Origin of the sequence: Flavobacterium gossypii, from assembly GCF_014138495.1 — a bacterium.
GTDB lineage: Bacteria > Bacteroidota > Bacteroidia > Flavobacteriales > Flavobacteriaceae > Flavobacterium > Flavobacterium endophyticum.
This window is the reverse complement of record NZ_JACJIS010000002.1, coordinates 634,387-691,583: the sequence shown is the minus strand read 5'-3', so window position 1 is coordinate 691,583 and position 57,197 is coordinate 634,387. Positions and strand designations below refer to the sequence as shown.

Genomic DNA, 57,197 nt, shown 5'->3' with positions numbered 1-57,197 from the left:
GGTATTGACGATAACATCAAATGTTGTTTTTGTCCCGTTTTTGGTGAAGGTAAAGTCGGATTTGTCGATCGGAAATTTCTCTCCATCGATAATTACGTCCCAGCCATCCAATAAAATATGGACTTCAAACGTTTTATATTTGTTTTTGTCGAGATTGTTTAGGATTAGCTGACCACTTCGAAGCGATATCACTGATTCGTCAGAATATCCGCCCATTACAACGGCTATGTTCATAGTAAGATTGCAGATTTTAGATTACAGATTTCAGACTTGTTTGTTGTTAGAAGTTTAGTCTGAAAATTGAAAACTGCTAACTAAAACGGCCGAAACCTCTCACAAAAATATCACTAATTATTGAAACTAAAAACCTTTAGTATTTTTATATCTTTGCACGAAATACATTTTATATGACTTTAGGAAAATATCTTACAAGCAAATCTTTTTTTAAACAACTTTTACTGGCTTTGGGAATTGTCGTCGTACTTGTTTTTATACTATTGCAATGGCTCAGTTATACTACAGATCACGGCAATGAAATAACAGTTCCGGATTTGAAAAAGCTTACGGAACAGCAAGTAGAAGAGAAACTTGACGAGCTTAATTTAGAATATGTTTTGCTGGATACGGTAGACTTCAATAAAGATTTTCCAAAATATACTGTTGTGCAGCAAGATCCGCTGCCGGGAGCAAAGGTAAAAGACGGCAGGAAGATTTACATCAAAGTAAATTCAGCCGATTTCGGGTTGGTTACTGTTCCTGATTTGATTGAAAAAACATTACGCCAGGCAGAACCATCGCTTTTGGCTTTAGGACTTGAGATTGGCAAAAAAACATACAAGCCTTATTTAGGCAAGGATATGGTTTTGGAAATGCATTCAAACGGTAAGAAGATAAAACCGGGTGATAAGGTAAAAAAAGCATCCAAAATCGATTTAGTTCTTGGCGATGGAAAAGTAGGATTTGAAGAGTCTGAAGCAGATACGATTAAAAACAATACAGATACAGAACCGGCAGAATGATAGAGAATCCGATTGCAGACGAAACGCTAGATGACGAATTATTTGAACATTTTAGATTTGAAGCCTCAAAAGGGCAGTCGCCTTTGCGCGTAGACAAATTCTTGATGAATCTGGTCGAAAACGCTACCCGAAACAAGATACAGCAAGCAGCAACAGCAGGGAATATTTATGTAAATGATGTTCCTGTAAAATCCAATTATAAAGTAAAGGCCCTAGATGTCGTGCGAGTTTTGCTTTCGCATCCGCCTTTTGAAAACCTTATTCTCCCAGAAAACATTCCGTTGGATATTGTTTATGAGGACGATGCGCTTTTGGTTATCAACAAGCCGGCTGGTTTGGTCGTTCATCCGGGACACGGAAATTATACGGGAACGTTGGTAAATGCTTTGGCCTTCCACTTCGAAAACTTGCCTTTAAACAGCAGTGAGCGTCCGGGATTGGTTCACCGAATTGACAAGGACACTTCAGGATTGCTTGTCGTTGCCAAAACAGAGCAGGCGATGGCTTTCTTGGCCAAGCAGTTTGAAGAAAAAACATCCGAAAGAGAATATGTCGCTTTAGTTTGGGGCAATGTAGCGGAAGATGAAGGTACGGTTACGGGAGATATTGCCAGACATGCCAAAGATAGGATGCAGATGGCTGTCGTTCCTGATGGCGAAGGAAAATATGCCGTGACCCATTATAAAGTCTTGGAACGTTTTGGCTATGTGACTTTGGTGTCTTGCAAATTAGAAACAGGGAGGACACATCAGATCCGCGTGCATATGAAGCATATCGGACACACGCTTTTCAATGACGAACGCTATGGTGGTAACTTGATATTAAAAGGTACTACCTTCACAAAATACAAACAGTTTATTGACAACTGTTTCAAAGTGTTGCCAAGGCAGGCGCTGCATGCGAAAACGCTAGGCTTTTTACATCCGACAACAAAAGAGTTTATGAGCTTTAATACCGAACTTCCAGAGGATATGAAGGAGTGTATCGCGAAATGGAGGGTGTATTCTAATTCGCATACTGTTGAAGAAGAAGAAAATTAAGAGTTTAAAAGAAACTACAATAACAAAGGCAACGTTTTCGGCGTTGCCTTTTGTTTTTATAAGATGATTCAGTATTGCGATGTAAATAAAATAAAAACGGTATACTTTTATCTTTCTATACAGATATGCACGCTAGCAGTAGCAAGAAATTAGCGTAAAAACCAAAACTTACGACAGAATCTGACTGATATAGTATAACATGAAGCTGTTGTTGTTCTACGTAAATTTCTTGTTATACAAGACTAACTAGGTGCTATACAGCATAAGTGCTATATAAAACTACACTAAACTAATGTTATACAACATTTATTCTATGTTGTTTTGTATCATATTAATGTTACAAAACATTAAGTATATATAATACAACACAAGTGCTATGTCATGCTACACTTATTCATTGTTACATGACATTTTTAAAATGTAATATAACATCAGTGTTACATAGTATTCATAAAATATCATGCAGCATTCGTGTAAAAAAAGGAGCGCTTGATTAAAATTTTCTATTTAGGGGCTTAGTGTCTTTTTGACGTAGAGTTATAGTAATCATTTAAAATTAATGCTAATTATTTAATTATATACTTAAATATTAGTAAATTAGATGTGTAATTATAAATTATATAATCATGGAAACGGTAAAAATTAAAAACCTAAACAAGTGGGCCAATTCGCATACTTCTTATCCCATAGATATTCTAAGGATTGCTTTAGGCGTTTTTTTATTCCTGAAAGGAGTGTCATTTATAAAAGACAGCCATAGGCTTATCGATTTGCTCTCTCCTTTGGGAAATTTTGACGGTGGTATGTTTGTCTACCACTATGTAGCTGCTGCACATATTATGGGCGGTGTTATGATTGTCTTTGGACTCTTGACGCGATGGGCAATCTGGGCACAACTGCCGATTTTGATTGGCGCCGTATTAATTAATTTCATCGGAACTTTGGTTGTATCCAACTTGATTGTATCTGTCATAACGCTTATCGTCTGCATTTTCTTTTTAATTTATGGCAGCGGCAAGCATTCGGCAGATTATTATTTTAAGATGGAGAAATAAAGAATATTAAATTTAGATTAAGAAAAGAGCAGCTAATAAGCCTGCTCTTTTTTTATTTGACGGATTATTTAATTATCTCTTAAGTTAAAATTAGCGTTGCTATGTATAAAATGTCGTAACTTGTAGATGTGAAAAGGACATAAGAATAATCTTGAAATTGCTATATCATGGAAACGAAAATTACTTTTGGGACGGAAGAGAAAGACCGATTTCAAAAACCGAGCTTTACGGAAGAATTAATCAGTAAAAAGGAAGAGCTGAAAAAAAGAATGAAAGACAAGAATCTGCAATTAAAGAATCTCTTGAAGACCAATCTCGAACTTTTGAAAAGTAATGATATCAATATGATGCTTTTCTAAGAGAACTTTATAAAGAATAAAAAATAAGCCTCGCGTTAGCAAGGCTTATTTTTTTAGGCAGTCTCGTAATTTTCTTTTTTCGAATTGCGTTTTAATATCAGTGCGCTGATCAGCGTAACGACTAATCCAATAGGAAGTACTTCGCCATAGGTCATCACGATAATCAGCAATGGGTTTTTATACCATTCTTTATACGTTTCCATTGTGGCAGTCTGGGCTTTTATTTCCGTTGCGGTAGCACCGCTTTCTGCTGCCTGCTTTAGCATATGCGACGTATATTTTTCCATGAAATCAGGAATAAAGAAATAATATTCGACCAGCCATACCACTACATATATTGTAGAAGCAATAAGCGTAATAAGCAATCCGATCTTGAACGCTTTTCCGAAAGAAATCAATCCCGAATTGAATTTGTCGCGGTAATTTTTGATGCCTACAAATACAAAAGAAAAGGCAAGAAGCATTCCGAGATATCCCAAGACCATGCTTCCTTCAAAGTTAGCATTGTCATAACATAATATGGTAGAAACTACCATCATTGCCGTGACGATAAACCCTGCAATAAGACCATTTGTCAAAATTGTTTTTTTCATTTTAAAAGTTTTTAGTTGATTTTACTACTGCAAAATTGAATGTTTTCAGGCGTATCAAAGTCATACTTAAGAATGATTTTAAATCAAATGGGCCGTTTTGCTACTTTAGTATGAACCTTTTAGGGTATAAGTCTTAGGCGTTTTGCTTTCTCTACGGCTTGCGTCCTACGATTGACATCAAGCTTTTCGAAAAGTTTTGAAGAATGCGTTTTTATGGTTGGCAATGAGACAAAAAGCTGCGAAGCTATTTCCTGGTTGCTGCAGCCTTGCGCGATCAATTCCAAGACCTCCATTTCTCGCTTGCTGAGGTTTAATTTTTCCAGCTGGCTTTTGTCTTGTATGAATTCTGCCGACTCAATATACACTTCCTTTTCAACGATTATGGTTTCTTTTTTGGGCTTCGTGAGTTTTTGCGCAAGCCAGATTCCAAGAACTGTAAAAACCACAGCAATCGATCCTACATATATTTCTAAAGAATGGTCTATGATGATAAAGCGAAGCTCGAGCCATTTTACCAAAAAAAGCAAGACGGCCAAAGAGACTCCGTAGAGGATGGGAGATTTATATTTTAAAAAAAATTGTCGCATGCATTATTTTATGCTTCAAAGATAGAAAATGTATTTTTAAAATGTTTTTAGTCCTGTTTACCGATGATGCAGAATTTAGGAACTGACACAAAAAAAGTAAAAGCAGATTTTTGTTTTTAATATGCTATTTTTGTTCAAAACAGCTGATATATGATTAAAGTAGGAAGCTTATATGCTGGAGTTGGCGGCATCTGTCAAGGATTTATAAATGCCGGGGCAAAAATGGCTTGGGCTAATGAAATCGACAAAAAAGCCTGCGTGACGTATCGCGCCAACTTTGAGCACCCTATTTTTGAAGAAGATATCTGGAAGTTAAATCCTGAAGAATTAGAGAAAGTCGAAGTCTTGGCTGCGGGATTTCCGTGCCAGCCTTTTTCTCTTGCCGGCTATAGAAAAGGGTTTGGTGACGAAAGAGGCAATCACTTTTACCGAATATTAGATTTTGTGGAAGCTCTAGGTCGGCCAAAAGTTATTTTTTTGGAAAATGTGAAAAACCTGAAAAGCCACGATAATGGCAAAACATATATCATTATTGAAGAAGCCATGAAAGCTAATGGCTATTCGTTTGCTGCAAAAGTATTGAATTCCAGAGAACATGGAAATCTGCCGCAAAACAGAGAGCGTATCTATATGGTCTGTTTTAGGAATGATGAAGACGGAACCAACAGGTATACCGAACATTTTGAATTTCCAAAAGCCATGAAATTGAAAAGAAAAGTTGTTGATATCGTAGACAACTCTGTTTCAGACTCTAAGTATTTTTATGGCGAAGACAAATATATGTTCGATAAATTACAGCAATCCATCCGCAGAAAAGACACAGTTTATCAATGGAGAAGGCAATACGTTCGGGAAAATAAAAGAGATGTATGCCCGACATTGACAGCCAACATGGGAACTGGCGGACATAACGTTCCGCTGGTCTTGACAGACAAAGGCATCCGAAAGTTAACGCCAAAAGAATGTTTTGAATTCCAAGGCTTTCCAAAAGATTTTGTCTTGCCTGGTAAGATAAGTCATTCGCGTTTGTATAAACAAGCAGGTAACTCTGTTAGCGTTCCTGTTGTGGAGCGTATAGCCGTTTCTATCTTAAAAGCTTTGAAAAAAGGGGATAAGAATAAAAAAACCGCTCCATTCGAAGCGGTTCAGAATTAATAATTGTATAGCTTATGCTAATTTAGCATTCAGGATAATTTCGGCATTTAAAAGTTGCGAAACCGGACAGTTTTCTTTAGCGTTTTTCGCTGCCTCTTGAAACTGTTCTTCAGTAATTCCGCTTACTGTAGCTGTCAGGTCTAATGTAATAGTGGTAATTTTTCCATCTTCAAAAGTGACTTTCGCAACCGTATCAAGGTTGTCTGGCGTAAAGCCAAGTTCTGATAAGACAAAGCTTAGCTTCATGGTAAAACATCCCGCATGAGCCGCTCCAATCAATTCTTCTGGATTGGTACCGACTCCGTCTGCAAAACGAGTCTTGAACGATAATTGTGCTTTATCTAAGGTAGTGCTTTGTGTAGAAATGGTTCCTTTTCCTTCCATTCCGGTGCCTTGCCAGTTGGCGCTTGCTTGTCTTGTGAATTTCATGTGTATTGTTTTTTAGGTTTGTTATTGAGCATAAAGTTAGAGAAAAATATTTTTTAGAAACCTTAAACCATGTTATGATTTTCTAAAGCCGAAAGGATTTCGTTTTTAAGCAGGCCGCTTCCGCCGCCATAATGCTGCACGATGCTGCAATTTGGGTTCGTTGTCGCAAAAAAGGCCCGCAATTTTTCTTCGCTTTCCGGCTCTATGCCGCAACCCAGCAGTACAATATGAAAATTGATGCTTTGGAATAATTCCATAGCCGTTTCATCTGTTTCGGCTCCAGCACCAAACCAGTCTTCGTTGTTGTTTATCAGCCTGACGACCGTTTCTAGTATTTCTGGGTGCCGTCCGATGTATAAGATATTTTTCATGATGATAAAAAGCAAAGCCTTTCTCAATTAAAGAAAGGCCTGCTTGTATAATTATTGCTTGATAAATTGCAATTCGATCTGAAGTTTTACTTCTTCACCGACCAAAACACCTCCGGTTTCTAAAGCAGAATTCCAGTTCAATCCCCAATCTTTACGATTGATTTTTCCTGATACTGACAAACCTGTTTTGGTATTTCCCCAAGGATCTTTTGCCAATCCGCCAAATTCTACATCTAAAGTGACCGATTTTGTCTCGCCGTGTAATGTCAAGTCACCTGTCAGTTTGTATTCTCCTTCGTTTAGTTTTTTGAAAGAAGTAGATTTGAAATTGATTTTCGGAAACTGTGCTGCATCGAAAAAGTCGGCGCTTAACAAATGCGTATCTCTGTCTTTGTTTCCTGTTGTGATAGAATCGATATCGCCTGTAAATTCAAACTGTGCTGTTTCAAAATCATCACCTTGCGTTTCGATGGAAGCATCAAATTTTCCAAAGTTTCCTGATACATTTGTAAACATCATGTGTTTTACTTTAAAACCGATTTCTGAGTGTGCTGGGTCGATTGACCATTTTGTTGTTGTCATAATTTTTGTTTTTAATTAGTATGTTATTTTTGTTTGAATTCTTATAAAGCCATTGGTACTTCCATCAGCAGGATTTCTGCATTTTCGGATAAAGCTTCGATAGCGATAGCTTTTGTGTCCCAGATTCCCAAACCGTCCCTTTCGTTTAAGGCAATAGTTCCGATATTGAAATCGCCTTTGATGACAAAAGCATAAATGCCGTTTCCTCCTTTTTTAAACTTGTATTCTATCGCAAAACCTTTGTCAAATTTGCCTAAATGAAACCAAGCATCTTGATGAATCCAGACCCCTGCGTCATCGGCATTTGGAGAAAGAATCTGCTGCAGCTTGTTATGGCGTTCGTTTTCATCTAAAGAAATCTGATCGTATCTAGGCGTTACGTTTTTCTTGTTTGGATACACCCAAATCTGCAAGAATTTAGTCAATTTATCTTTATTCTTGTTGAATTCGCTATGATAAATTCCAGTTCCGGCGCTCATGGCTTGGATATCTCCTTTTTTGATTACGGCCACATTTCCCATGCTATCTTGGTGTTCTAAATCGCCTTCAAGCGGAATCGAGATGATTTCCATGTTATCATGCGGATGCTTTCCGAAGCCCATACCAGCATCAACACGGTCGTCGTTTAATACTCTCAAAACGCCGAAATGCATTCTGTCGGGATTATGGTAATTCGCAAAGCTGAACGTATGATGCGAATCCAGCCAGCCGTGATTTGCATGTCCGCGAGTAGCTGATTTATGCAACACCGTATTTTCCATAACAAATGATTCTGGATTTGGAAGATGGTTGAATCCAAGCGGCTCCAATTCTTTAATCTCGTCGATATCGTTTTTCATGACATCGCCTATCGCAGCAGACGTGATGAACATTCCAGTGCCCATCAATCCTTTTTTTATAAAATTTTTACGGTCCATTTCTAATGCGTTTTAATTACAGGACAAATTTCCGTCAGAAAATCTCCTTATGCATTGAACTAGGACAAGAAAAACTTTTTTTGTAAATTTTTTTGAGGGAATTTAAAATATTAGTTTTTTGCGATTCGAGCTCTTACTTTGCTGAGAAACTCAGGCGAAATTCCCAAATAGGATGCGATATAATGTTGTGCTACGCGCTGCGGAATGGTAGGATAGAGTTCCAGAAACTCAAGATATTTTTCTGTTGCCGTTTGAGAAATAGTGTGAAAAAGCCTGTTTTGGGTTACTGACAGATTTCTTTGCATCAAAATACGAAATGCTCTTTCAAACCTTGGCGCTTTGGTAAACAGTTCTTCTTTTGATTCTGGCGAAAATATCAAAAACTCGCAATCTTCAAGAGTTTCGATAAAAACCTGGCTCGGCTTGGTTTCATAAATACTGAAGGAGATATCGCTGACCCAGGCATCTTCAATCGCGAATTGTAGGATGACTTCAAAACCGTTGGCGTCGATATAATATTTTCTGACGCAGCCTTTGATTACGAATGCTTCAAAATTGCACATTTCGCCTTCATGGAGCATGATGGTTTTTTTTGGTACTTTTTTATATTCTAATAACGAATTGAACGTAGACAATTCTTCTTCCGAAAATGAAACGTAACGACTGATGCTTTTGTTGATTTGTGAATACAAGGCGTGAGTTTTTTGAGGTTTCTACAAATATACTAAAAAGAGAGAAACTGAATTTATGGAATTAGCTCTCGTATTTTTGATATAAAAAATCAAAATTCATGCGTATGATTTTGTATTTTTGAAATCAAATTCCAGAACATGAAAATCGTTATTTCGCCTGCCAAATCTTTAGATTTTGAAACCGCACTGCCTACAACTACACATACCGAATCTGTTTTTCTAAAAGAATCGAACACCATCCACAGAGTCTTAAAAAAGCTGAAGCCTAAAAAACTTTCTGAGTTGATGGACATTTCAGAAAAGTTAGCGGATTTGAATTGGCATAGAAATCAAGAATGGGCAACACCTTTTACATTGGAAAATTCCCGCCAGGCGATTTATGCTTTTAATGGCGATGTCTATATTGGTTTGGATGCATATTCTCTGCCTTTGGAAAAATTAGATGATTTGCAAGGCAAACTTAGAATTTTGTCAGGATTGTACGGTTTGCTTAAGCCTTTAGATCTGATACAGCCGTATCGTTTGGAAATGGGAACCAAGCTCCCAGTCGGAAAAAACAAGAACTTGTATGAATTCTGGAAGGCGAAAATTACGAAGTCATTGAATTCAGAATTGAAGAAAGGCGAGCTGTTTGTGAATTTGGCCAGCAATGAATATTTTGATTCTGTGGATGTGAAGGCGCTAAAAGTTCCTGTAATCACTCCAGAATTCAAGGATTATAAAGATGGCAAGCTAAAGATGATCAGTTTCTTTGCCAAGAAGGCGAGAGGCATGATGGTTCGTTATATTATTGATACGAATGCGGAAACGATTGATGATTTGAAAGGATTCGATTATGAAAGTTATAAATTCGATGCTAACTTGTCGAAAGGGAACAAATTAGTTTTTACGAGATAATTACGATTCAACAAACTCGCTGAATTCTCTTATGGCTTCGCGGGTTGTTTTTCGCTGGTTTCTTGAAAGTTCGGCTACAGCGCTGACGCTTTTCTTAGCACATTTTTTTATTTGGACAATTTTTTGGGAAAGTTCCTCAAGCTTTTGAGATTCTTCAAGCGAAATTTTTGCTTTTATAGATTCGATAAGGCTGATGAATTCTGGAATCGCAAATCGGTTTTCTGAGTAGCTTTCTTGGAGTTCTTCCAAAAGTTCATCCGTATCTTTGTTAATATCTGTCAGGTATTCGACGCTTTTTTTGCTGAATTCCTTGAATATTTTCTTCTCTTTTTTGCCGAATAGTCCCATGATAATCAGATTAAAAATTAATACAACTACCTTACATTCAATCAAATGTATGAAATAAAAGGATTTGTTGTGCATTGCTTGGCTTTTATTTTAAGCACAAGGCTAAAGTAGGCGGAATATCAGGGAAACAAATTAAGCAGATATTAAATAAACGCTAATTTAAAAACAGAAAGCTTCGGGAATCCCGAAGCTTTCTCAAATAATAACCTTGAAAAAATATTAATGCATGGCATCTGCCGGATTAATTTTGTTTTTACTTTTCTTGATGAGAAGTATGATCGGTATGCAGCACAAGAACATAATTCCCAAATACATAAAGATATCCATATACGATAATACCGTAGCTTGCTTCATGACCGAAACATCCATGACTTGATACGCTTTTCCGAGCGCTTCGCTGGAACTAAAACCTTTTGCCATAAATCCTTGTTGCAATTGATGTACTCTGTTTTGGACTTCCAATTTATCGGCACTTAAATGAGACACTAAATCCACGCGATGGTTTTGGCTGAATCTTGTGATGAAAGTGGTGATAATCGCAATTCCGAAGGAACCTCCTAATTGTCGCATCATTCCTGTAAAAGCAGCACCTTCTCCAATATGTTTTCCTTTTAATGTTGATAAGGCTAGAGTAGTGATAGGAACGAATAATAGTCCAAGTCCGATTCCTCTTAAAATCAGCGGCCAGAACATGTGTTCGACACCCGTGTCGGGCGTAATCACATTGTGCATCCAGAAGGTGAAGAAAAAGAATACCAAGAATCCAACGCCGACCATATAGCCTTGCGGTACGCCTTTTTGGATTAAATTCCCGACGATAGGCATCATGAATGCGGTAGTAATAGAACCTGGAATTAGTAATAACCCCGCATCTAAAGCTGTCCATCCTAAAACGGATTGGGTATAGATTGGCAAGATCAATGTCGAGCCGTATAATCCAAATCCGAGGATAAAGCACATTACAGTTCCGATTCTAAGATTTCCGTCTTTTAATACGCTGAGGTTAACAATCGGATATTTATAAGTCAGTTCTCGCCAGATAAATAATATCAATCCGAAAAGGCTGACGATACTTAATGTGGTAATCAATCCGTCGTCAAACCAATCGTCTTGCTGTCCGTGTTCTAAGACAAATTGCAAAGAACCGATGAACATGGCTAACAGCAGAATTCCCCACCAATCGACTTGGCTTGCCCTTAGCTTTTCACCATATTTAGGGCTTTTTACATACGACAAGGTCAAGATTGTAGCTATAATTCCTAAAGGAATATTGATGTAAAAGATATAAGGCCAAGAATAATTTTCTACGATATAACCTCCCAAAGGCGGTCCTAATGTTGGTCCTACAATTACACCTAAGCCGTAAATTGCTTGAGCCATTCCTCGTTTGGCAACCGGATAGCTTTCTGTAATGATTGTCTGTGCCGTTACCAATAATGCTCCTCCGCCAAGTCCTTGGACAAAACGAAAGACGACGAGTTCCCAGATGTTTGTAGCGTTACCGCATAGAAATGATGAAACGGTAAAGATGACGATGGACACGGCAAAATAATTTCTTCTTCCGAATTGCTGTGACAACCAGCTCGTCATCGGAATCACGATTACGTTGGCAATCGCATAGGCAGTAATTACCCAGGCGACATCAGTCAGGGTAGCACCGAGGCTTCCGCGCATGTCTGTCAGGGCCACGTTTACGATGGTCGTATCGACGATTTCCAACAGGGCACAAAGTACCGCGGTAATCGTAATGATAACCCTTCTGAAGCCGTATTCAACTAAACTGTCTTCTCCTGAAGTTGCTTCCATTTTAATTTAAGATTTTGGATTGATGATTTAGGATTTTTTACAAATCCTAAATCATCAACCTGCTGGGATTTATTTTAAGTGTACGTCAACGTCAACGTTCATACCTGGACGAAGATTTTTTACTTTATCTGGAGCATTTTCAGGATCAAGGCTGATTTTTACAGGAAGCCTTTGGATTGTTTTTACGAAGTTTCCAGTAGCATTATCAGGAGGAAGCAATGAAAAACGCGCTCCAGTTGCAGGAGAAAATGACGTGATTGTTCCTTTGAATTCGTAATCAGGATAAGCATCAACATGAATGCCTACTTTTTGCCCGACTACCATTTTGCTCAATTGGGTTTCCTTGAAATTAGCGATAACCCAAGCTTCGCTGTTGTTGATGATATAAAACATCGATTGCCCCGGCTGCACAAATTGTCCTGGCTGTATGTTGATTTTAGAAACTTGTCCGTCGATTGAAGCAGTCACAACTGTATAGTTTAAGTTCAATTTCGCAGCATCGAGAACGGCTTGCGCTTTTTTGATATTTGCAGCGGCCACTTCCGTCTGTTTGTTCGTTACGTTTGAACGAGAGGCTGCTACTGATTTTTGGTAAGTACTAGCTCTTTGTTGTTGTTGTAAGATTTTCAATTCGCTTTCAGCTTCTAGTTTTGCAGCTTCTGCCTGCTCGAATTGCTGTTTGGTAATCGATTTATTTTTGTAAAGGTTTTGGTAGCGCACAAAGTCGTTTGCCGCTCTAGTCAGCCTGATTTTTGCGGTTTCGATATTTCCACCCGCAGAAGAAATATTCGCTTCAGAAATAGAGATATTTGCCAAAGCACCGCCAATATCAGCTTTCGAAACTTCTAAGCTGCCTTGTGCTGCAACTAATGCTGCATTCGCTTCTTCTACTTTTACTAAGTAATCTTTGTCGTCTATGGTAAAAAGCGTATCGCCTTTTTTAACGAAGTCGTTGTCTTTTACATACACTTTTGTCACATAGCCCGAAACTCTCGGGATGATCGGGTTCATGTTTTTCTCAATCTGGGCATCATCGGTTGTTTCGTGAGAAAGCGAGTGAACGTATTTGTATATTCCATAAGTTGCGCCGATTACGACTAACGCAGCAAGTATGAACGTAAACTTTTTATTTGTTTTTTTCTTTTCCATCGTGAAGGGAATTTAGTTTTTAGTGATATTGAATGAGTCGGTTAGTTTGCCGGAAGCACTTAGCAGTTCGTAATAGCTTTGCGCAATGTCTGCTTTTGAAAAGGCTTCATTTAATTTTGCTTGAAGTTCTTGTACGTCGGCTTCCAAAAGGTCGTTGGTGTCCGAAAGTCCGTTGTCGTATTTGTCTTTTACGATTCTGAAATTTTCAGATGCCTGAACAATCGCTTCTTGGTAGACTTTGTACTGTTTCAACGAAAGTGCATAATTTTCTTGTGCTTCTTGAACTTCCATTTTGATACGGTCTGTCAGGATATCGGCAGATTGTTTTGTTTCTGAAGCTTGGCTTCGTGCCAGCTTTACATCTTTTCCGTTTTTGAAAATAGAAGCAAGGTCATACGAAACACCGACTCCAAAATTGATAGCATTATTTACTTCCAAGACGTTTTTCAGATTAAAAGCAACATAACCGCCGATTAGCGATACAGAAGGATAATAGTTTCCTTCGGCAACCTTGATATTCGCTTCTGAGGCTTTTTGCATCCATTTTAAAGCTTCCAAATCACTTCTGCCGGCAAGAGCATCATTTTGATTAATTGAAGCCTTAGGAAAGCCTGAATTTTCAAAAATAGCATCGTCGGGAGAAATCTGTGTTCCTTCTGGAAGCTTGAGTAGATTTCCAAGCTGGTAGTTTAATGTGGCGACTTTTCTTTTGGCGTCTTCTAAAGACAATTCGATGTTGGAAGACTGCAATTGCGATTTCAAAAGGTCGTTTCTGGCAATCAACCCGTTTTCTTCCATAGCTGTAAAATCTTTGACACGCTGTTGAGAGCTCTTCAGGTTTTCTTGAATCAATCGTACGGACTGTTGTGCTTTGTAAAGATTCACGTAAAGAATTACCGTGTTCATAGCCAGCTGCTCTTTGGTGTTTTTTGCGTTCAGCAATTCGGCTTGGTATCTGTTCTCGAAAGCTTTTACGCTGTTTTTTAGCTTAAATCCAGAAAAGATCGGCATAGAAAGGCTGGCTTGTCCCAAAATCAACTGGTTTACCTTTGGCGATGAAGTCGTTTCGCCTTCAGCTGGTTCAGAGCCTCCGAAGGAAACTTTTGAATTGATGTTGGCTTCGGTCAATCGCTGGTATTGTCCGGAAATTTTCAGGCTAGGGTAGCGGTTGTTTTTTACGGTTTCTAATTCGTACTTCGAAGTTTCGGTTTTGGTGTCTGCCAATCCGGCCTCGTTGCTTTGAGTTGTGGCCAAGCTAATGGCCTCGTTTAGTGTCAGGGGTCTTTTTTCTTGGGCGGTTGCTTCAGCAAATCCCAGAATCAAGAGCATTCCCAACAACAATGGGTTAGTTTTCATAAACTAAAAAGGCTTTAATTGTTTGTTTGATGTGACTTATTACTTCTGTTTTTATAAAATGATCGTATGCTTCCTCGGTCTTCAAATTGAAGAGTTCTTCATAAAAAGGGCGGTTGGTATGGAAGTGAAAAAAAGTGCCCATGATCGTAGGAGGCAAAAGTGCCGTGTTGATGTTTTTTCGAAAGACTCCTTTTTCTTGTCCTTCAGCAATTATTTTTTGAAGCGATAGGAGGTTCTGTTTTTTTACATCGGTAAAGACCTTGAAATCCATGATTCGCTTTTTAGAAGAAAATTCAAAATGGAGAATTTGGTACAGGCATCTGTTTTTGTTCAGACGGTTTATGTAAAGTTCGATAAGCTTCTCGATTTTTTGGATAGGAGAGAGGTCTTCGCTAAAAAGATTTTCGAGCTGCAATCTCAAATCGGAAGTTCGGAAGATGATCAACGATTCGAGTAATTTTTCTTTGGAGCCAAAATAATAGGAAATCATCGCAATGTTGATATTGGCCTTTTTTGCGATGTCGCGGATGGAAGTTCCGTCGAATCCTTTTTCTGCAAAAAGCTCCTCGGCTACCTGAAGGATTTCTAATTGCTTTTCATTAAATTCAGTCGTCATTTTTGTGCATCATTAAATCGGGTACAAAATTAAACACTTGTTTAAATTAAACGATTGTTTAATTTTTGTTTAACATTTTTTTAACGAAAAACGTTTGAGAAAATGACGATAGATAATTTCTATATTGATTTTTTAAATAATTTTAATTCAGACTATTGAATTTAATTATATAAACTAATAGATTAGTATTGTTAATTGCTAACCCAATTTTCTAGAATTTGTTTTCCCAATGGTGTCAAGATAGATTCAGGATGAAATTGTACTCCTTTTACGTCGAAATTTTTGTGGCGTAGCGACATGATTTCTCCGTTCTCGTCTACCGAAGTTATTTCTAAATCGGAACCTAAATTTGATTTTTCTACGACCCACGAATGGTATCTTCCGACCATAAGTTCGTTCGGAATATTTGTAAAAAGCGATTCGTCTTCGACCAAAATTTTTGCTTTTGAAGCTGTTCCGTGGTATACTTTTTCGAGATTTTTGAGCGTCGAACCGAAGACTTCGCCGATAGCTTGCTGTCCTAAACAGATGCCTAAAATGCTTTTTGAGGGAGCATATTCTTTAATAATATCTTTTAATAAACCGGCTTCGGATGGAATTCCAGGACCGGGAGAAAGCAATATTTTGTCGTAGTTTTTGACTTCTTCGAGCTCGATTTCATCGTTTCGGAGAACCGTAACCTTGCAATTTAGAGCTTCTAAATAGTGAACTAGATTGTAGGTAAAGCTGTCGTAATTGTCTACTACAAGTATGTTTTTCATCGGAATAGTTGTTGTTTTATTTGGCAAAGTTACGGAAGTTTTTTGGAGCGATACGTCTGCGAAAGGGATAGCAGCGGCATCCTTTTGCGGCATGAAATGGAGCAAAAGATACAGCGGATAGCCCGACCCGAAGGGATTCGCCCCAATAAAAAATCCCTGCCAGAAGAACATCTGACAGGGACTTGGGAAAAATAATTGTTTGGAATTAGAATTTTAAATCTACAGCTAATTCAAATTCGTCGTAGATTGCTTTGTCGCCTAGGCCTTCGAAGAAGTTTCCAGAACCGTATTTGATACCGTATTTAGTTCTGTCTACTTTTAATGCTGCTGTAGCGTTATTTTTGTTAACTGTGATATCAAATTTCACGGAGTTTGTAACGTCTTTGATCGTTAAATCTGCAGTTACAGAATAAACGTTATCTGATTTTTTTCCGATTGATTTGAATACCAATTTAGCTGTTGGGTATTTGTCAGTTCCGAAGAAATCGTCAGCTTTCAAGTGTCCGTCTAGTTTTTCTTTTCCTTGACCTGCTTTCAAATCTGTAGTAGAAATTGTTGTCATGTCAACTGTAAAGTTTCCTCCAGCAAGTTTGTTGCTTTTGAAAACAAGAACGCCACTTTTAAGGTCGATTGTACCTTCGTGTTGTCCTGTTACTTTTTTACCAACCCAGTTGATTTTGCTAGCTTTTACATCAACTTTTTTCTCTTGTGCTGTTGCTGTAAATGATCCGAATGCTACTAAAAGAGCGATTGCAATAGTCTTGAAATTTTTCATTGTTTTTAATTGAATTAAGGTTATTATTATAAATTGATAAATAATTCTTCGTTAGATTTTCTCACTTTTTTAAAATGCTGTGTGGCATCTTCTTCATGGCGGTAGCCTAAAGTAGCGATTGTAGAAGCGTTTAGGCCTAATTTGTCTAGTCCAAGTACTTCATTTACTTGTTCGGCATCAAAGCCTTCCATTGGAGTAGCGTCGATTTTTAGCTCAGCTGCAGCATTCAAAAGATTAGCTAAAGCTATATAGGTTTGTTTTGATGTCCAGTGGTTTCTTGATTCTAATGGCAGAGTTGAAATTTTTGATTTCATGAAATCAACATATCCTTGGATGCTCTCTGCAGGAATTCCTCTTGTTTCAACAATGTTCTGTGCGTAAGAATCGATTCCGTTATCTCCAAAATTAGTTTGATTTGCAAAGATGATCAAATGCGAAGCATCTACAATTTGAGATTGACCCCAAGCAACTGGCTGTAATTTTGCTCTTAATTCTGGCGTTTCGACGATTAAGATTTTGTATGGCTGAAGGCCGTAAGAAGAAGCACTAAGTCTAATTGCTTCTTTGATTGTTTCTAAATCTTGGTCTGATATTTTTCTTGTTGCATCGAATTTTTTCGTTGCATATCTCCAATTCAGGTTATTTATAATTGCACTCATTTTTAAATTTATGGATTAATTGTTCTTAATTTTTCTAGTAAATAATTCAGCTGTTCTAATTCTTCAGCGGAAAGTTTTTGTGCCAACAGGCATTCATTATGTTCGACTTTTGGATTAAGATCGGCTAAAAGTTCCAATCCTTTTTCTGTAATGGCGATTTCCATTTTCCTTCTATTTCCAGGACAGATTTCTCGGGTCACGAGCTCTTTCAAAAGCAGTTTGTCGACCAGTCGCGTAGTATTGCTAGTCTTGGCAATCATCCGTTCTTGGATAACGCACATGTTGGTTGGCTTGCCATTCTGACCTTTTAGAATTCTTAAGACATTGAACTGTTCTGGCGATAAATCGTAGGCTTTCAGTATCTCGTTGAATTTTTCTGCTAAGACGTTTTGCGTGTACATAATGTTCAGCACCGTCTTTTTTCCGATTGCCATAGGAGAGGTCGTTTTGATGATTTCTTCTATTTTCATTATTGTAATTACAAAATTTGTATGTACAAATGTAGTACTATTTTTAATTGTATATACAAATGTGTATTAAATTTTTGTTAAATAAATGATGCCGGTAGGTAGAATGCTTATTTTTATTGGGTTTAAAAACAAAATAAATTTTTTATAAATGAAGAAAATTATTGCCATTGGTATCATTTTTCTGCTTGTTTCTTGCAAATCTGAGGAGAAAAAGGAAGCAATTTCTAATCCAAAACCATTAAAAACCTACTCAAAAGACGGTATTTCTATCGATTCGTATAATTTTTTAGGCCTTGAGCCCTATCTGAAAAAGGATAATGACACTACTTATGTGGTTAATTTTTGGGCGACTTGGTGTGTTCCATGTGTAGAAGAACTTCCTAATTTTGAAAAGCTGAATGCAGAATATAAAGACAAAAAGATAAAAGTACTTTTAGTAAGCATCGATTTTCCGAAAATGGCAGAGACCAAGTTACTGCCTTTTGTCAAAAAAAATAATCTTAAATCAGAAGTCTTGTTGCTGAATGATCCAGATGCTAATACATGGATTAACAAAGTGGATTCTACATGGAGTGGCGCGATTCCGGCAACAATTATTTATAAAGGCGATAAGCGCCGTTTTTATGAAAAGAGCTTTTCATTTGAAGAACTTGAAAACGAGGTGAAACAATTCCAGAACTAAAATCAAACTATAAACATCATACTATGAAAACAATTAAAATTTTTGCTTTTGTATTGCTTGCAGGGCTTGCAAGCGCTTTTACGTATAAAAATATGGATGCCGCTGCTGGTTATAAAGTAGGCGATATTGCAACAGATTTCAGCTTGAAGAACATCGACAATAAAAAAGTTTCCTTGAAAGATTTCAAAGATGCCAAAGGCTTTATCGTGATTTTTACCTGCAATCACTGTCCGTATGCTCAAGCATATGAGGATCGAATCGTAGCTTTAGATAAGAAATATAAAAAACTAGGCTATCCAGTAATCGCGATCAATCCGAACAATCCTGAAAAACAAAAGGATGACAGTTTTGACCTGATGAAAGTTAAAGCAAAAGAAAAAGGATTTACTTTCCCGTATTTGTTAGATGAAGGACAAAAAATCTATCCTCAATATGGAGCTACAAAAACACCACATGTGTATATCTTGCAGAAAACAGCAAAAGGAAACCAGGTGAAATATATCGGTGCTATTGATGATAATTATGGAGATGAAAAAGCAGTTAAGGAAAAATATGTAGAAAAAGCAGTGGATGCTCTTTTGAAAAACAAAGAAGTAGTAGTTAAAGAGACCAAAGCTATTGGATGTTCCATCAAAGCATAATACTTTTACAGAAAAAAATAATGAATATATCACAAGAACAATGGTGGTCACAATTACAGAAAGATGAAAATGCTGTAATTTTAGACGTAAGAACCGAAGACGAATACAATCGAGGAATGATTCCTGGAGCCAAAAATATTGATATTTATAAAGGCCAAGGATTTATCTATGAAGTAGAAGAACTAGACAAAACCAAGAACTATTATGTGTATTGCCAGGCAGGAATGCGAAGCGCAAAGGCCTGCGACGTAATGGGCCAGCTTGGTTTTGATACGACTTATAATCTTATAGGCGGAATGTCTGAATGGGATGGACCAGTTGAATTACCAGAATAAAAAAAGGAGCGTATCGCTCCTTTTTTTATTACTTTTAGGCCTTAAATTTCTAAAATATGAAGACTAGATTATTTTCTTTATTGTTACTCTTGATAAGTTTTGCTTCCTGTCAATCGCAGAGCAAATCCCCTGAATTGGTTTCTCCTGAAGTTTTTGCTAAAAAAACCGAAGCTGCTGCTGTGCAATTGGTCGATGTTAGGACTCCGAAAGAATACAAGCAAGGCCATCTGAAAGGAGCTGAAAATATCCATCTTTATGACCAAGATTTCGTTGACCGAATCAATAAGCTTGATAAAACCAAGCCTGTTTATGTCTACTGCAAAGCAGGCGGGAGAAGCGCTGAGGCAGTTGAAATAATGCAGGCTCAAGGTTTTCAAAACATTATAGAGCTTAAAGGCGGCACCGATTCTTGGACAGAAAGTGGCAAGCCTTTAGAACAATAATTATTCTATCGTATAGGTCATGTCGACTCTTTCCGATACTCTAAAATATCCTAAAGCATAATTGCTGCTGTTGGTCTGATTGATGATATTTCCTCTTACGTTCGCTGGCGTTGTCTGGAATGGACCGCCGCCACCGCCTTCGGAAATACCGATCAAGATATACATATAGTTATAGTAGCGCTCTGAAATTCCCAATAGAGAAATGTTGAGTTCGTCGCCAGTTACAAAGTCTTCGTGCGTGAAAACGCCAAACATTTCATTGCCTTGAAAGAATTTGTCGTCTAGGACATCATAATCAGGGTAAGGTAGTCGGCCTGTCACAAATTTGCTCAAGTAGAAATTGTCTTCATTACCATTATCGTTATAGAAGAACTTAACTTCGGTATCATCGCCTGAAAATCCGCCTTCATTATTCTGTTCTGTTCTTGTGATTTCTGGAACGGCCATCATCTTTTCTGTTGCTGTATAAGTTTGCCCATCACGGACTACGGTCAAGACATAGGTTTCTCCTATCACCGGCTGAAAATCGGCGCAGAAATATTCTCCGGTTCCGGGAGTTTCTGTAAAAGTAAAGATCGTATTGCTGCTATTCGTAACAAAAACAGTGGCATTAGAAACGACAGGAATGACGCTTTGGAAATACCCAGTCGTAGTTGTCAGTTTGATTTTCTGCGAAGCTCCGTCGGTTCCTTTGATCCAGTCAATAGAAGCATCGATGACAAGTCTTGGGGGCGCCGTGTTTAGATCGACATCAACTACTTCTTCACAGCTGAAGCAAAGTATTGATAGGAAAAGAATGGCTATATATTTTATATTTTTCATGATATCGTTTGTCTGATTAGAATTTGAAATTGTAGGTTACGCTTGGTATGACTCCGAAGATCGAAAGTCTTACGGCTTCATTTCTTCCAGTATCTTCATTCTGCCTAAAGGTCATCGAAGCAGAATTCATACGGTTGTATAAGTTGTAGATGCTGAAAACCCATTCGCCTTGCCAGCCTTTTTTCTTATCTGGTTTTGGAACATAAGTTGCCGAAACATCTAAGTGATGATAGGCTGGAAGACGGTCGTCATTTCGAGCTCCGTAACTCGGAACAATGATGCCACCATATTCATATTGTCCGTTCGGATAAGTAACCGGCTGTCCTGATTGCAATGCAAATGTACTTCCGAAAGACCATTTGTCGTTTAAGCTATAAGATGCGGTAACAGCCAAATTGTGCGTTTTATCATAACCAGTGCTGTACCATTTTCCGTTGTTGATTCCTGTTTCTGCAGCCGTTCTTCCCGGTGTCTGCTGTTCGGAACGAGACAAAGTATAAGAAATCCAGCCGTTTAATTTGCCTGAATTTTTTCGTAATAATACTTCCAAACCATACGATCTGGACTTTCCATTCAAGACTACTTGTTCGATTGCTTCATTGGCAATAAGGTCGGCTCCGTCGATATAATCGATTCTGTTTTTTACTTTTTTGTAATAGATTTCGGTTTCCAAAGTATAATCGTCGTTGTGGAAATTTCTGAAATATCCTAAAGCTACCTGATCCAAAAGCTGCGGCTTGATGAATTTGTCGCTAGGCGCCCAAACGTCCAAAGGAGTAGGAGAAGAGGTATTCGAAATCAAGTGGATGTACTGGCTCATTCGGTTGTAGCTCGCTTTGATGGACTGATTGTCGCTTAGCTGATAAGATACGGCAAGGCGAGGTTCAAGATTGTCGAAAGAGGCGATTGTCTTGCCACTGCCAAAATGCTCGGTTCCGATTGGTTTTCCTTTTTCGTAAATCTGAAGTTCTTGGTTGAAAGTCACGGCTTCATTGTTGGCATAGATATTCATGTCTTGCTGTCCAAGGCGATAGAACATGCTATAGCGAAGACCATAATTGACACTAAGTTTTTCCGTCACTTCCTGCTCTGCGTCGATATAAAGTGCAGGCTCGAGAGCGTATTTTTTGTCCAATTGGTCGTGGTTGATTCCTGAAGATGGGCCTGTAGGCGAAATAGTTCCAGGATTAAAATCATAATAGACAGCATTTAGACCATAGGTCATTTTTAGCTTTTCGCTTATATAATGCTTGAAATCATATTTGAAGTTGTAATTCTTGATTCCAGAATCCCAGTTCAATCCGACGAAATCGAGCTTAAGTCCATAGTAATAATCGCTGTAGATCATAGACATGTTGGAGAATAACTTATCCGAAAAAAGATGGTTCCATCTCAAGTTCAATACGGCATTTCCATACACATTATTGAACTGGTCGTTGATATCGAAAACGTCTCTTCCGAAATATCCGGATAAAAAGAGGCTGTTGTTGTCATTCAGCTTGTAGCTCAATTTAGTGTTTAGGTCATAAAAATAAGCGCTGTTGTTATTATCAGTAAGCTTTAAAAACAAATGTGCATACGAGCTTCTTCCTGCTACAAGAAAGGAACCTTTTCCTTTCTCGATAGGCCCTTCTGCTAAAAGTCGGCTGGAAATCAGTCCGATACCACCATTCATGTGGAATTCATTGCTATTTCCTTCTTTTTGGTAGATATCCAATACTGAAGAAACGCGGCCTCCGAAACGAGAAGGAATGCCTCCTTTGTATAGTTTCAGGTCTTTAATAGCGTCTGAATTAAAAACAGAAAAGAATCCGAATAAGTGAGATGAATTATAAATCAGGGCTTCGTCAAGAAGGATAAGATTCTGGTCGGCTGCTCCGCCTCGTACATTAAATCCTGATGAACCTTCGCCTGCATTTGTAACTCCAGGCAGTTGAAGGATTGATTTTAGGATGTCGGTTTCTCCTAATACAGCTGGCATTTTTTTAATTTCCTGAATGGAGAGCTTGTTCACGCTCATTTCAGGTTTTTTGATATTGGCAATATTTTTTCTTTCGGTAATTACGATTTCATCAAGATTCTGGGTAGTACTTTCCAGGCTGATGTTTTTCCGAAGGTTTTGCTGCAACGATATTTTTTCTTCAGAAGTCTGGAATCCCATGTAGCTGATTTGAAGGGTGTAATCGCCTTTTGGAACAGAGAGCGAGAAGAAGCCGTATTCGTTTGTGGTCGTGCCTGATTGTAGTTCAGGGATGAAGATGTTGACCCCGATCAGGGTTTCATTGCTCTGGGAGTTGACAATCGTACCGCTTATGGTGACTTTGTCTTGGGCTTTTGCCCAGCTTCCGATGAGGAAAAGCAAGATTAATAAAGGAACGTTCGTTTTTTGATTCATGATTGATTTGATTGTTATTGTTCTGTGAGAAAATTCACTTTCTAGAAAACGCCTATGTTTAAGAATTATTTTACAAAAACATATTTTAACGTTTCAGAACGTAGGACGACAAACAAATCGGAATGTTACATTATTTAACTTTAAGAAATCTTTATTTAGGGAGATAGAGGATAAAAACAGAACCAATATCAGGCTTGCCTTCGGCTTTGATAAATCCGTTATGGTTCTCGATAATCTTTTTGCAGATGGCGAGCCCTATCCCGGTTCCGGAATAATCAATGTCTGTTTCGAGTCGCTTGAAGAGCATAAAGATCTTTTCAGAGAATTCTTGCTTGAATCCTATTCCGTTATCGGTTACCGTTATCTTGTAATATTTTTTATCGGAAAGTTCGATATCATTGATTTTCTCTCCGTTTTTGATTTTTACTGCCTTGATCTTAATGACCGGAGATGTGGTTTCTTTGCTGTATTTTAGCGAATTAGAAATAAGATTAACGAATAATTGGTGTATCTGGAACGGAATTGTATTTAGTTTCGGCAAGTTGCCAATTTCGATTATTGCGTTTTTTTCTTCGATGTTTAGAGCAAGTTCATGAATCACATCTTCTAGAAGCTTGTTAAGGTTGGTCTTTACAAAAACTTTGTCGTCTTTTATGGTTTTTGAATAGTCGACCAAATCCATCATCAGGTTCTGCATCCTATTCGCAGCATTTTTGATTTTTGAGAAATAATCCCTTCCTTTTTCTGAAATAGTTTCAAAATCAGAATCTTCAATCCTAGAAATAAACATTTGTATTTTTCGAAGAGGCTCCTGCAAGTCATGGCTCACGATCTGGTTGAACGATTCTAATTCAGCATTCATAGCAATCAGCGTCCTGTTTTTTTCTTCCAATGCCAGCTTGTTCGTGTATTCTTCGGTAATATCATTGCTGACGCCAATCTTGACAAGCTCTCCTTTGCTGTTATGCGTAAAATCTCCTGTTGAGTTGATGTATCTTATTTCACCGTCTTGGCGCACAATCCTATAGATCATTGATGTTGGCGTATGATTTCGCATTGACTCTTCATGCTGTCTTACCGCGTCTTCTACGTCATCTGGGTGGATAAAAGGAGTAAAGTTGTCTAGATTTTGTTCAAAAGCATGTGGCTTGAGCCCTAATATCCGAAAGAAATTATCGGAATAAAAAAACTTGCCTGTCTTGATGTTTATTTTCCAATGGCTTATTCCTGCTACTTTTTCAGCATTATCAGAAACTTGGTTGACAAATTTCAACTCTTCGTTCAGCTTCCTTACTTTTACGAAATCAAGGTTTATCTTGTTGAGGGAAAATAACAATACGACCAAAGTTATGATTGTGAGCGAAAAAGCTGTGATTGTAGACGTTTCAATATCATAACGATGATTGATGTTGTGCAATTTTAACTTCGTAACTTCCTTGTCAATAAGCTTGTATATTTTTTGTTGGATAGCTTTTGTCTGCATGTTTCCTTCAATTAATTTGGCATGCAGTAGGGCAGGGTCGGTACGTTTTGAATTGGAAATGGCCAAGACTTCTTCAAAAAGCGCTAGCCTTTTTTGGATATCCTTGCTCAGGTTTTCGATATTCTGGATATCTTCGCGACTTGAATAACCGGTTTTTAGCTGGGAAAGACCGTTGAAGAGTTTTCGTTTAAGTTGCAGATTGTTTTCATAAAAAAGGGAATCTTTGGTAATGATATAGCTTCGGATCCCGCTTTCCCTTTGAATAATTTCGGTGATAATTTTTTCGAGCTCAAATTGTTTCTTATTAGAATCCGAAATCAAATCTACAGATTGGTTCAAGCTTTTCATCTGGATATGAAAAACGATAGCGACGCTTATCACCAAAATAAAAGATACCCCTAGAGCTGTTCTGTAAACAAGTGTAGGGGTAAGTAATTCCTTTAATTTCATATCCTTTGGTTTTCGCCTTTATATGCTGAAAAAGAAAGTGTCTTTGTTTAATCCAGAAGTATGGAATTGCCAATTTATATTGACGACTTCTTTAAGCACTTTTTTTAAATTCGTAAAATCATTCGGTTTTTTGATGTAGATATTGGCACCGCCTACAAACGTTTCTTCAATATCTTTTTCTGCCGATGAGGTAGAATAGATGGCTATAGATATATCCTTGAACATAGGATTCTGCCTAATTTCTTTGAGGCATTCATTCCCATTTTTGCTCGGCATGTTTAAATCTAAGAATAAAATATGGGGCAGAATCGTATTCGGATGCTCCAGATAATCCATCAATTCTCTTCCGTTTTTGAAAACGGTCAGATTGTTGTTGATTTTTAATTCTTTTATTGCATCATTAAAAAAATTGCGATCATCTTCATCATCATCTGCAAGCATAATATTTATCGGAGACTTATCCTTAATCATGGTTTAGGTTTTTTTTTGATATCTCAAATATAGCGTTTAATTTCTTTATTCCTTAGTCATGTTGCGCCTTTTATCGACAATCCTTTTAAACATTGAAGGCGTAAGCCCTGTTGTTTTTTTGAATTGTCCGGATAAATGGGCTACGCTGCTGTAATTCAATTTATAAGAAACTTCTGTCAATGTGAGTCCGTCTTCTATAATTAGCTTTTTGGCTCGCTCTATTTTCTGCATGATAATATAATTCTCTATTGAGGTATAGGTATGCTCAGAAAATATATTCGAAATATAGCCGTAGCTAAGATTGAGTTTATCCGAAAGATAAGATGAAATGGTCGACGTCGGGAGCTTATCTTTTTCATATACCATTTCTACTATAGTGTCTTTTATTTTTTGGATGAGCTGGCTTTTTTGGTTATCGAGCATTTCGATACCGTATTTTTTTAGGGCCTCTCTCAGCTGGGAATAGATTTCTTCAGGAATTGCTTCCTTGAATTCGATCTCGCCTAAGTCTAAAAGCTGGTATTGAATGCCAAATTTTTCAAGTTGTTCTTGCAAAATTACCCTGCAAGCCTGGTTAATATCATATTTGATGTATAGTTTCATATTCGTGTCGCAGATTAGGACAATAAATTTATTAAAAAATGTTCTAAGTCCTATCGTTTCTCACCGACTATTCACATGAATTTTTAATTGCATATAGTTTTTAGTTAGGAGTCAGCTACTTAACGATATAAAAATGGAATGCTTTATAAAGCATTCCATTTTTTATAAATTGAGATTCATAGCATTTTCTCCCGTTTTAATCAATTGATAGGTTTTTACGTTAATTTTATTTTATTTTTTAATAAATTGGTTTAGTTTGGTTTACAAATCTCAGTTTTGTTAATACGTAAATAGTTACATTATTAATATTTTAATTTATATAATTTCTACTCTTATTGTAAAATGAAGGTGAAATTTCTGTTTTCATTCATATAACTATTTCTTAAAATTATGTAAAAATTTTTGTTAACAAAATTATAACTTTGATAACTAAGGTAAAATATCCCTGCCCAATCTATTAGTTCAATTAAAAACACAAAATCATGAAAATAGCATCCTTATTCTTATCGATTTTTGTTTTCGCAATTGCCGCTTATTTCTTTGCGGTCGATTTTAGAAGCTCTTTTGAGTTGAACTATATTATCTATATGAGCCTGTTACTAATCTTGATGTCGATATGCGTCGTTGGGATTATGATTAATTTGCCGCTGTTCATTCGTGGAAGGCGGAAAGTGAATGTGTTTTTATACAGCAATTTTTCACAAAAAAAGCTTGCGGCGAAACACAAGCGTATCATGAGGCTGAAACAGCATAATCATTTCAAAGAAGAACCAAAATATCAAGATACTGTTTAGTTTATGCAAGTATACTAAATGCAAAACGGCTTATAACCATAGCATAAGCCGTTTTTTTATTTTCTAAGCTGGACGCTTTCTATAATACTGCATTTTTTAGCTTTGAAGCTTCGTAATGTTTTTTGTTTACTGTTTTTTCTTCTCCTTTCGGAAGAGTACTCAAAGATTCTCTTTCTCTTTTTCTATAGCCTTTGTGGAATAGTTTGTCTTCCATGTCCGATGCCTTGTCGCACATTGCATCCCAGTGCCCAGTTTTTTTCATGATCATTCTGGCTACTGCTACGGCAGCAAATCCAGCGGCAATTCCTAATATTAAGTTTTTGGTTTTCATTGTGTTAAATGTATTAGTTGTTTTTTGATACTTAAAATTACGATTTTAAAAACGGTTATGTATTAATGATTTTATAAAATTTGAGATTTTTAGCCTCCGACAATTTCTCCGCCGTTAATATGTAATATTTGGCCGGTCATATAACTTGCGTCTTGGCTGGCCAAAAAAACATAAGCTGGCGCGACTTCGCTTGGTTGTCCCGCTCTGCCCATTGGGGTATCTTTGCCAAATTTCTTGACTTCTTTCCCATCAAAACTCGAAGGAATCAAAGGCGTCCATATGGGTCCAGGAGCTACACCGTTGACACGAATGCCTTTTTCTGCGAGCATATTCGAGGCAGAACGCGTGAATGAAACAATAGAGCCTTTGGTACTCGAATAATCTAAAAGGTGTACACTTCCGCGATAGGCTGTTACAGAGGTGGTATTAATGATGGTGTCTCCTTTTTTCATGTGCTTCATCGCTTCGATTGAAACATAAAAAAAGGGAAATATATTTGTCTCGAAAGTTTCTAGAATTTGTTTTTTGTCTATTTTCTGGATTTCTTTTTCTGGAAATTGAACAGCGGCATTGTTGACCAAAATATTCAAAGAGCCAAATTTTGCTATAGTTTTCTTGACAATGTTTCTGCAGAAAGCTTCTTTTTTAAGATCGCCTTTTAGCAGCAGGCATTCTTGTCCTTCTTCAAGAATCATTTTTTTGGTGTCTTCGGCATCTTTGGTTTCGTTATAATAAGCAATAGCGATATTGGCTCCTTCTCTGGCAAAGTGAACGGCTACGCTTCTTCCTATGCCACTATCGCCTCCGGTAATCAATGCCGTTTTTCCTTTTAGCTTGTTGCTTCCAGTATAGTCCTTGCGGATAATTTCGGGTTCCGGAATCATTTTATATTCTTTTCCGGGTTGGGATTGCTGCTGAGCGGGAAAAGAGTCTGGCTTTTTCATGTCAAAGAGATTTTCGATTTTTAAAAAAAACAGAAGTAAAAAAGGAATCCCTGCTCTTTAGTAGCAGGGATTCCTGAATAAATAATCCCCAAAATTAAATAATTGGGCCCTCACCCAATTACCTAGTAGGTTTGCGATCAAAAATCATCATCAGTCGGATATCCCTCCAATAGGTCGTCATTAATATCTGCAACTGCACATATCATGGACGGACTGAAAAATCCCATTAGCCAATCAGGCAGTTTGGATTTCAGATCTATCGAGTTTTCCGACCCAAGATTTAGATTACGGTTGTTTTTATTATGATTCTCTTCCATGTCTAGATTCCTTTGAAATGTTTTGACGTATTATGGCGTAGGCGTTTTTGTCGTATCTGTAGGAACGGCCATAGTGTCTGGAGCAGGCGTGGTGGCTGGTTCTACATTGGTGGTGTCGACAATATCTACATCAACATTGGTTTCTGTCGGTTTTTCTTTGCAGGAGATAGTCATACTCATCATAACAATGGCTGCCGCGAAGAATAATTTACTGGCTATACTTTTCATACTTTATTTTTTAGGTTACTATATTCAAATTTCTCCTTTTTAAGACAAAAACCTCTTACACAATTAATAGAAAAAGTTATATGATGTGTTTTAACGCAAAAAGGACTGCTTTTTTACGGCAGTCCTAACGCAATCAAAATCCCCAAAAATCTACTTTTCAATAACGATAAAGTCGGAACGCCTGTTGGCCAGATGTTCAGCTTCGGTACATTTTATTCCGTTTTTGCATTTGTTTGTCAAGCGGCTCTCGCCATACCCAATGGCGCTTTCGATACGCGATGGATCGATTCCTTTTGACAAAATATAAGTTCTTGTTGATTTTGCTCTGCTGTCTGAAAGCTTCATGTTGTAAGCATCTTTTCCTCTTGAATCGGTATGAGACTCGATCTTGATCTTGATGTTCGGAAACTTAGACATCGCAAAAACGACTTTGTCTAATTCGGTAGCCGCTTGTGGCGTGATGTCGGACTTGTCATAATCGAAGAAGATCGGATTAATGTCGATTTTCTCTTTGTCGCCATCAATAACAACTAAGTCTTCATATTTGCTCAACTCAAAATCCACGTCTTTGATTTCGGCTCCGTTGACTTTTTTGCTTTCCAGCTCTTTTTCGTCTGTGCTATGGCCAGGTTTTGTAGCAGAAACTTTGACTTTCATGCCGCACGGAACGCTAATTCTATACGTTCCAAAAGTATTGGTAGCTACTTCAGAGATTTTATCGCCAAACATATCCGCAACAATTACTGTTGCTTCTGCAATAGGCAACTTGCTTTTCGAATTGGTTACTTTGCCGGAAACCCATTGATTGCAAGGAGCTTTTTCTTTGGTGAAATAATAAAGATCGTCGTCGCCTTTGCCTTGTGCGCGGTTGGAAGAAAAATAGCCGTAAGTATCTTTCGGGTCTACGATATACGCAAAATCATCTTTGTTGCTGTTTATCGGCGCTCCTAGGTTTTTAGGCTCAGAAAAAGTTGCATCTTGTTTGAATTTGCTTTCATAGATATCAAGGCCTCCCCAGCCAAAGTGCCCATCTGAAGCAAAATACAGCGTGCCGTTCGAAAACGAAGGAAACATGTCGTTACCTGCGGTATTTATTTCAGGACCTAGATTTTTTGGCGGGCCGATAGTACCATCTTCTGCAATTTGGCAGACATACAAGTCGGAACCTCCGTATCCTCCAGGCATATCCGAAGCAAAGAAGAGCCATTTCCCGTCTTCGCTCAAAGCTGGATGTCCTGCGGAATATTTCTTGTTGTTGAAGAAAATATCTTGAGGTTTGGTCAGCTTTCCATCGGCAATAACGCCTTTTACGATCTTGAAATTGTTGGTGCCTTCCTCGTCGTTAACGAGTTTCTTTTTGCGGACAATATTGGTCGAATAGTAAACAGTCTGCAGGTCTGGCATAAAAGCAACCGTAGCTTCGTGATATTTGGTCATGGCATTCGGAAGAAAAACAGTCTCGTTAAATAGGCTTCCATTAGCCGTATTTCTTTCTGCTACATAGAGATTCAAGAAAGGCTGCCTGTTCCAGTTATAAAGCTTTTCCTTGAATTTTGTAGTGTCCTTGCTTGAAGAATAGACTACCTTGTCACCATAAAAAGCCGGTCCGAAATCAGACTTGTCGGTATTGATTTCTAAATTGCGGATCGTATACAAAGGCTTTTCTTTAGACAAGCTGTCCATCTGTTTTTTTAGCCTTGTATAACTGGCAATCCTTTTTTGGTCGCCCTTGCTGGCAAGATATTCTTTGGTGATTTTATCTGCCTTGTCATAATCTAACACGCCTTTTAAGGATTCTATATACCTGATAAAATAATCGTCAGGAATGCTTGTGCCTTGGATATCATATAGTTTTTGGTACCATTTGAGTGCATTTCGCTTATCGTCGATGTAGTAGAATGAATCTCCAGCATTTTTGAGTGTCTGCGTTGAAGGCGATTTTTCTTTCTCCAGATATTCTTCATAAGCCTTTGAAGCATCTACATAAGAAAACTCCTTGAATAACTTGTTGGCCTTCTTTAAATTGCTTTGTGCGCTAACAGATGCGATGCTAAGGCACAGGAATAGTATGTATATATTTTTCATGAGCTTTTTTTTTAGAAGAATCGTTGCGATTTGATTTGACTTGTTTTTCTAGACAATTGATAGCGCAGGATGATCTCGTGAGAACCATCATTGTATTTGTTCAGGTCGGTCGTGGTATAATCATACGAATATCCTACGAAGAAATCTTTCGAAATCTGAAACCCAGCCAAAGCACTAACGGAATCATCCCAGCGGTATCCAGCACCCAGAGTAAATTTCTCTTGGATAAGGAAATTGGCCGAAACGTCTACAGAAATAGGCGCTCCGCTCACTCCTCGAGCTAAAACAGCCGGCTTGAACTTGAAATTGTCTGAAAAATTAAAAACATAGCCCCCGATAAGATAGTAGTGAAGCCTTTCGATCTGCACGGATTCTTGAATGTCATCATAATAATCACCTTTGATAAAGCTTGGAACGGAAGCTCCGACATACCAATTGTCAGAATACAAATAAGCTCCGGCTCCAATAGAAGGCGTTATTTTGTTATTGATGTTCGTATTTAGCATGGCATCAGAACCGTCATAAAATCTTCCTTTCGACCAATCGACGTTCAAGACTCTGGCTCCGGCTTTTACTCCAAAAGCGAGCTTTGTCTTATAGCTAAACATTAGCGTGTAAGAGAAATTTCCGTCAAGGTAAATTTCGTTAGAAGGACCTAGGTTGTCGTTTACGGCTGTAAATCCCAAACCAATCCTGTCGTTTGCTAGCGGACTGTGAAGCGTAAAAGCTTGTGTCGACGGAGCTCCGTCTATTCCGACCCATTGTGAGCGATGCAACAGGACCGCTTCAAGCGTTCCTGTTGATCCTGCATAACCTGGATTTACTGTCAGGGGATTATACATGTATTGCGTATATCCCGGGTCTTGTTGCGCATTGGTTTTTATCGAAATCAAGATAAAAAGAAATGCTATGCTGATTTTGTATATAGTGATTTTCATACTCTTGCTGTTTTTAAATTGAAATTATCCTTTGGAATTAGCGGATTAAATAAAGCCATCCGCTTTTTGTTCCAGTTCCATCACCTAAATCAAGAATATAATAGTACGTTCCGGTCGGAAGTTTTTTGTCTTCATTGATAGGAGAGTTGACATTCGCAGTTCCGTCCCAAGTATTTTGGTAGGCTCTGGTCTTATAAACTTCAACACCATAGCGGTTGTGAATCTGCAATGTGTTGTTTGGATAATTCTCAATGCAGTCAATTCGGAATAGATCGTTATCACCGTCATTATTCGGACTGAACTCATTGTATACAACCAGACATATAGGCTCAATAGAAAGTCGTGCTACGTTATTGCTTAGATCAGAATCTGAAGGATTCGAAGAGGCTATAGTAACCGTATTTTCATAATTTCCTGTCGATAGCACTTTTACCGTAATCTGCAACGTAGCTGTCTGTCCCGTTCCTAGGTTAGGAATAGTCCAAACTCCAGAAGTGTTAGAATAAGTTCCAAATGAAGCGTTTGAGCTTATGTATTGGAAACCGCTCTGCAATGGCTCGTTGATTATTAAATCAGTAAAATGGCTTAGTCCACTATTGGTTACAGTAATCGTGAATACTATATTTTCGTCTATGCTCGGTCTAAGATTGCTTGCTGTCTTGCTGATCGTAATGTCTGAGCAGACTCCGATAGTAATATCTCGCGTAGCAAAATTATCGCTTGAACAGCCTGTAGTATTCGTGAAAGTAACGCTTATGGTTCCTGTTCCTACGCTATTCCAGGTTACAGTAGCAAAGTTATCTGTGGTCTGGCCGCCGGCTGTAATGGTACCGCCAGTAGCATCCCAAATATAATCTGACATTCCTGCTGCAGTAGTGTAAGTTACAGCTTCAGAATAACAAGCCTCGTTGCCTCCGCCAGTAATTACCGCTAAGCCGTCGGTCAAGAATTGAACCGTAATCGCTAGCCTTGTGGCACTTTGGCAAGTTCCATCGCTTAAAGCAACATAATAAATGCCTGCTACTAACGGCGTTGTTGAGACTAAAGCATTTCCTCCGTTCGGCGTGTTGTAGAACACGACGTTGGTTTCATTTACCTGAAGGTCGGCTACCGTCGGTCCGTCTGCTTGACAGAATTCCTGAGTAGGATCATTTGTCGTCGGCGTATTTGGATTGTTTACTGTAACCGTAATCGCAAGCCTGTTGATGCTTTGGCATATACCGTCTACAGTGACTGCATAATAAATTCCGTTAGTCAGTGCGGTTGTTGGAGCTAAAAGGTTGCCTCCGGTTGGCGCATCATAAAAAGCGATGCTCGTTCCGTTAACTTGGATACTTGCTACAGTTGGCGCGTCAGACAGACAGAAACTTTGCGATGCATTGTTTGTCGTTGGAGTAGAAGGATTGGTTATGGTTACTGTAATTGCAAGCCTAGCTTCGCTTTCGCAGATTCCATTTTGGATAGAAGCATAATAAACTCCAGATGTCAATACCGTAGTAGTTGGTACCAGATTGCCGCCTGTCGGTGCGTCATAAAATATGACACCAGCTTCATTGACTTGTATGTTTCCGACTGTCGGATTATTAGCTTGGCAGAAATTCTGCGTCGTACTGTCCGTTGTCGGAATTCCGACTACGGTTATCGTTACCGCAATTTCAAGGCGTGTTACGCTTTCGCATCCTGTCGCATCTAACAAACTCGCATAATAGATTCCGTTGGTCAAGGCATCAGTAAGAGCCAAAGCAGTTCCTCCTGAAGGCAGGTTATAGAACACAACATTCGGTTCGTTTACTTGTAAATCGGCCACAGTAGGATTTTCAGATCGGCAGAATTCCTGCGTATTATCATTTGTTGTCGGCGTTGCAGGATTGCTTATCGTTACCGTGATTGCAAGTCTTACAGCACTTTCGCAGTCGCCTACTTGAAGCGCTACATAATAAATTCCAGCAGTCAACGGAGCTGTCGTAGCCAATGGAGTGCCGCCTGTCGGTACATCATAAAATACAACATTCGACTCGTTGATGTCTAAATCTCCGATTGTCGGATTGTTCGCCAAGCAGAAATTCTGTGTCGTATTTTTTGTCGTTGGCGTAGCAGGATTTGCCACAGTAACGGTTATTGCTAATCGTGTTTCGCTTTGGCAGATACCATCTGTTAGCGCGGCATAGTAAATTCCGCTAGTCAAGGCTGCTGTTGGAGCATATTGACTTCCTCCGGTTGGAGCATTGAAGAAAATTACATTCGTTTCATTGGTCTGAATGCTTGCTACGGTCGGATTGTCTTCCAGACAGAAATCTTGCGTATTGTCATTAGTTGTCGGTATTCCGATTATGGTAATGTTGACTGTAATTTCAAGACGTATTACGCTTTCGCATCCTGTCGGGTCTAATAAGCTAGCATAATAAGTTCCACTTGTCAAAGCATCTGTTAATGCTAATGGCGTGCCGCCAGTTGGCGCGCTATAGAAAACCACATTGGTTTGATTAACGTCCAAATCAGCTACAGTCGGATTATCACCTTGACAGAAGTTTTGCGTAGGCGTATCTGTTGTCGGCGTTCCCGGATCGGTTATTGTCACTGTAATTGCTAATCTGATTTCACTTTCGCAAGTTCCGTCTAAGATGGTAGCGAAATAAATTCCAGGAGTTAGCGGAGTCGTTGGAGCCAGCTGATTGCCGCCTACCAACGCATCGTAAAATACAACATTGGCTTCATTTACTTGGATAGAGGCCACTGTTGGATTAGCCAGCTGACAAAAGTTTTGGATAGGTTCGGCTGTTGTCGGCGTCGGAGGATTTCCGATCGTAACAGTAATGGCCAATCTCAGATCGCTTTCGCAATCGCCGTCAATCTGTGCGGCATAATAGATTCCTGGAGCCAACGGAGTCGTTGTTGGTAGCGGAACTCCGCCTATCGGTAAGTTATAAAAGACAACGTTTGGCTCATTTACCTGCAAGTCGGCAACCGTTGGATCGTTCGTGCTACAGAAATTCTGAGTCGGATCTCCTGTTGTTGGAGCAGGAGGGTTTCCAACAGTTACTGTAACTGCTTGAAGGTTTCCTGCTGTGTTCAAACAAGTAGTATCGCTGGTTACTGCAACATAATAAGTAAATGGACTTCCAGCTGTAAGCAGGCCTGTTATAGAAAGCGTTCCGCCAGTTCCGAGCGCATACGTGATACCACCAATCGTACCATTTGTGATAGGCTGTGTCGTATCGTTTGTAAAATAATAAGTGAACTGCGGATTTGCCAGCGTGCTTGTAGGCGTAAGCGTGACAGTGCTATTTAGACAGACGGTCTTATCGTCAATCGATACATCTCCAGCAGTTGAAGGTGGCAAGATGGTAAAAGTTACTTGCGTTCTATCTGCTAAAGCAGTCTGGCAGTATTCATCGGAACTGATGCCTACGAAATAGGTGTACGTTCCAGGTGCAAGCCCTGTCAATGAAAGGCTGGAATCAGTTTCTGACGGAATCAACGTTTGCGTTGTACCGCTAAGGCTGTACCAGTAGAAAACAGGATTAGTAATAGTTAGTGTCGTATTCAAGACAGCGTCCAATACTACATTTCCTGTAGTCGAACAGAAGGAAGTCGTATTGCCTCCGTTGATTTGAACCGAGGCTATTGCGTCTTCTGGTGCTGTTTCTGTAACCGTTACGCTTACTCTGCCTCGTGACATAAACTCACATCCAAATCGAACAGGCTGGATGTAATAGACATGTTGTCCGGCTGGCAATCCATCAGGAATTGTAAATGAATTTCCTGTCGAGACAATATTGCCTCCGACTCTGGCATCGTACCATATAAAAGACGTACAGGCTATGGAATCGGCTTCCAGTGTAATCGTTTCTCCTTGACAGGCTTCAATAGCATTATTGATATCGGAACCTTCAATCTTAGTATTGGCAACTCTTTCAATATTATGAATTCTTAATTGGTCTAAGACATTGGCAACACCTCCAAATCGTATCCTGATTCGGTCAAAAGATTCTTGAGGAACGATGGTAAGAATGGCTTCTTGGTCGCCAGGTAACAGCTGTAAATTTAATAAGACGCTTGAATTGTCAATTGGCGCACCAGACAAAGCATCGTTTAACATAGGCTGTATGCTTAGTCCCGCAAGAAGATTGAGCGTCAATAACGTGCTTGGTCTTGAAATTCTTATTTTTAAAGTATCTCCTACAATTGAAGGAGTCCTGAAAACTGCCGTAAGCTCGGCTGCCGCTAAAATTCCGGCACCGCTGAACATGGTCGCAAAAGAAGTTTCGCTGTTGTCTATGGCATTACGAGGTGTACCCACGCCAACTAATGCTGTCGCTGCGCCAACTCCTAAATCAATAGCCCCAAAAAGAACATCTTCGGCATCGCCAGTTCCGCAGGCAACTTGAGTAACCGGATTCTTATAATACGCTTCATAGACTTTGGCGCTTTGGGCAACGCTTACAAGCGAAGTGATTTCTATTCTTACACCGTCATAAGCCTGAGGACCTGTATTGTTTGACGGAACAAAGGTATATTCAAAGTTGTTTTGCCCTGATAATAAATTAAGAAGCGAACCCGAAACCGGCTGTAGCGTACCTACATCTACTGGAACTCCTGAGCCATTTCTTTTTGTACCTACGACAGAGAAGCCGCCTACAAGAGTGAGTCCGCTATATTCAGAGCCTAATTTTAAGGTAACAGCAGTTCCGGCCGGAATAGTTTCATTCCACTCTAAAATCTGTGAAGTGGTTCCTATGCCCAAAAGTCCTATTCCTGTTGTAATAGTAGAAAAAGTCTGAGGATTTCCATCTGCGGCACTTCCTGCATTGATTACGCCGCCCGTGAGTATGGTATTCCAGCGCTGAGAATCGGCATAATTTCTTTCTGTCAGCGGAGGACATTCAGCAGGATCGAGTACGGTTATCGTTACACTTCCGCTTCTAGAACATGTTCCGTCTACGGCTATCACGGTAAAAGTATATATCCCAGCAGTTGCAAACGGACCAGCTATATTAGAAGGAAGCGCAGTTCCTGTTGCAGTATACCATGTGATAGTTCCTGTAGAAATAGCATTTAGAGTAACTGTATTTCCAATCTGGGTAACCAGAGCCGTATTTGCAATGGCAAGACTTGGCTGTGGGTTTACTGTAACTACAACTGGAAGTACATCCGAAGAACAAGAAGTATTCGCACTCTGTGCTTGGATATAAAAGGTACCGTTAGAAGTTATATTGGATGCTGCTTCCGGCGTAATAGGAGTGTTGGAAGCATCAAAGAAAATATAAGTGTTGCTTGGACTGAGATTCAGTATCGCATCAGCTAGATTAACAGAACCGCATCCTGAGATGGCAGGCTGTACTTGCAGCGAAAGTACCGTTGAAAAATTTACAGTAACTTCTTTAAGGGTGTTGGCCGCATTTTCGCAGAGTCCGCCTGAAGTTAAAGATATAAAATAGGAGTAAGGCGAATCGGTAGCATTTAGCCCACTGATAGTAAGCGCTCCCGTAACTGGATCTTTTACATACGTTACTCCTGCATCGCCAGTATACCCAGTCGTGATTTCTTGCGTCTTATTCTGGTCAGTATAATATCGGATAAGAGCGCCTCCCAAGGTTGTCGTTGGCGAAAGCGTTATGTTTCCTTGACAGGCAGTGAGCGTGTCGGGAATATTGATGTCGGCAGCAGTCGGAACGGCTATCACCTTAACAGGAACCGCGACTCTTCGCGATTCTTCCGTACATCCGATTTTTGCAGCAGCGACATAAAATACAGTATCACTGTTTAGTTGTGTAGTTTGAAATGGAACACCAGAGGCGACTGTTCCTAAAGCAACACCGCCTTGAGCAGTATTGTACCATCTGATTTCATTTCCAGGCGCTGTAGTTGCAATTAGAGAAGCCGTAGTTCCTGAGCATATTATCGCGTTCAAGGTAAATGGGTCGGTGATGGTCGGCAGTTTAGGAACGCGAACAATATCGTATAAGTCGAGGCTCTGTGTCAGCTGCAGGTTGAGCAAGGAAGAATAGCGAATCGTAATTCTATCGGCAGGTGCATTTGGGGCAAAAGGGATGGAAGCGATTTGATTTCCTTGCAGTAGCGTCAGAAGGTCAAGATTGAGCAGTGAGTTCAATGACCGTGAATCTACGATTGCAGGACCGTTGTAAGCAATGATCTGGATATTGTTCGCGACACCTAAAGCTAATAGGGAGGGGTCTACTTTCAGTCTGATGTCAAATTCATCTGTTGTCTCGGAAAGGCCATCAAAATAAACGGTCTGCTCGATTGAGGCTGCTACGCCCAAGATTCCGAGACTTAATTTAGAGAAACTGTTTGGATTAGAATCTAATACGTTTTGCGGATTAATTACGCCGGCACCGCCCAGATTTAATAGATCAAGGCTGATACCTTCTCCGCTATAGGAAGTGTAGGAAGCATAGCCGCAATTGTCTGCGTCAGAAATATAAAATGCATCATAGACGCCAAGTTCTTTAGTGTTGAACAGGCCTAGCAAGCTGCCTATTCTGTTTCTGAGTCGGATCCTGTTATAAGGCTGAGACGGAGTGATGGCAATAAAAAAGGCACCTGTCTCGTCTGTCACGATTCGGAGCCTTTCTGTGGCAAATTCGCCAATGTCTTGGCTGTCACCCTGGAGAATTATGCTATTTCCGTTTTTTGCCTGGACCGTAAATTCTTGATTTCCTATCAATACAGCACCTAATACGTTAGAAAGTAAGTTTCCAAGACTTCCGCCCAGCAATGCCGGAAGGAGATTCTCGTCTGTTTGTATTTTTACATAGGAAGTAGTATTCGCAGGCAAAGGCGCCGGATACTCTAGTTCGATGTAGCCAGAATAGGCTCCAATCCCTAAGGCTAGTCCTGAACTAGCTCTGACGGCCGCTTTAGTAGCGAGGTTTCCGTCAACTGCATTAGAGGAAAGATCAGTGTTGTTTTCGCTTGAAACTGCTGTAGCATAAACTCTAGTGGATTGCGCACTGAGAGGATTATGGTAAAAGAGCAGTAAGAGAAAAATAGGAAAGTATCGAAAATAATACGCCCCTAGAAAAGTAAAATTAATTTTCATAAGCAAAGCATTTAGTTAATAGATAGATTTTGGGAACCTTTGTTTTTAACGGGAAATTAATAGTTTTCTTAAAGTTTTTCTTACATTTTTATTGTAAATGAGTAATTATGAATAATTTATAATATGTTTTGAGTGGTATTTTTAGAAAAAGTATATATTTGTTTTCGAATTGTTATTAATCTTTAAAACGTAATAATTCATCCCCAAATTTCCAAAAGCGCGCCCTCATAGATTCATCCTGTGATATGACTTTATGCTTGGTGTTTAAAAAATACCACGAGTCCTTGTGAATATTTTTTAAAAAAATGCTTTATGAATAGATTGTGCAGTCAGTTTCATAAAGTGGATTTTTAACGGAATTCATAATTTAATTTTATCTTATGATAAAGTTACAATACATTTTGCGAATATGCAAGAAAATAAATCACAAAACGCGATTAGCGTTATCGAAAGATTGAAGAAAGCGCTGAAAATCAAGACAGATATTGAATTATCTGAATTTTTGAATATTAAGCCGAATACCATTTCTACATGGAAAAAAAGGAATAGCGTAGATTTTGATTCGATAATCACAATTTGCGAGCTATACGAACTCGACCTGAACGAGATATTCTTAAACAAGAAAAAAGCTGGTTCTTTTACTAATCACACTCCTCTTATTTCTCGCGAAGTACAATTTCAATATGCAAAAGGAAACGATGTGGTCTCTTTACTCGATATTCTCCCGAAATACAGTTTTCCTTTTATTATAGAAGAAGACTCCAGAGTGTTTCAAGTGGTAAGCAATAACATGTTTCCAGTCATAGATGAAAACTCATTCGTGATTTGTGAAAGAATCGATGTTGATAGAATTGAAAACGACTCTATAATCGTTGTAATCAGCCGAGAAAAAGGACTGTTTATTAACCGTGTGGCCAAAAGCATTTATGATGATCATATTTTTGTGCTGAGCAATGAAAATGATTTTTACAGCAGCGTCAAATTAAGCGTTGTCGAAATCGCAGAAGCCTGGGTAGTTAGAGGTGTCTTGTCTTATGATGTGAATAATGCGAATAAGTTCAAGTTTATGAACGAAAGCATCAAAAGGATAAACAAGTTCCTAGACGACACTAAAGTCAAATAATACTTTTTTAAAATATAAGATTAGCAACTGATTGGCAGAGTACTTGGATGATAAGTGTTCTGCCTGTTTGGTTGCATAGGTAGCTGAATTTCTGCAAAGCTGACCTAATAAATAAAATTACCTTAAAATTATGTAACGATTTTAGAATTAGATATAAATAATTTTGTGTCCTATAAGCAATAGGAATTATGAAATTACTTTGTTTCTTACTACTCCTTTTTTGCTCCAAAAGTTTTTCGCAAACTTTTGGAAAGACTCCTATTGCTATCTATCCGTCTCCCATAGAAGAAAAGGACATGTCCTATTATAAATGGTATACCCATCCGGAAGAAGAAAACATCTATATCATTAACTTCGAGCGTGACATTAACGGATTTATTACGGCCTTTAAGGAAGTAAGACGATTACTTTCCGAAAACAACCTCAAGTTTGAAGAAACCATCAGCGATATGTCTTCATTCCATCCGAGCCTGCAGTCCGAACACAGTTACGAAGAACTGCACAATTCCGTAAAAGAAGAAAAGTCAAAAATTTTCATGACTTGGAATTCAGGAAGGGACTTTCTAACGCTTTTTTTAAAGCATGATATCTATATGCTGATAGTAGGCAATAAAAAGACAGAATGAGATTCTTTATTCCGCAATTTTGACAAATGACACTCAAACCAAAAACTAATATCTAAAATTCATATGGATTCATCTGCTATGACTATTTTTCTTGTCGATGACGATCAAGACGACCAGCAGCTCTTTGAAGAAGTCGTAAAGGAAATCAAAGCTTCCAATAAGCTCTTGATGTTCAAGAATGCCGTAGAGCTGATGGAACATCTCAATCAAGAAAATATAGTGCTGCCGCATATCATATTCTTAGACCTGAACATGCCTTTTGTTTCGGGATCCGAATGCTTGAAAGAAATAAGAAGCAACCCTAGGTTTATGGATGTGTCTGTAGCCATATACTCCACGTCGTCTTTAGAAAAAGATATAGAAGAGACATTTATTAACGGGGCAAATATCTATATCACAAAACCCAACGACTATGCCGCCTTGAAAAAGACAATAAGAAACGTCCTGAATATTAATTGGCATTACCATAAATCAGGACTCGACAGGAAAACTTTCTTCTATAATGTCTGATTTATAAAGAGCTTGGGAGAAAGGGGATGCTGATGAATAAAAAATTCAAAATAAGTAATAAACGATAAAAAAAGGATATTCTTTTTGCAATATCTTTGCACTATTCAATAGCAATTTCTATGAAAACGTTTCTATCATCTGCCGTATTTTTCATCTGCACCGTTACAATGGCGCAAGATGTAGCTTTTATAAGCGCTATTTCCAGGACAGATAAAGGAAATGCGCGCCAGGCTTCCGATAAGATTGCCTCGCTGACAACGCTTTCCTATAGATTCTATAAGGTCATGGAGAAAGCCGCCGATTCCAGCTATACGATTATTTATGCCCCGGCTGCTATCTCTGATGCAGACCTCGAGAGCAAAAGCGAGTGGGACGAATGCCTATATGTCGACTTCAAATTGCAAAACAAGCTAGAAACAAAAGCCTTGAAATTCCAAGCCATCAGAGGAAAATACCTCGATATCTTTCCGGCTTGGAAAAAATATTTCAAGCAGAAAGCACACATCGAATATACGATTACAGATCCGACTACTCGTGAAATAGTCGACACCCATTACGGCTATCGCTTTATTCTTAAAGAAGGCGATAACGCAAGAATCCCAAGATGGAGTATAATCAATAAGTCTTAATTTTCGCGACAGGCGGCTAAATCCATTCTGGAGAAGCATAATAATCATCAGGCAGATACGTGAGATACTGTACCATACGCGGATGCGATCCATGATTGGGCATAGCGCAATGCGGCAGCGTATTTTGCCAGATGATAAAGTCGCCTGCATTGGCCGCTATCGGCATAGGTTGTAGTGTCTTGATTGCCTTTTCTCTCGGATGTTCCCCTTCTTCTAATCCTTCCAGCCACAAATCAATCGAATTATGGAATCCTGGTACACAGTGAAATGCGCCATCTTGCGGGCCGCAGTCCGTTAAGTATAAAAGTCCTTGCATCGCAAAAGGTATTGGCTGTTTCAAGCTCACGTCCCAATGGAGCGGACTTCCCCTAAAACGGAAATGTTCCGTCTCAGGCGGATTAAAACTTACCTTGTCTATGGTAGGATAGATCTTCGACGTTTTATAAAGCTGTTCGTACGCTTTTCGTATGCGAATAGAACCCCTGTTTTTGTTTAAAGTCTCATGATCTGAAAAACTGAGCATCAGTCCTTTTTGTTCTGCATGCCTGTTATACCAGGTTTCTTTGTCATTCGGATCCATTCCTAAAAAATTCCAAATAGCCTCTTCTGTTGCTTTACAGTCTTGTTTTGAAATTACTTCTCTTACGATAACATACCCGTTTTTATCCCAAAACTCAAGATCTTCTGGTAGAAGTACGTCATCTTCACATTCACTTGCAACAGCTTCAGCTTCTCTTTTTCGACTATGTATCCAAGTCTTGAAAGCTTCAAAATCAGGTTTTTCAAAATAAAGAAATTGGAGGGCGTCTTCCATGCTGATACCGAGCCGGTAGAGCGTTTCGATTTCTTTGTCCCAAGAAGTTGTATCCGAATTTACAGTTACGTGCGAACTTACTGTTCGTTGCCAGAGTTTCTCAAGAAGAGACCAAGCCATAGTTTTTATATCAAAGTTGCATCAAAAATAGCGAATAATGACAAAGAGGGTATCAAAAACAATCTCTTATTTCATTAACCATTATTTCCTATAAGATTCATTCGTTGTTCTTTAGAATGTGCGCTGTTTCCTCAATTTTTCAATGAGTTACAATTTAAATGTCAACACTTTTGTCAACGCGGTTTTTTATGTTCTTGGATGAATATGAAGTAGTTTTGATAAAGAAAGTTATTCTTTTATGAAATTCTTTCAATCAATTAAGAATACAATTATTAATGTCTAATCCTTAAAAAACAGGTATGAAAAATAATTACAAATATCTAAGGCTCATTGTTGTGATATTAGGTTGTGGTTTCTGCGGCCCGGCCTTTTCTCAAACAATACTTGGTACGGAGGCCCAAAAATTTCACGGCTATGAATTATCCCAAAAAGAAGGGATATTGTCAAAACTGAAAAATGTCAAAGAGGGACAAAATAGCCAGTTAGAAAGGAAGTCTTTGATTGGTACAGACTTAAATGAAGGAGATGCGGCACGAGAAGTCACTCCTTCAAATTATGGTTTTAAAGCCACTATCTTAAGCGGCAGAAGCGTCCCTTTTTCAAGCACCAATGATGCAGCAGGAAATGTCTATATAACAGGAACAAGCTCGAATAGCATTTCGGCTGAAGCAAACTTTGTAACCATAAAAGTCGATGCCAACGGAAACAGAGTGTGGGAAAAACGTCAAGAAGGAACATTATATGCAGCAGAGATAGGAACTAAAATTGCCCTTGATGCAACAGGAAATCCAATTGCAACAGGAATTAAATGGAACGGAAATGATATGGATATTCGAACTGTAAAATACGATGCCACTTCAGGAAATGTAACTTGGGAAAGAGTTTTTGATGGAGGCAACGAAGGACTGGATGTGCCGACAGCCATGACAATCGACGGAAACGGAAATATATTTATTGTCGGAGTCGCCTATGCCGGAACAAGCATACGCTATGTGACCTTGAAATACGATGCAGCCGGAACGCTCCTTTGGTCGGTTATTGACAGCAACGAAGTCGAAGAATCATGGAATGAGCCGACTTCAGTAGCTGTAGACAACGTAGGCAATATAGCCGTAACTGGATTTGGTACGAATGCGGACTATTGGCAGACCTACTATACGATCAAATATGCAAGCAATGGGAATGTGTTATGGAAACAAAACTACACGTATACAGATAGCTCCGATTCGAATGATCCCGATAGTCCTTTGCAAGATACGAACTCAATTGCGCGCGATGTTACGTTTGATGCTGATGGTAATTGCTACGTAACCGGAACCCTAAATACTTTTATGAGCAAGGCAGGAACAGTAAAATATAATGCTTCCGGACAACAGCAATGGCTAAAAATATTCAGAAGCGGTACAGATTTTACCAATGCTTATGATATTATAGTGACCCCAAATGCTAAGATCTATGTCGGAGGAAAACATCTTGGCGATTGGGTTGATGACGGCTTTTTCCTGATCTCTTATAATCCAGATGGTACAGAAAATTGGACAAGAGAAACCAACAATCTTATCGAAATAAAAGATGCCCACCTGACTTTAGATGCTGCAAACCTTCCTGTTATTGCAGGTCGAGGTTTAGACGAAAACTTTGCCGACAACAAATTTGTAGCTCACAAATATAATGTTGATGGTTCATTAGCTGGAGAAACAAGTTTTGTCAAGCCATTTTCTCCAACAGAATCGACTTCTGAGTTTATTGGAGTTGGAGTAACAAGTTCAAACAACCTGATGCCGGTTTTTACTACAGACCTTTCTGCCGAAGGAACCGTTTTTGAAACTCTAAAACTCTCTTTTACTGCGACAGCCACTCAGCCTGTGTGGAGAAATATTTATAGCAGTGATGCCTTTGCTTCGCAAGCTTTATCGGCAGTACATGATGACGATAATAATTCCTATGTTGCCGGAGTTTTCAGCACAGTGAGCGGCGATAGAGGCATATCCAACTATTACGTAAAAAAATATTCTCCGACCGGAAACCTAGAGTGGGAAAAAGTGTTCAATCCTTCCAACGGAAATGAAAGTAACGGAATTAAAATACTGGCAAATTCAAATGGGGAACTAATGGTCTACTTGATCCCATCTGAGGATGCGGCCTATCCTTTAAAAGTGAAAAAATTCACGTCGGACGGTACTTTGCTTTGGGATTTTTCTAAAAACGTTTTTGGCTCCAAACTATATGCGTTTTTTCTAGATGATTCTGGAAATGCATACATCAGCGGAAAAGCAAAAGAAAACGATTCCGATATTTTCGGAGTATTTACAACCATCAAAATATCCAATACAGGAAGCGAAGTGTGGACTGACTTTGCTACGTCTCCAAATCCAGATGACAATATCTACACTATTGAATCCGGAAAAGCAGATGCAGATGGTAATATATATTTAGTTGGAGCGTCAGGATTTGGCGGTATGATAGTCCAAGACACCAATCTTGCCGTATTAAAATATGCTGCCAATGGAACATTGCAATGGTTCAATAATTATGACATCGCAGGCCATTTTTCAGTGGGAAGCGATTTGATTTTTGATCAAGATGGCAGCCTTTATGTGAATGGTGCCGCACAATCAGAAACAGAATATAATGAGAAATCATTAGTGGCAAAGATAAATCCTGCCGGTGCTCTTCAATGGTCATCACTCTATGAAGAGCCAGGAAGACACATACGTTCCTATGCCGTAAAACAATTGAGTACGGGAGACTTGATCCTCGTTTCGTTTAGCGTAATTTATGGCGTAAACAATAAGATCGTACTTCAAAAATACGATGAAAGCGGAAACAGAATCTGGGTACGAGAAACCGAACTAAACCATTTTTATAGAGACATTTACGTTGACGCCTCAGATGATATTTTTATGTTGAGCCAGATATATACAAGCTCATTCCCGTATAGGCTAAACTACAGTACGAGTGCTTATTACATTGGCTCTCTGATTAAAGTTGATCCTACCGGAAACGGAACAGAAGAGCTTTTAGTAGGTCCAGAACTGTCTGCCTTTAATCCTGTGAGCTTGTTGCCGCTTCCAGACGGAAGATTAATGATGCCGGGAACCTTAGAAAACGAAATGTTTTTGTTTCAAGGAACCTATTTTTTCCAAACAGACCATAATTCTTTAGGAACAGGCGAACACCCAAATCCAGAAATTAAATCCAATTGGCTGGGACAAAACTATCCGAATCCAGTCATCGGAAAAACAGAAATACCTTTCTATATCGAAAATGCAGGAGAAGTGAAAATCAAGCTCTATGACAGTACAGGAAAATACATTATGGATGTTGCTGACGATGTTTTCCCGCAAGGATACAACACTGTTGAGGTAAATGTATCGGGCCTGAACCAAGCCATTTATTTTTACCAATTGGTTGCCGACAATTTTAAGCAAGCCCGAAAAATGATTATCAAATAATAGAAAATAGTTAGTTCGTTTGACAATTGCCAAGAAATCTCCTGTCCTGCAGTAATGCATGGCAGGAATTTCTATAGTATTTAAGACAAAACATTCTTATTTTTGATAAACCGCTACCACTATATAAAATGCTGAAAAACAAGATTGCCGCTTTATTTCTTTTGTTTTTGCTGCTAGGATTGGCCAGTTGCAACTCTACTACTTCCTCTGAAGTAAAAGAAACTGCGCTTACATCCAAAGACTCCCTTTCTAAAAATACAGAAGACAGAAGCATCGATTCGCTAAACGAATCCGCAATCAACGAATGGAGAATAGGAAACTATCAAAAAGCATTAGACTATATAACAAAAGCCTATAAGAAGGCAAAAGCGACAAATGACGAAGAAGAGCTGGCAAAAGTCCTAAACACGCTCGGACTCGTGCACTGGAGGCTTGAAAACAATGCCGATGCCATGGAATGTTATACCGAATCTGGAAAGATTGCCGAAAAACGAAACATGCACAGGTTATTAGGGCTCACCCATACCAACAGAGGATTGATCCTGAAAGAACAGCACAATTTCGAAAAAGCATTCTTTCACAACAACAAGGCCATCGAGATTTTTAAAACGTACGGATATTATAGAGACTTGGCCATTGCGCTCAATAATCAAGGGCAGATATTCAAGAACAAAGGAATGATAGACTCTGCCAGAGTATATTACTTGAGGGCTTTGGAGAACTACAAGAAAGTAAACTACAAAGACGGTGCTGCGGCGAGCTATTACAATCTTTCCGATATCTATCTCCGACAAGGGGCAGAAAAACAATCGCTTGATGCCGTGCAAAAAAGCCTCAAGTTAAGCCTAGAGATCCAAAGTAAGGTGCATATCACAGAAGCCTACCAAAAGATGTCCGAAGTTTACGAGCACTTTCACCAGCCCGATTCAGCCTTAAAATACTTTAAAATTTACAACGACTTGAACAAAGCCATACTCGTTGCCAATCAATCCAACATATTAGCCAGATACCAAGCCGACATGGGGAGCGAGGTCAAGAACCTCCAGATTAGGAATCTTGAAAAAGAACAAGAACTAGCAGAAAACAGGATATGGTTTATTGGAACGGGAATCATAATCGTATTGCTTATCGTAGCCTTTTTTGTCTACAGATACCTCTCAAAAATCCGATACAATAAAAGAAAGCTGGAAATGGAGCTTTCTAACTCTAAAAAAATACTAGACGTAAAAGAACAAGAACTAAAAGCCTACATAATCGATCTGACCAAGAAAAGTGTAGCTATCAGCAAACTCCAAGAAGAAGTCTCAAAAGGACTGCAGCCACACAACAAAAACGACTCAGAAGTAGCCCAATTATTAGAACAAAAAATATTGACAGAAGAAGACTGGGAAACATTCAAGATCAAGTTCAAATCCATATACCCCGCTTTTTTCTCCCGAATCAAGCAATTTAAAATAACGCTGACAGAAGCAGAAATTCGCCTGATTGTCTTGCTCTATCTAGATCTATCAGGAAAAGAAATGGCGAAAATATTAGGCATTTCGCCCCAAAGCGTTAGAGTAGGGAAGATGAGGCTGAAGAAAAAGCTCAAAAATGAAGGCTATGAAAGCGTAGAAGACTTTCTGCCAATGGTCATAAAATAACAACATCGTTTCAAGAATCAATCAAAATTAAAAAGAACGGCTTTTGGCCGTTCTTTTTCTTTAAAGGCCTGATTGCCCAGTTAGCTTATTAGAATACCATCGACTGCCTTCTCAAGAGCCGTATCTTGAATAGTCGGAATCATAGTCCCTTCTACGCGGTAGACCGTAATGTCGGTCATGCCCAAAAAGCCCAAAGCAGATCTCAGATACGGAACAGCAAAGTCATACGATGCCATCGGACCATCAGAATAGATGCCTCCAGATGCCATCGCGACATACACTTTTTTGCCTTTTACCAGGCCTTCGGGACCATTTTCATCATACTTGAAAGTCACTCCAGCTCTGGCAATATGGTCGATCCATGCCTTTAGGCTCGAAGGAATCCCGAAATTAAAAAGCGGCGTGCCAATGATAATGATGTCTGCGTCGGTGATTTCCTGAATGGCTTCGTCAGAAGGGCGTATGGCTTCCTTGTTTTGAGCCGACCTGTTTTCTTCAGGCGTAAAAAAGGAAGCGATGTGCATTTCATCAAGATGCGGGAACCGGTCTTTCAGAAGATCATGCTCCTTCACCTGGCTGTCCGGATAAGCAGCTTGTAGTTTTTCAATAATCGCATTGCCGAGCTTTATGCTCATAGACGCGTCGCCTCTCGGGCTCGAAATAATGTGCAGTATTTTTTTCATCTTTTTTCTATTTCTATGAGGCCAAAGTTATTTATCTTTGCTATGCAAAAGATAGCAGTATCCTAAAGGATAGTACTATCTTTTGGGATAGTAACAGACAAACAGCAACTTATGGAAATAGAACATACCCCAGAAGCCTGTACTAAAAGCCTTATGGCCGTTAGGGATACTTTAGATGTACTTAACGGAAAGTGGAAGCTTCCTATCATAATTGCTCTTGACTCTGGCCCTAAAAGATTCAACGAGCTGGAAAGAATGATAACAGGAATAACGCCGAAATTGCTCTCAAAAGAATTAAGAGATCTAGAAGCCAACGAATTCATCACGCGCACGGTGTATCCGACAACTCCGGTCAAGATCGAGTATGCCTTGACAGGGTATAGCGGCACGCTTTCAAGAGTCATCGCAGAAATGAGAGACTGGGGAATCCAGCACAGAAAGAAAATTACAGGCAGGTAAGCCTTTCTACCTTATACAAAAGTGCCTATTGTTTCCGCTCTTGGAAACAATAGGCACTTTGCATTAGTCCAGTGTTATAAATAAAGAAGACCTAATCTGAGGCGTCAGGTTTTTAGTCTTGTGTCCTTTTCCAGTAACATCTTCAACCAAAAGCACCTGTCCCGATTCAAAAACTCGCTTGTCTCCAAGCGAAGTCTCGATTTCAATGCTCCCGTCCAACAGCACGATATACTGCCTGGCCGGAGCCGTATGGAAATCATAATCATAGCTTGCCGCTACTTTCCGGAACACTACCGTTCCCGCTTTCTGTGCCTCCGATAAAAAGCCTATCGTGCCCTTTTCTTGCAAGGGGACGCTGACGTCTTCAAATCGGCTGTCGCCCTTTTCATCAGCATACAGGCGCGTAATCACAAAATCTTCCATTAGTTAAAGTGCTTGCCGAGCCATTCTGCAGCAAGATCCAGATCCTGCTGCGTAAGGTTGTGGCTCGTGTTCAATTCAAAATGTGCAGTGTCAAATCCTGCTTTGGTCAATACCTCCAGATAATTTTCTGTAGCGTTTGGGTCTACCGTAGGGTCGTTTTTTCCAGAACTCAAAAAGACAGGCACCCTGCTTTTAGCAGCTGCGGGAAGGGTGTCTTTAAAAGGCAGCATAGGCCTAAAAAGAATAGCTCCGGCTAAAAAATCAGGTTCCAAGAATAACGAAGCGCCTGCAATATTAGCCCCGTTCGAATAGCCGAGCGCGATAATCTTAGAAAGATCAAAACCCTCTTTCTCCGAAATTTCCTTTATAAAAGCAATCATTTCGTGCATCCTGAATTCCAAGTCTTTCTCATCAAAGATGCCCATCCCGAGCCTCCTGAAAAAACGCGGCATGCCGTTTTCCAACACATTGCCGCGAAGGCTCAAGATATTAAAATCGGTACCCAAGCTTTCCGCTATCGGAATCAAGTCGTGCTCGTTGCCGCCCGTACCATGCAAAAGCAGCAGCGTTGCCGCCTGCGACTTCTGTGACGGCCTGTATATATAATGCAAAGGCTGAAAATCCATAGTTTCTTAATTTATTTTTACTAAATGTGCTTCAATCTGGTCGCGGCGTGATTCATACTGCGGTGGCAGTTTCAAATCCTTTCCTAGGTTTTCTAATGTCTCGTCGATGGTAAACCCTGGATTGTCTGTCGCGATTTCAAACAATACCCCTCCCGGCTCCCTAAAGTAGAGCGAATGGAAATACTGCCTGTCGATCTGCGGCGTGATGCTTAACCCTCGTTTTTCAATCTTGTCGCGGAAATGCATCAAGATTTCATCGTTTTTAACCCTAAACGCCACGTGGTGTACGCTTCCGTTGGCTACATGGCCTCTTTTCTCGTCGGCTAATTCTACCAAGTCCACGATTGCGGCACCTTCAACAGCATCGGTAGCATAGCGATAGCGGTTTGCTTCCTGCTCAATCAGCTTGTAATCAAATACTTCGGTAAGGATGGCGGCCGTAGGCTTGATGCTGTTCAAGGTCAAGGTAATATGGTGAAAGCCTTTTGTAGCAACGTCTGCCTTTACTTCGTCGGTTTCCCACGCCTTTCTGTGGTCTGGCGTTTTAGATTCGATCAATTCTAATTTCAATCCGTCGGGATCTAAGAAAGTAAGGTACTTTTCTCCGAATTTTACAGACGGCTTGTTGTAGATCACGTTGTACTCTTCAAAACGCTTCACCCAAAAATCCAAGCTTCCTTCGGGTACAGAATAGCCGATTTCGGTAGCCATTCCAGAACCTTTTCGGCCTTGCTGTATGCCTTCGCCCCAAGGGAAAAAAGTAAGTATCGTTCCCGCGCTTCCCACTTCATCGCCAAAATAAAAGTGATACGTGCCTGGATCGTCAAAGTTGACTGTCTTTTTGATGAATCGCAATCCCAAGACTTTAGAATAAAAATCAAAGTTACGTTTGGCATCTCCGGCAATCGCCGTAATATGATGTATGCCTAAAATTTTATTTTCCATGTGTTTTATGTGTTTGATTAGATATGCTTGTTAATTTATAGTACAAATTTACGGCAGATCTAAAACGCAGGCATTGAACTAGGACAAGAAAATAAAATCGGCTCTTTCACGAAGCTTTTTTCTTGCCAAAAAGAATTCTTTTTAATTTTTTTCAAACTTTTCACGCCCATTACGGAAAACCGTAAGGAAAGCCTTTTCGTCCTTTTTATATTTGAAAGGAAAGCCAACGATATATCCTTATCTGCTTTTTCGCATATTTTTTTGGATAGTGATCCGCATTCAATTTCATCATTTACCACGTAATGAAATCAGGCTGCTGGAGTTCTTAAATGATCGGCATGTTATAATCTAATGACACTAATATATGATCAAGAATCCCCCTTGCGCTCTTGTGTATATGGCCCTGCTGCTGTTTGTCCTTTGGGGCTGCGAAGAAGAGAAGCACATCGTTACCTACAATAACCTTGATTTATCAGAGCTCAAAGACCATGAGCATCTTTCCAAAGATTCCATCATCTGCTATATTATTTCCCAACACCAAGAAGTGCCGCATACTGCAGACTCAGCAGACTACGAATCGCACTATGACGTAGTCGGTTCAGACAAAGAAGGCAACATGGTAACGGGCTATGCCGATATTGAAGGAAAGCATGGAAAAGGCGCCATCGAAGACGAGATGGGCAATGAGATTGAGGTCGATGTCGAATGGATCGGGAAGGATCGGCTGGCAGCCAAAGATCAAGAAGGCAATAATTGGGAACTGGTAGTTGAATAAATAATAAATAGTTAAAAAGGAAAAGATGATAATTAAAAAAGAAGACCTAAAAGAAAACAAGGATTTTAACCTTGAGGAGCACAGTCCGTTTATGATCTTGGATACGAAACATTTCCAATATTTTAGCGATGTAGAGAAGTTCGGATATTCTGTCGAGGTACTGAACGTGATTAATTCTATTACTTGGATCAATAAGCTATACAGAGACCTAAAATCGGATCTGCATATAGAAACCGAGATTTTTTATGAGATCATAGACTGTGTCTTGAACGGCAGGCATTTTAATGACACCCAATTAGAAAGGTATTATGCTGCCCAGCAGAAACTAGAACACTTCTCGAGCATAACGCACAAGCTGACCGATACGGACAACAATTTTGACGTGCCGTTTATCATCGATTTCATCATCTTGGGCACGAATCTGGAACGATACGACAGCCTTAACGAAGACAAGAGAGGAGAGCTTCATGATGAGTACGCGGCCTTGTTCTGCCAGATACGCACACAAGAAATCGAAATCGAAGATTTTCTATTGCAAGCCAAGGCGCTCGTTTTTAGCGTAAACGAAATAGAACTCGAAAACATCATCTAGATGTTGTTTTTATCAAATTGGTTATAAAAAAAGGGAGCTGCAATCGCAGCTCCTTTTTTTAACTATTCGGTTCAATATGAATCAGGATATAGCCCAGCTGCGGGATTTCCCGATGCAGCGTATCGATCAGCTGGTGGGCGAGGTCATGCCCTTCTTTTACAGTAATGGTGGCGTCTACAATCGCGTGCAGGTCTACATGATACTTCATGCCCGCTTTGCGGATAAAGCACTTTTCTGTCCCAAGAATTCCGTTTGAGGTGACCGAAACCTTTCTGATTTCTAGCACTAGGTCATCATACAGGTGCTCGTCCATAATCTCGCCCAGTGCAGGCCTAAAGATCAGGTAGCTGTTGTAAAGTATCAGTCCCGATGCCAGCAGTGCCGCCCAATCGTCGGCAGACTCATATCCTTTTCCAAAAAATAAGGCAATCGAGATTCCGATAAATGCGGCTACCGAAGTGATGGCATCGCTCCTGTGGTGCCATGCGTCGGCCTTTAACGAAGAGCTGTTGGTCTCCTTGCTTTTTTTCATGACCAAGCGGAATGAAATCTCTTTCCAGATGATAATCGCCCCCAAGACAATCAGCGTATACGGCTTTGGCAGGTCATGCGGATTTCCTATGTTGACGATGCTTTCGTAGGCAATGATAGTAGCAGAGGTAATCAAGAAGCCAACGACCAAAAAGGTAATCAGCGGCTCCGCACGGCCGTGTCCGTAGGGATGGTTTTCATCGGCAGGACGGCTTGAATACTTTAATCCAAACAACACCAAGAAAGACGAAAAGATATCAGCCGTCGATTCTATCGCGTCTGCTATCAAGGCATACGAATTTCCAAAATACCCGGCCAGCCCTTTTATGAGCGCCAAGGCCGTGTTTCCTATAATGCTAAAATAGGTCGTCTTGATGGCTGTTTCGGTATTTTTTGTCATCAGGTCAGGCTTGCGGGTTGGTATTTTTAATTGGGTGCAAGATACTTCACGTTGTCGAGAATTTTTATATAAATCGTACTTTTTTATACAGGAGTAAGGCTTCTTTTAATCGGCCTAAAAAAAGATAAAAATAAGCCTCAAAAAGTCTTTTTTTCGACCTTGCTTCGGGTCTTCTTGCACCCTTGTTCGGTAAAAAAGTTTTTTTGCGAAATTTTCCCGAAGAAAACCCGAACGAGACCCGAACGAAACCCGAACAAAACCTCCTAAAAAATAAAGCAAAAAAATATGTATTATCTTACAGAAATTGACAAAAAACGAATAAATTTTCATTTTTTTCAAGACCAGATTTTAAAAATCTAGCGTCCTAATTCTTGTAAGAAAAGATTGAGATCTTCTTCCTTTTGAAGACCTAATTTTTGCTTGATTCGGTAGCGGCTCATGCGCACGCTTTTTGGCTCGATATGCATGAGCTGCGAAATCTGTCGGTTGTCCATCTTGAGGTAGAGGTAGGCGCAGAGTTTCATGTCGAGCAGCGTAAGCTTTTTGTGTGCCTTTTCATTGATAAGGCTGAAAAAATCAGGATGCACTTGTTGGATACGGAGCTTGGCGTCTTCAAAATCCTTGTCCAGTATCATTTCTTCTTTCAGCAGCTTCTGCATGTTTACGGGATCGCCATCGGCCAGCTTGTCCTTGATGTCAGAGAGCATGCGGTTTTTGTGTTCCAACTGCAATACGTTGGCCATGACTTCTTTCTGGAGCTGCTGCTGCTGGGTTTCCAGCAACTGCTGTTCTGCTTTTAGGCGAGCCTGCTCTTCTTTTTCCAGCAGCACCTGTATTTCAGAGTCCTGCTTTTCTAATTTTAGCTGCTTTTCGCGCTGCAACGACAGGCGCAATTTAAAATGATAGGAGCGGAACATAAACAGCAGTCCTAGCGAAGAGGCAATCGCGATACACGCATACAAAAAGCCTTGGCGCCTGCGGCTTTCCTCACGCTCTTTCAATAGGCGTACTTCGTTGTTTTTCTTTTCGGTCTCAAATTGTACTTCCAGCTTTTGGGCAGCCATGTCTTGTTTCTGCGCGAAATTTTTATTGGTGTACTCGGTTACTTCTTCTTGATAGGCGAGTGCTCTTTTAAAATCGCCCTGTTTTTTATAGAGGGCAGATAGGGAATGTACTACGCTGATCAGCGTATAATAATAGGGATGCTCTTCGGCCTTCATAAGGTTATAGGCTTCCAAAAGGTAGGCTTCTGCCTGTGTATAGTTTCCTTTACGCGCGGCATATTCGCTCAGTATGCCTAGGCTGCTGGCGGTGACTTCTTGGGTATTGCCCATATTTTTCACGATGTTTTTTGCGGCTTGGGCATATCGGATAGCCTGCGCTTCTGCGGTCTTGTCGGCAGCCGGAAAGTATTTGAGGTAAGCGCTGGCAATATTGATGCAGGTGATCGCATAGGTATAATTGGCTACTTGTTTTGGATAGCTATGGTAGAGCGTTTCCGACTTTTTCAGGTAGTATAAGACACTGTCAAGCGCTGTCTTGTTCTTCGCTGTTTTGTAGTTGTATTCGTGGGCTACTGACAGCGCAGTATAGCAATTGCTGAGCAGGTTGTAGTCTTTGGTCTGCAGGGCGTTTTCGACAGCCTTGTGGGCATAAGCGTTTACCTTGGGAATATTGTCCCAATCAGAATGGATGACATACAGCTGGTAATATAATTTGGCGGCTATATAAGGGTCTGGCGCCTTTTCGAGTTCTTTTAGGCCGAGCTGGCAGAACTTCATCCGGTTTTCTGGATCTTCGAGCATCTTATACAGGAAGGCCTGCGCATAATAACCATACGCCATCGCTATAGGATTTCTGGCTTTCTGGGCGAGCATAAAAGCAGAATCACTATTTTTTTTTAGGGCAGCAAATTGCTGGTCGTTGGCTTTGATGACGGTGAGCAGCGTATAGGCTTTTGCGGCTTCGGTATAGTCTTTATAACGCAGCGCAATAGCGATGCCTTGTTTTGCTTTGGCTTCTGCTGCAGGATAGTTTCTCTCGATGCGGTAGGCTTCGGCAAGCTGGTTCAATAAGGCAGGCTTTTCTTTTTCGTGGAGTGCAGAGTTGGCAACGGCAGCCAGCAGGCTGTCTGTGCGTGTGGTTTGTGCCGTGCTGCTATAAGGCAGGCAGAGACAGAGCGCTATAAAAAATTTGTTTCGGATGCATTTCATAAGATTAAATGTAAGGAAAAATTGTCAAGAACCCATATAAAAATCGATGTACTACAGTAGTAGCATCAGTTGTAAAAGTGCTGAAAATCACTGTTTTTTTACTGTTGTAGTCGTATTGTAGACGCTCTTTAAAATACGGTAGATGGTTTGTAGGATAGCAAGGATTGGAAACAGCGTATCATGTTGCGGATATTTGTAATAGCAATAGTGCTGATAACCTAATCTTACATTGTTATGGACAACAAGACATTATCTATCGTTTCTTACATTACTATCGTGGGCTGGCTGATTGCCTACCTAGTCGGCAAAGACAAGGCAGATTCGCTGCTAAAATACCACCTGCGTCAGGCGCTAGGACTGGCATTAGTGAGCATTGCTTTTAATATTGTGTTGCGAATTGTGGCTTCGGTCGTTCCAGCCTTATCATTTCTAGGGCTTATCGGACTGGTTTTCTTGGTGTTCTGGATCTTAGGAATCATCAACGCAGCCAACGGTGCTGAAAAGCCAATTCCTGTATTTGGCAAGATGTTCGAGGATAAATTTGCTTTTATAGGCTAATTGGTGCTCCGGCAGGAAACGCAGAACGAAGAGAATAACTGTCTTGGGCTGCCCTTTTTAGGGCAGCAGGGACTAAAAACAATCGGAATGAGCAACTACAAGTATTTTATACAAGAAGGAAACCGTTTCCACTTGAAGACAAGCAGGCCTATCGCTATTGTGCGTGCTATCGCATGCTTGGCAATAGGCATTGCGGTTTATTTTATAGTACCTCCAGAGAAGAAAATCGGTCTCTGGGGCGCCCTGATTTTTGTGTTTTTTGCCTTGGTCAATTTGTTAAAAACGACAAAAAGGCTGGTCATCGACACAACGGCAAGGACGATTACCCACAAAAATAACCTGCTGAATGCCGAAGCGGTCTACCGCTATGATGATTTTGAGCAGTTTTATGTGCTTACCGGAAAGTACCTCTTTCTCACCATGGACAGTACTGCTTTCTTCATCTTCAATCAAGAGGGTCGAGAAAAGCGGGTGCCGATAGTGGTCGGATTGTTCAGCACACGGCCTGTACAGGATGCTATCAATGAAACCAGCAGCATTATGGGTTTTGATGCCCGATAGGGGGCTTGTCGTATTGAACTTGGTATAACTCTTTTAATTAGGTGTCATGATGAAGTTGAAACTGTTTTTAGTAGCGATCGCCTTTCATGCTCTCGGGTCTGCGCAAGAAAAAAAATATCTGGCGCAAGTCCGGCTGAATGATAAATATGGCTATATCGATACTTCTGGCAGAGAAGTCGTTCCCGTTATTTATGATGATGTGGGCGCCTATGGTAGTATTGACGACAGCGGTACTTGGGGGGATAATCTCATTCCGGTCAATATCGGAAAATCAAATCCTGCGCTCATCGAGCCGCCCATGCCGAAACTAGCTGTCGACCCTGGAAAGGCATCCGACTCTATCGAAAACTCTTCTATCTATATCCAATTGGGGCCGCCTGCAGGAGAGCAGGATGCTGGCAATGCCGACGGCCAATGGGGCTATTGCAATGCCGCTGGCGTATTGGCCATTCCGGTTCAGTTTGACAAAGCCTTGCCGTTCAGCGAGGGCAGGGCAGCTGTAGAAATCAAAGGCCGTTGGGGCTATATCGATACGGCGGGCAAGATTATAATTCCGGCCATATATGAAAAGGCCGAGGCTTTCTCGGAAGGATATGCCGCAGTCCAAAAAAAAGGACGTTATGGCTATATCAATATTCAAGGCGAAGAGGTTATCGGGTTCCAATACGAGAGCGCTCGTTCTTTTAAAAGCGGACGTGCCCGAGTGTTTGAAAAGAAAGATCAGAATACGAATAGGAAAGGCATGGCCTGCTGGGCCATCAATAAAAAAGGGGAAAGGGTTACTGCTGCCGATTATGATATCGAATCTGATTTTTCGGAAGGACTGGCAATGTATTCTCTATCTAAGTTA

Annotated in this window: 58 protein-coding genes (2 of these 58 only partly in view); 23 read left to right on the top strand and 35 right to left on the bottom strand. The window is 39.7% G+C overall.

Features of this window, described 5'->3' with window-relative positions; genetic code table 11:
• Positions 1–234, bottom strand: partial view of a D-alanine--D-alanine ligase gene (locus GGR22_RS12910; protein WP_182493992.1) — the 5' portion only. It extends 753 nt beyond the left edge of the window; the window shows 234 of its 987 coding nt (coding positions 1–234); it begins with the start codon at positions 232–234; its stop codon lies beyond the left edge, outside the window.
• Between the two features lie 173 nt (positions 235–407).
• On the opposite strand from GGR22_RS12910, the gene GGR22_RS12905 reads away from it, so the two are divergent.
• The 4 genes from GGR22_RS12905 to GGR22_RS12890 all read left to right on the top strand — a co-directional run bounded on the left by GGR22_RS12905 (position 408) and on the right by GGR22_RS12890 (position 3,473).
• The gene (locus GGR22_RS12905; protein ID WP_121377459.1) at positions 408–1,019 is read left to right on the top strand and encodes a PASTA domain-containing protein; all 612 of its coding nucleotides are present in this window, start codon (positions 408–410) and stop codon (positions 1,017–1,019) included.
• On the top strand, positions 1,016–2,059 hold the full coding sequence (locus GGR22_RS12900; RefSeq protein ID WP_182493991.1) for an RluA family pseudouridine synthase: 1,044 nt from the start codon (positions 1,016–1,018) through the stop codon (positions 2,057–2,059). Before GGR22_RS12905 ends, GGR22_RS12900 begins: the two co-directional genes overlap by 4 nt.
• A 626-nt stretch (positions 2,060–2,685) precedes the next feature.
• A complete protein-coding gene (locus GGR22_RS12895) occupies positions 2,686–3,114 on the top strand; it encodes a DoxX family protein (protein WP_121377457.1) in 429 nt (142 codons plus the stop codon).
• A gap of 167 nt (positions 3,115–3,281) precedes the next feature.
• Positions 3,282–3,473: a hypothetical protein gene (locus GGR22_RS12890; RefSeq protein ID WP_121377456.1), complete on the top strand. Its 192-nt coding sequence runs from the start codon at positions 3,282–3,284 to the stop codon at positions 3,471–3,473.
• 53 nt (positions 3,474–3,526) lie between these two features.
• Here the strand turns inward: GGR22_RS12890 and GGR22_RS12885 are convergent, their stop codons facing one another.
• Both GGR22_RS12885 and GGR22_RS12880 read right to left on the bottom strand, forming a co-directional pair.
• On the bottom strand, positions 3,527–4,066 hold the full coding sequence (locus GGR22_RS12885; protein WP_121377455.1) for a DUF4199 domain-containing protein: 540 nt from the start codon (positions 4,064–4,066) through the stop codon (positions 3,527–3,529).
• 119 nt (positions 4,067–4,185) lie between these two features.
• On the bottom strand, positions 4,186–4,653 hold the full coding sequence (locus tag GGR22_RS12880; RefSeq protein WP_121377454.1) for a helix-turn-helix transcriptional regulator: 468 nt from the start codon (positions 4,651–4,653) through the stop codon (positions 4,186–4,188).
• Positions 4,654–4,803: 150 nt separating this feature from the next.
• Here GGR22_RS12880 and dcm point away from each other — a divergent pair, with 150 nt between their 5' ends.
• On the top strand, positions 4,804–5,808 hold the full coding sequence (dcm, locus tag GGR22_RS12875; protein ID WP_121377453.1) for a DNA (cytosine-5-)-methyltransferase: 1,005 nt from the start codon (positions 4,804–4,806) through the stop codon (positions 5,806–5,808).
• Between the two features lie 12 nt (positions 5,809–5,820).
• Here dcm and GGR22_RS12870 read toward each other — a convergent pair whose 3' ends face one another.
• The 5 genes from GGR22_RS12870 to GGR22_RS12850 form a co-directional block, all read right to left on the bottom strand.
• Positions 5,821–6,237 (bottom strand): OsmC family protein, encoded by a 417-nt coding sequence (locus GGR22_RS12870; RefSeq protein ID WP_121377452.1) that lies wholly within the window; start codon positions 6,235–6,237, stop codon positions 5,821–5,823.
• Between the two features lie 62 nt (positions 6,238–6,299).
• Positions 6,300–6,608: a hypothetical protein gene (locus tag GGR22_RS12865; RefSeq protein ID WP_182493990.1), complete on the bottom strand. Its 309-nt coding sequence runs from the start codon at positions 6,606–6,608 to the stop codon at positions 6,300–6,302.
• Positions 6,609–6,659: 51 nt separating this feature from the next.
• The gene (locus GGR22_RS12860; RefSeq protein WP_121377450.1) at positions 6,660–7,190 is read right to left on the bottom strand and encodes a YceI family protein; all 531 of its coding nucleotides are present in this window, start codon (positions 7,188–7,190) and stop codon (positions 6,660–6,662) included.
• A 41-nt stretch (positions 7,191–7,231) separates the two neighbouring features.
• Positions 7,232–7,951, bottom strand: coding sequence for a pirin family protein (locus GGR22_RS12855; RefSeq protein WP_246336965.1), 720 nt, complete (start codon positions 7,949–7,951; stop codon positions 7,232–7,234).
• A gap of 266 nt (positions 7,952–8,217) precedes the next feature.
• Positions 8,218–8,799, bottom strand: coding sequence for a Crp/Fnr family transcriptional regulator (locus GGR22_RS12850; RefSeq protein ID WP_121377448.1), 582 nt, complete (start codon positions 8,797–8,799; stop codon positions 8,218–8,220).
• Between the two features lie 138 nt (positions 8,800–8,937).
• On the opposite strand from GGR22_RS12850, the gene yaaA reads away from it, so the two are divergent.
• Positions 8,938–9,696 carry a peroxide stress protein YaaA gene (yaaA, locus tag GGR22_RS12845; protein WP_182493988.1) on the top strand — a complete coding sequence of 253 codons (759 nt, stop codon included), beginning with the start codon at positions 8,938–8,940 and terminating at the stop codon, positions 9,694–9,696.
• Here the strand turns inward: yaaA and GGR22_RS12840 are convergent, their stop codons facing one another.
• From GGR22_RS12840 to GGR22_RS12800, 9 genes are all read right to left on the bottom strand, one after another.
• Positions 9,697–10,119 (bottom strand): hypothetical protein, encoded by a 423-nt coding sequence (locus GGR22_RS12840; protein WP_182493987.1) that lies wholly within the window; start codon positions 10,117–10,119, stop codon positions 9,697–9,699.
• 144 nt (positions 10,120–10,263) lie between these two features.
• A complete protein-coding gene (locus tag GGR22_RS12835; protein ID WP_121377445.1) occupies positions 10,264–11,850 on the bottom strand; it encodes an MDR family MFS transporter in 1,587 nt (528 codons plus the stop codon).
• A 69-nt stretch (positions 11,851–11,919) separates the two neighbouring features.
• Positions 11,920–12,999, bottom strand: coding sequence for an HlyD family secretion protein (locus tag GGR22_RS12830; protein ID WP_182493986.1), 1,080 nt, complete (start codon positions 12,997–12,999; stop codon positions 11,920–11,922).
• 12 nt (positions 13,000–13,011) lie between these two features.
• Complete coding sequence (locus GGR22_RS12825) at positions 13,012–14,355, bottom strand: TolC family protein (RefSeq protein WP_182493985.1); 1,344 nt, start codon at positions 14,353–14,355, stop codon at positions 13,012–13,014.
• Complete coding sequence (locus GGR22_RS12820; protein WP_121377442.1) at positions 14,345–14,971, bottom strand: TetR family transcriptional regulator; 627 nt, start codon at positions 14,969–14,971, stop codon at positions 14,345–14,347. Before GGR22_RS12820 ends, GGR22_RS12825 begins: the two co-directional genes overlap by 11 nt.
• A gap of 191 nt (positions 14,972–15,162) precedes the next feature.
• Positions 15,163–15,732: an anthranilate synthase component II gene (locus GGR22_RS12815; protein ID WP_182494025.1), complete on the bottom strand. Its 570-nt coding sequence runs from the start codon at positions 15,730–15,732 to the stop codon at positions 15,163–15,165.
• A gap of 205 nt (positions 15,733–15,937) precedes the next feature.
• Complete coding sequence (locus tag GGR22_RS12810) at positions 15,938–16,507, bottom strand: YceI family protein (protein WP_182493984.1); 570 nt, start codon at positions 16,505–16,507, stop codon at positions 15,938–15,940.
• Positions 16,508–16,533: 26 nt separating this feature from the next.
• Positions 16,534–17,166, bottom strand: a complete 633-nt coding sequence (locus GGR22_RS12805) for an NAD(P)H-dependent oxidoreductase (protein ID WP_121377440.1) — start codon at positions 17,164–17,166, stop codon at positions 16,534–16,536.
• Positions 17,167–17,174: 8 nt separating this feature from the next.
• Positions 17,175–17,636 (bottom strand): MarR family winged helix-turn-helix transcriptional regulator, encoded by a 462-nt coding sequence (locus GGR22_RS12800; RefSeq protein ID WP_182493983.1) that lies wholly within the window; start codon positions 17,634–17,636, stop codon positions 17,175–17,177.
• 148 nt (positions 17,637–17,784) lie between these two features.
• Between GGR22_RS12800 and GGR22_RS12795 the strand changes: the two genes are divergently transcribed.
• From GGR22_RS12795 to GGR22_RS12780, 4 genes are read left to right on the top strand one after another with little or no spacing between them, the layout of a single operon-like run.
• Entirely contained in the window at positions 17,785–18,318 is a 534-nt protein-coding gene (locus GGR22_RS12795) for a TlpA disulfide reductase family protein (RefSeq protein ID WP_182493982.1), read from the top strand.
• Positions 18,319–18,341: 23 nt separating this feature from the next.
• Positions 18,342–18,959: a thioredoxin family protein gene (locus GGR22_RS12790; protein ID WP_121377437.1), complete on the top strand. Its 618-nt coding sequence runs from the start codon at positions 18,342–18,344 to the stop codon at positions 18,957–18,959.
• A 20-nt stretch (positions 18,960–18,979) separates the two neighbouring features.
• Complete coding sequence (locus GGR22_RS12785; protein ID WP_182493981.1) at positions 18,980–19,294, top strand: rhodanese-like domain-containing protein; 315 nt, start codon at positions 18,980–18,982, stop codon at positions 19,292–19,294.
• Positions 19,295–19,350: 56 nt separating this feature from the next.
• Positions 19,351–19,737 (top strand): rhodanese-like domain-containing protein, encoded by a 387-nt coding sequence (locus tag GGR22_RS12780; protein ID WP_182493980.1) that lies wholly within the window; start codon positions 19,351–19,353, stop codon positions 19,735–19,737.
• Here GGR22_RS12780 and GGR22_RS12775 read toward each other — a convergent pair whose 3' ends face one another.
• The 5 genes from GGR22_RS12775 to GGR22_RS12755 form a co-directional block, all read right to left on the bottom strand.
• Positions 19,738–20,559 (bottom strand): DUF4249 domain-containing protein, encoded by an 822-nt coding sequence (locus tag GGR22_RS12775; RefSeq protein WP_182493979.1) that lies wholly within the window; start codon positions 20,557–20,559, stop codon positions 19,738–19,740.
• Between the two features lie 16 nt (positions 20,560–20,575).
• Complete coding sequence (locus GGR22_RS12770) at positions 20,576–22,954, bottom strand: TonB-dependent receptor (protein ID WP_182493978.1); 2,379 nt, start codon at positions 22,952–22,954, stop codon at positions 20,576–20,578.
• Between the two features lie 151 nt (positions 22,955–23,105).
• On the bottom strand, positions 23,106–24,887 hold the full coding sequence (locus GGR22_RS12765) for an ATP-binding protein (RefSeq protein WP_182493977.1): 1,782 nt from the start codon (positions 24,885–24,887) through the stop codon (positions 23,106–23,108).
• 18 nt (positions 24,888–24,905) lie between these two features.
• A complete protein-coding gene (locus GGR22_RS12760) occupies positions 24,906–25,358 on the bottom strand; it encodes a response regulator (RefSeq protein ID WP_246336958.1) in 453 nt (150 codons plus the stop codon).
• A gap of 45 nt (positions 25,359–25,403) precedes the next feature.
• Positions 25,404–25,961: a helix-turn-helix domain-containing protein gene (locus tag GGR22_RS12755; RefSeq protein WP_121377431.1), complete on the bottom strand. Its 558-nt coding sequence runs from the start codon at positions 25,959–25,961 to the stop codon at positions 25,404–25,406.
• Positions 25,962–26,443: 482 nt separating this feature from the next.
• Here GGR22_RS12755 and GGR22_RS12750 point away from each other — a divergent pair, with 482 nt between their 5' ends.
• Positions 26,444–26,755, top strand: a complete 312-nt coding sequence (locus tag GGR22_RS12750; protein ID WP_182493976.1) for a hypothetical protein — start codon at positions 26,444–26,446, stop codon at positions 26,753–26,755.
• Between the two features lie 79 nt (positions 26,756–26,834).
• On the opposite strand, the gene GGR22_RS12745 is transcribed toward GGR22_RS12750, so the two are convergent.
• The 6 genes from GGR22_RS12745 to GGR22_RS12720 form a co-directional block, all read right to left on the bottom strand.
• On the bottom strand, positions 26,835–27,086 hold the full coding sequence (locus GGR22_RS12745) for a hypothetical protein (RefSeq protein WP_121377429.1): 252 nt from the start codon (positions 27,084–27,086) through the stop codon (positions 26,835–26,837).
• Positions 27,087–27,175: 89 nt separating this feature from the next.
• A complete protein-coding gene (locus tag GGR22_RS12740) occupies positions 27,176–28,030 on the bottom strand; it encodes an SDR family oxidoreductase (protein ID WP_182493975.1) in 855 nt (284 codons plus the stop codon).
• Positions 28,031–28,377: 347 nt separating this feature from the next.
• The gene (locus tag GGR22_RS12735) at positions 28,378–28,575 is read right to left on the bottom strand and encodes a hypothetical protein (protein ID WP_121377427.1); all 198 of its coding nucleotides are present in this window, start codon (positions 28,573–28,575) and stop codon (positions 28,378–28,380) included.
• Positions 28,576–28,725: 150 nt separating this feature from the next.
• Positions 28,726–30,660 (bottom strand): OmpA family protein, encoded by a 1,935-nt coding sequence (locus GGR22_RS12730; protein WP_182493974.1) that lies wholly within the window; start codon positions 30,658–30,660, stop codon positions 28,726–28,728.
• Positions 30,661–30,671: 11 nt separating this feature from the next.
• A complete protein-coding gene (locus GGR22_RS12725) occupies positions 30,672–31,598 on the bottom strand; it encodes a PorP/SprF family type IX secretion system membrane protein (protein ID WP_121377425.1) in 927 nt (308 codons plus the stop codon).
• Between the two features lie 37 nt (positions 31,599–31,635).
• Positions 31,636–38,661, bottom strand: coding sequence for an Ig-like domain-containing protein (locus tag GGR22_RS12720; protein ID WP_182493973.1), 7,026 nt, complete (start codon positions 38,659–38,661; stop codon positions 31,636–31,638).
• A gap of 409 nt (positions 38,662–39,070) precedes the next feature.
• Between GGR22_RS12720 and GGR22_RS12715 the strand changes: the two genes are divergently transcribed.
• The 4 genes from GGR22_RS12715 to GGR22_RS12700 all read left to right on the top strand — a co-directional run bounded on the left by GGR22_RS12715 (position 39,071) and on the right by GGR22_RS12700 (position 41,549).
• Positions 39,071–39,784 (top strand): LexA family transcriptional regulator, encoded by a 714-nt coding sequence (locus GGR22_RS12715; protein WP_121377423.1) that lies wholly within the window; start codon positions 39,071–39,073, stop codon positions 39,782–39,784.
• Between the two features lie 188 nt (positions 39,785–39,972).
• Positions 39,973–40,410 (top strand): hypothetical protein, encoded by a 438-nt coding sequence (locus GGR22_RS12710; RefSeq protein WP_121377422.1) that lies wholly within the window; start codon positions 39,973–39,975, stop codon positions 40,408–40,410.
• A gap of 63 nt (positions 40,411–40,473) precedes the next feature.
• Positions 40,474–40,920 carry a response regulator gene (locus GGR22_RS12705; RefSeq protein WP_182493972.1) on the top strand — a complete coding sequence of 149 codons (447 nt, stop codon included), beginning with the start codon at positions 40,474–40,476 and terminating at the stop codon, positions 40,918–40,920.
• 119 nt (positions 40,921–41,039) lie between these two features.
• Complete coding sequence (locus tag GGR22_RS12700) at positions 41,040–41,549, top strand: hypothetical protein (protein WP_121377420.1); 510 nt, start codon at positions 41,040–41,042, stop codon at positions 41,547–41,549.
• Between the two features lie 16 nt (positions 41,550–41,565).
• Here the strand turns inward: GGR22_RS12700 and GGR22_RS12695 are convergent, their stop codons facing one another.
• Positions 41,566–42,483 (bottom strand): phytanoyl-CoA dioxygenase family protein, encoded by a 918-nt coding sequence (locus GGR22_RS12695; RefSeq protein WP_182493971.1) that lies wholly within the window; start codon positions 42,481–42,483, stop codon positions 41,566–41,568.
• A 299-nt stretch (positions 42,484–42,782) separates the two neighbouring features.
• Here GGR22_RS12695 and GGR22_RS12690 point away from each other — a divergent pair, with 299 nt between their 5' ends.
• Positions 42,783–45,938: a T9SS type A sorting domain-containing protein gene (locus GGR22_RS12690; protein ID WP_182493970.1), complete on the top strand. Its 3,156-nt coding sequence runs from the start codon at positions 42,783–42,785 to the stop codon at positions 45,936–45,938.
• A 128-nt stretch (positions 45,939–46,066) separates the two neighbouring features.
• The gene (locus tag GGR22_RS12685; protein WP_182493969.1) at positions 46,067–47,581 is read left to right on the top strand and encodes a tetratricopeptide repeat protein; all 1,515 of its coding nucleotides are present in this window, start codon (positions 46,067–46,069) and stop codon (positions 47,579–47,581) included.
• 80 nt (positions 47,582–47,661) lie between these two features.
• On the opposite strand, the gene GGR22_RS12680 is transcribed toward GGR22_RS12685, so the two are convergent.
• Entirely contained in the window at positions 47,662–48,264 is a 603-nt protein-coding gene (locus tag GGR22_RS12680) for an FMN-dependent NADH-azoreductase (RefSeq protein ID WP_182493968.1), read from the bottom strand.
• Between the two features lie 111 nt (positions 48,265–48,375).
• Here GGR22_RS12680 and GGR22_RS12675 point away from each other — a divergent pair, with 111 nt between their 5' ends.
• A complete protein-coding gene (locus GGR22_RS12675; protein WP_121377415.1) occupies positions 48,376–48,723 on the top strand; it encodes a winged helix-turn-helix transcriptional regulator in 348 nt (115 codons plus the stop codon).
• 63 nt (positions 48,724–48,786) lie between these two features.
• Here the strand turns inward: GGR22_RS12675 and GGR22_RS12670 are convergent, their stop codons facing one another.
• From GGR22_RS12670 to GGR22_RS12660, 3 genes are read right to left on the bottom strand one after another with little or no spacing between them, the layout of a single operon-like run.
• A complete protein-coding gene (locus tag GGR22_RS12670) occupies positions 48,787–49,146 on the bottom strand; it encodes a cupin domain-containing protein (protein WP_182493967.1) in 360 nt (119 codons plus the stop codon).
• Positions 49,146–49,772: an alpha/beta hydrolase gene (locus tag GGR22_RS12665; protein WP_182493966.1), complete on the bottom strand. Its 627-nt coding sequence runs from the start codon at positions 49,770–49,772 to the stop codon at positions 49,146–49,148. Before GGR22_RS12665 ends, GGR22_RS12670 begins: the two co-directional genes overlap by 1 nt.
• 6 nt (positions 49,773–49,778) lie before the next feature.
• The gene (locus GGR22_RS12660; protein WP_182493965.1) at positions 49,779–50,717 is read right to left on the bottom strand and encodes a ring-cleaving dioxygenase; all 939 of its coding nucleotides are present in this window, start codon (positions 50,715–50,717) and stop codon (positions 49,779–49,781) included.
• Between the two features lie 364 nt (positions 50,718–51,081).
• Here GGR22_RS12660 and GGR22_RS12655 point away from each other — a divergent pair, with 364 nt between their 5' ends.
• Both GGR22_RS12655 and GGR22_RS12650 read left to right on the top strand, forming a co-directional pair.
• Positions 51,082–51,492 (top strand): hypothetical protein, encoded by a 411-nt coding sequence (locus GGR22_RS12655; RefSeq protein WP_182493964.1) that lies wholly within the window; start codon positions 51,082–51,084, stop codon positions 51,490–51,492.
• 25 nt (positions 51,493–51,517) lie between these two features.
• Entirely contained in the window at positions 51,518–52,084 is a 567-nt protein-coding gene (locus GGR22_RS12650) for a hypothetical protein (protein WP_121377410.1), read from the top strand.
• Positions 52,085–52,142: 58 nt separating this feature from the next.
• Here the strand turns inward: GGR22_RS12650 and GGR22_RS12645 are convergent, their stop codons facing one another.
• Both GGR22_RS12645 and GGR22_RS12640 read right to left on the bottom strand, forming a co-directional pair.
• Entirely contained in the window at positions 52,143–53,015 is an 873-nt protein-coding gene (locus GGR22_RS12645; protein WP_121377409.1) for a cation diffusion facilitator family transporter, read from the bottom strand.
• 356 nt (positions 53,016–53,371) lie between these two features.
• The gene (locus tag GGR22_RS12640) at positions 53,372–55,228 is read right to left on the bottom strand and encodes a transcriptional regulator (protein WP_182493963.1); all 1,857 of its coding nucleotides are present in this window, start codon (positions 55,226–55,228) and stop codon (positions 53,372–53,374) included.
• Positions 55,229–55,462: 234 nt separating this feature from the next.
• On the opposite strand from GGR22_RS12640, the gene GGR22_RS12635 reads away from it, so the two are divergent.
• From GGR22_RS12635 to GGR22_RS12625, 3 genes are all read left to right on the top strand, one after another.
• On the top strand, positions 55,463–55,786 hold the full coding sequence (locus GGR22_RS12635) for a DUF4870 domain-containing protein (protein WP_182493962.1): 324 nt from the start codon (positions 55,463–55,465) through the stop codon (positions 55,784–55,786).
• An 87-nt stretch (positions 55,787–55,873) separates the two neighbouring features.
• On the top strand, positions 55,874–56,347 hold the full coding sequence (locus GGR22_RS12630) for a hypothetical protein (protein ID WP_182493961.1): 474 nt from the start codon (positions 55,874–55,876) through the stop codon (positions 56,345–56,347).
• Positions 56,348–56,393: 46 nt separating this feature from the next.
• Positions 56,394–57,197, top strand: partial view of a WG repeat-containing protein gene (locus GGR22_RS12625; protein WP_182493960.1) — the 5' portion only. The gene runs 717 nt beyond the window's last position; only the first 804 of its 1,521 coding nucleotides appear in the window; it begins with the start codon at positions 56,394–56,396; its stop codon lies off the right edge, out of view.

Excerpts from the sequence above, each read along its gene's own strand:
- GGR22_RS12905 (WP_121377459.1), top strand. The coding sequence starts at position 408 with ATGACTTTAGGAAAATATCTTACAAGCAAATCTTTTTTTAAACAACTT.
- GGR22_RS12900 (WP_182493991.1), top strand. The coding sequence starts at position 1,016 with ATGATAGAGAATCCGATTGCAGACGAAACGCTAGATGACGAATTATTT.
- GGR22_RS12895 (WP_121377457.1), top strand. The coding sequence starts at position 2,686 with ATGGAAACGGTAAAAATTAAAAACCTAAACAAGTGGGCCAATTCGCAT.
- GGR22_RS12890 (WP_121377456.1), top strand. The coding sequence starts at position 3,282 with ATGGAAACGAAAATTACTTTTGGGACGGAAGAGAAAGACCGATTTCAA.
- GGR22_RS12885 (WP_121377455.1), bottom strand. The coding sequence starts at position 4,066 with ATGAAAAAAACAATTTTGACAAATGGTCTTATTGCAGGGTTTATCGTC.
- GGR22_RS12880 (WP_121377454.1), bottom strand. The coding sequence starts at position 4,653 with ATGCGACAATTTTTTTTAAAATATAAATCTCCCATCCTCTACGGAGTC.
- dcm (WP_121377453.1), top strand. The coding sequence starts at position 4,804 with ATGATTAAAGTAGGAAGCTTATATGCTGGAGTTGGCGGCATCTGTCAA.
- GGR22_RS12870 (WP_121377452.1), bottom strand. The coding sequence starts at position 6,237 with ATGAAATTCACAAGACAAGCAAGCGCCAACTGGCAAGGCACCGGAATG.
- GGR22_RS12865 (WP_182493990.1), bottom strand. The coding sequence starts at position 6,608 with ATGAAAAATATCTTATACATCGGACGGCACCCAGAAATACTAGAAACG.
- GGR22_RS12860 (WP_121377450.1), bottom strand. The coding sequence starts at position 7,190 with ATGACAACAACAAAATGGTCAATCGACCCAGCACACTCAGAAATCGGT.
- GGR22_RS12855 (WP_246336965.1), bottom strand. The coding sequence starts at position 7,951 with ATGGAAAATACGGTGTTGCATAAATCAGCTACTCGCGGACATGCAAAT.
- yaaA (WP_182493988.1), top strand. The coding sequence starts at position 8,938 with ATGAAAATCGTTATTTCGCCTGCCAAATCTTTAGATTTTGAAACCGCA.
- GGR22_RS12840 (WP_182493987.1), bottom strand. The coding sequence starts at position 10,119 with ATGCACAACAAATCCTTTTATTTCATACATTTGATTGAATGTAAGGTA.
- GGR22_RS12835 (WP_121377445.1), bottom strand. The coding sequence starts at position 11,850 with ATGGAAGCAACTTCAGGAGAAGACAGTTTAGTTGAATACGGCTTCAGA.
- GGR22_RS12830 (WP_182493986.1), bottom strand. The coding sequence starts at position 12,999 with ATGGAAAAGAAAAAAACAAATAAAAAGTTTACGTTCATACTTGCTGCG.
- GGR22_RS12825 (WP_182493985.1), bottom strand. The coding sequence starts at position 14,355 with ATGAAAACTAACCCATTGTTGTTGGGAATGCTCTTGATTCTGGGATTT.
- GGR22_RS12820 (WP_121377442.1), bottom strand. The coding sequence starts at position 14,971 with ATGACGACTGAATTTAATGAAAAGCAATTAGAAATCCTTCAGGTAGCC.
- GGR22_RS12815 (WP_182494025.1), bottom strand. The coding sequence starts at position 15,732 with ATGAAAAACATACTTGTAGTAGACAATTACGACAGCTTTACCTACAAT.
- GGR22_RS12810 (WP_182493984.1), bottom strand. The coding sequence starts at position 16,507 with ATGAAAAATTTCAAGACTATTGCAATCGCTCTTTTAGTAGCATTCGGA.
- GGR22_RS12805 (WP_121377440.1), bottom strand. The coding sequence starts at position 17,166 with ATGAGTGCAATTATAAATAACCTGAATTGGAGATATGCAACGAAAAAA.
- GGR22_RS12800 (WP_182493983.1), bottom strand. The coding sequence starts at position 17,636 with ATGAAAATAGAAGAAATCATCAAAACGACCTCTCCTATGGCAATCGGA.
- GGR22_RS12795 (WP_182493982.1), top strand. The coding sequence starts at position 17,785 with ATGAAGAAAATTATTGCCATTGGTATCATTTTTCTGCTTGTTTCTTGC.
- GGR22_RS12790 (WP_121377437.1), top strand. The coding sequence starts at position 18,342 with ATGAAAACAATTAAAATTTTTGCTTTTGTATTGCTTGCAGGGCTTGCA.
- GGR22_RS12785 (WP_182493981.1), top strand. The coding sequence starts at position 18,980 with ATGAATATATCACAAGAACAATGGTGGTCACAATTACAGAAAGATGAA.
- GGR22_RS12780 (WP_182493980.1), top strand. The coding sequence starts at position 19,351 with ATGAAGACTAGATTATTTTCTTTATTGTTACTCTTGATAAGTTTTGCT.
- GGR22_RS12775 (WP_182493979.1), bottom strand. The coding sequence starts at position 20,559 with ATGAAAAATATAAAATATATAGCCATTCTTTTCCTATCAATACTTTGC.
- GGR22_RS12770 (WP_182493978.1), bottom strand. The coding sequence starts at position 22,954 with ATGAATCAAAAAACGAACGTTCCTTTATTAATCTTGCTTTTCCTCATC.
- GGR22_RS12765 (WP_182493977.1), bottom strand. The coding sequence starts at position 24,887 with ATGAAATTAAAGGAATTACTTACCCCTACACTTGTTTACAGAACAGCT.
- GGR22_RS12760 (WP_246336958.1), bottom strand. The coding sequence starts at position 25,358 with ATGATTAAGGATAAGTCTCCGATAAATATTATGCTTGCAGATGATGAT.
- GGR22_RS12755 (WP_121377431.1), bottom strand. The coding sequence starts at position 25,961 with ATGAAACTATACATCAAATATGATATTAACCAGGCTTGCAGGGTAATT.
- GGR22_RS12750 (WP_182493976.1), top strand. The coding sequence starts at position 26,444 with ATGAAAATAGCATCCTTATTCTTATCGATTTTTGTTTTCGCAATTGCC.
- GGR22_RS12745 (WP_121377429.1), bottom strand. The coding sequence starts at position 27,086 with ATGAAAACCAAAAACTTAATATTAGGAATTGCCGCTGGATTTGCTGCC.
- GGR22_RS12740 (WP_182493975.1), bottom strand. The coding sequence starts at position 28,030 with ATGAAAAAGCCAGACTCTTTTCCCGCTCAGCAGCAATCCCAACCCGGA.
- GGR22_RS12735 (WP_121377427.1), bottom strand. The coding sequence starts at position 28,575 with ATGAAAAGTATAGCCAGTAAATTATTCTTCGCGGCAGCCATTGTTATG.
- GGR22_RS12730 (WP_182493974.1), bottom strand. The coding sequence starts at position 30,660 with ATGAAAAATATATACATACTATTCCTGTGCCTTAGCATCGCATCTGTT.
- GGR22_RS12725 (WP_121377425.1), bottom strand. The coding sequence starts at position 31,598 with ATGAAAATCACTATATACAAAATCAGCATAGCATTTCTTTTTATCTTG.
- GGR22_RS12720 (WP_182493973.1), bottom strand. The coding sequence starts at position 38,661 with ATGAAAATTAATTTTACTTTTCTAGGGGCGTATTATTTTCGATACTTT.
- GGR22_RS12715 (WP_121377423.1), top strand. The coding sequence starts at position 39,071 with ATGCAAGAAAATAAATCACAAAACGCGATTAGCGTTATCGAAAGATTG.
- GGR22_RS12710 (WP_121377422.1), top strand. The coding sequence starts at position 39,973 with ATGAAATTACTTTGTTTCTTACTACTCCTTTTTTGCTCCAAAAGTTTT.
- GGR22_RS12705 (WP_182493972.1), top strand. The coding sequence starts at position 40,474 with ATGGATTCATCTGCTATGACTATTTTTCTTGTCGATGACGATCAAGAC.
- GGR22_RS12700 (WP_121377420.1), top strand. The coding sequence starts at position 41,040 with ATGAAAACGTTTCTATCATCTGCCGTATTTTTCATCTGCACCGTTACA.
- GGR22_RS12695 (WP_182493971.1), bottom strand. The coding sequence starts at position 42,483 with ATGGCTTGGTCTCTTCTTGAGAAACTCTGGCAACGAACAGTAAGTTCG.
- GGR22_RS12690 (WP_182493970.1), top strand. The coding sequence starts at position 42,783 with ATGAAAAATAATTACAAATATCTAAGGCTCATTGTTGTGATATTAGGT.
- GGR22_RS12685 (WP_182493969.1), top strand. The coding sequence starts at position 46,067 with ATGCTGAAAAACAAGATTGCCGCTTTATTTCTTTTGTTTTTGCTGCTA.
- GGR22_RS12680 (WP_182493968.1), bottom strand. The coding sequence starts at position 48,264 with ATGAAAAAAATACTGCACATTATTTCGAGCCCGAGAGGCGACGCGTCT.
- GGR22_RS12675 (WP_121377415.1), top strand. The coding sequence starts at position 48,376 with ATGGAAATAGAACATACCCCAGAAGCCTGTACTAAAAGCCTTATGGCC.
- GGR22_RS12670 (WP_182493967.1), bottom strand. The coding sequence starts at position 49,146 with ATGGAAGATTTTGTGATTACGCGCCTGTATGCTGATGAAAAGGGCGAC.
- GGR22_RS12665 (WP_182493966.1), bottom strand. The coding sequence starts at position 49,772 with ATGGATTTTCAGCCTTTGCATTATATATACAGGCCGTCACAGAAGTCG.
- GGR22_RS12660 (WP_182493965.1), bottom strand. The coding sequence starts at position 50,717 with ATGGAAAATAAAATTTTAGGCATACATCATATTACGGCGATTGCCGGA.
- GGR22_RS12655 (WP_182493964.1), top strand. The coding sequence starts at position 51,082 with ATGATCAAGAATCCCCCTTGCGCTCTTGTGTATATGGCCCTGCTGCTG.
- GGR22_RS12650 (WP_121377410.1), top strand. The coding sequence starts at position 51,518 with ATGATAATTAAAAAAGAAGACCTAAAAGAAAACAAGGATTTTAACCTT.
- GGR22_RS12645 (WP_121377409.1), bottom strand. The coding sequence starts at position 53,015 with ATGACAAAAAATACCGAAACAGCCATCAAGACGACCTATTTTAGCATT.
- GGR22_RS12640 (WP_182493963.1), bottom strand. The coding sequence starts at position 55,228 with ATGAAATGCATCCGAAACAAATTTTTTATAGCGCTCTGTCTCTGCCTG.
- GGR22_RS12635 (WP_182493962.1), top strand. The coding sequence starts at position 55,463 with ATGGACAACAAGACATTATCTATCGTTTCTTACATTACTATCGTGGGC.
- GGR22_RS12630 (WP_182493961.1), top strand. The coding sequence starts at position 55,874 with ATGAGCAACTACAAGTATTTTATACAAGAAGGAAACCGTTTCCACTTG.